Genomic DNA, 55,404 nt, shown 5'->3' on the forward strand with positions numbered 1-55,404 from the left:
CACAGATTATAATCGGTGTCTGTATAGGCTATATACCTTCCATCAGGCGACCAATCCGGACGGAAGTAATAGGTCGGGTTTGGCAGTTCAATCAATCTCGGGTCTTCCATTCCATACTGATCCGTGATCATCAGGTTGTATTCACCGCTTTCATCAGAGAACCACGCGACTTTTTCACCATCAGGTGACCATATAGGATATCGTTCAGCACTGGCGGATGATTCACTGAGACGTCTCCATGTTCCGTTTTCTTTTGGAACTGTTACGATCTCTCCCCTGAATTCAAAGATGGCTCGTTTACCGGTTGGGGAGATAGAGGCATTATTCAGATCATTGGCATCAGGCGATTCCCAGCGTGGCCGTCCCCAGCTCATATCTCCGGATACCTCAATTTCCAGCTGTTCTGAGTTACCGTTTGCAGGATCGAGTAGATGAAGGTAACCGCCTTGTTCATATACGATCATCCCGTCACCGGCATCCAGGCTTTTCACATCAAAATCTGAGTGAAATGTCCATTGTTTTTCCTCACCGGTTTCCGGATCGAAAGACCAGATATTGTTGGCATAATCCCGCTCAGATAAATAGAACACCTGATCATCGTGCCAAACCGGATCTGTATGACGTTCATTGTCAGGTCGCGGGGTTTGAACCAGATCATAATTTTCCAGGTTCACGATCCAAATGGGTTGAGCCTGTCCGCCGCGATAATTTCTCCATTCCGGATCCCAGAAAGTTATCGGGTTATAGGCCAGATATTTTCCGTCCAGCGACATTTCACCTGTGGCCGCTCGCGGAATAGGTAATACTTCGGCGTTACCTCCATCTGTACTAATTTTCCATATCCTGTTAAGCTGGGTTGGATGACCATCTCTTCCAGATCTAAACAGTATATCACCTTCAGGTGTCCATCCGGTCACTACATCCGCTCCGGGATGCCAGGTCAAACGTTTAGGCGAACCACCTTCGGCAGGAATTACGTACACATCCGAATTACCCTCATACTGCCCGGTAAAAGCGATCATGTTCCCATCTGGTGAGTAATGAGGATTATTTTCTCCTCCAATATTGCTCGACAGACGAACTGCTTTTCCTCCATCTTTGTCAATTTTCCAAAGATCATTGGCATGAACAAAGACAATACCGTTTTCAGAAATAGTGGGCTCCCTCAATAGCTGAGTCCCTTGTGCAAAAGCACATATTTGTATTGAAATGAATGCAAGAGTTAGAATCAGAAAAGTGATGCGCTGCTTCATAAATATCCCATGATTTGTTAATAACCAGCCGGAATATAAACAATAGAAAGTGAGGAAAAAGAGGAGTGATAATTCTTTAGGAAGTTCAAAGTGAACTACATCATTCGGTTCCGCTTACACCGATATCTACATTCAAAGCCTGTTCGGAACCGGATGATGGAGTGGGGGAAGGGTTAGGTGGTTGAATCAAACTCATCAATCACCCTGTCCATTGCCTTAATATTCAAACCGATACCTAATTACACAGGACGGAATGATGGATGTTTAGGTTTTCTCAGGCTTCAAACCTTCGAATCCGCACTCATAAACTATAAACTTATCGTTCTGAGCCAGCACTTTTACCTTGAAGATCTTTTCAAGGTGGGTTTTATAATTAAGATGCTGATTGGCCACACAGATAAAGCGTCCGGTTTGTTTTAACCTTTCTGCAACTTCATTAAATAGCCGAATTGTTACCTCAATATTCGTCTCATGGCCGAAATGAAAAGGTGGATTGCTAACTGCGAGGTCAAGACTCTTTTCAGGAATATCATCCAAACGATCGTTCCAGAAGTAGTGTACGCCGAAGCCATCAATATTGAGTTTGGCAGATTCGATAGACAGATAAGAATCATCAGTGAGAAAGATCTCTGCTTCGGGCTTTTGAAGCTGAACTGCCATGGCAATCACCCCATTTCCACATGCCATATCAAGTATTCGATTTTCTGACTCTTTTACCTGAATCTGATCGATCAAAAACTGAGTCGCATAATCGATGTGATCGGCTGAAAATACTCCATAATTTTGCTGAATTTTCCTTTCGGCTTTTCCACCAAAATCATATTCCAAATGATGAACCAGGGACTTATTGAGTGACTTCTTCTTTCCTTTTAAAATCAAGACCCGTGACTTTTTTCGAGCCAGGCTTTGATCAACTTCTTCAAAATAGTTATCAGCAATACTTAGTATTTGGGTGGTGAAATATTTGGTCATGAACCCGCAAAATACCGTTCCATCTTCTGCTAAATTTGAATGTATCTCGTGCAGGTACAACTCGAAAAGGTCTGTCGATTTTGGGATATTGAGCACCACCTTGTCAAATCTTTGAACCATCGGATCCAAAGGATGCATAAAATGAACCTTATCTGAATCTATGTGATTAAGATCCAGGTTTTGAAGAATGGACCGTTCCTGACTTTTCCGTTCTATGATAACGGTTGGATCAAACCGGCTCAACAAACAGCTCAAATAACCAAAGCGATCATTTACGATCCCGATATTGGTATCGGTTACCGTTTGTTCGCCCTCAAATATATGACTGATCAGGTATTCATCGGCCGCACTCCAGGCACGCAGTGATCGGTTGGTGGTTTTAGGGTAGCGGGAAAAGGAGTAGGTTTTACCCTCGAAATCGTATGTATCCACAAATGAGATCCTTAGAACAAGCTGGTTTGCTCTTTATCTTCTTTCTGTGCCTGTTCTATTTGAGGTTCATCAGAAGGAGTGAAGGTTTTAAGCATTTCAGGCATGAACCTTTTTTCATAGATGCGCCGGGCAATACCGTGAAGGGCTTTTTCTCCCCTTGGGGTGATCCTCAAAAAACCGGAATCATCTTCATCCAGAAACCCGAAAGATCGAAGGTCATTAACGATCAGGTATGCAAGTTTTTCAGTGACGCCTGCATTTTTCTCAACATACTCTCTGTGTGGCGGTTCATCCTCACTGATATAAACTAACCCCAAAACATTTAGTTCAATGTCGGTAAGGGGAAAGCCCTCACTCCCTTTGGTCAACAACTCATCCCACGTACTTTGGGAGTAATATAGCCCGAACCACCATTTGGCTTCACGCAACAAATGCCCCGTTGAGGCACACGCAAAAGGCTGCCCCGGTTGAGCCTTTCTCGGTTCACCCCGACTGCGATACATATTCACCATAGTAGCAAGATCCAATTCATGGATATTGGGTGGATATCTGAAATAAAAATCGCTGCGTTTTTGCATGAGATCCTTAAGCTGTCTTTATGTTAATGACAGTAGTGAATATAAATCTACAAAAAAAATTATAAAGCCACCGACCAGCGAAATCGGTTCAACCCTTCATGAGTTATCCCTTTTCCTTGATCAGGTCCATGGCCTTTGCGAGTGTAAAATCTTCCGGCGTCTCACCTTTGGGCAAGCTGATATTCTTTTTGCCATGTTTGATGTATGGTCCATATCGCCCGGTCATCACTTTGATCGGTTTGTCAGTATCAGGATGCTTCCCAAGGTCCTGAATCTCATTACTGCCTCTTCTTGATTGCTTTTTCTGAGCCAATAATTCAACTGCGCGATCCAGTTCAATATCCAGAACACTGTCTGATTTTGGAATGGATTTGAACTTTCCATCATGAACAACATATGGTCCGTAACGGCCTACACCGGCCTTAACTACTTTATTATCTTCCGGGTGTTCACCCAATTTGCGAGGCAGCTCAAGCAGTTTAAGTGCAAGATCCAGGTCTACATCACTTAGCTCCATGTCCTTTAACAATGATACACGCTTCGGTTTTTTATTGTCATCAGTTACTTCACCACGCTGCACATATGGGCCATAACGACCTGATAGTAAAAATATCGGATCGCCCGATTCCGGATCGTGGCCGATCGGCTTATCCTGCTCTTCCGAGATCTTGATCAGCTCTTCGAGTTTTTCAGAAGAGATATCACTTGGATCCATATCGTTTGGCAGTGATGTTGTCACTTCTTCACCATTTTTGGTCATGCGAGCATAGGGCCCAAAACGACCTACTGCCACCTTAATACCTTCCATTCCTTCCAGTGGCAGATCCAATAGCTTAGCTTCCTGGGGATCGATCTTGTCTTCCTGCGTGTCAACTTTGGCTTTCAGTCCGTTTTCACCATTATAATAATCTTCCAGGTATTTGACCGGATCCTGCTTCCCTTCAGCCACGGCATCCAATTTGTCTTCCAGGTCAGAGGTGAACTGGCTGTCCACAAGATCAGGAAAGTGTTTTTCGAGCAGTGACGATACAGCAAAAGCTGTAAATGTTGGGATCAGCGTTTTACCCTCACTTTTCGCATACCCACGATCCTGTATGGTACTTATAATGGATGCATAGGTACTTGGCCGTCCTACTCCTCTTTTCTCCAGCTCTTTCACCAGGGTTGCTTCTGTAAAGCGTGCAGGCGGTTTCGTTTCGTGACTGACAAAATTCAGATCATCCAATCCGGTTCTGTCTCCTTCTTTCATTTCAGGAAGAAAGTTTTCCTGATTTTCGAGAGCAGCTTCCGGGTCATCACTGCCTTCCACATAGGCGCGGAAATAACCGGGGAAAAGAATTTTCTTTCCGCCGGCGCGGAAATCAGCATCCGTTCCATTGTGAGAAGCCCGGATCGTGACATTGGTAAACTCCAGCTCCGCTTCTGCCATTTGTGTAGCGATCGTACGCTTCCAGATCAGGTCATAAAGCTTGAACTCACGGCCACTTAATCCGGCCTTATCCGGTTTTACAAAACGTGAACCTGAAGGACGAATGGCCTCGTGAGCTTCCTGCGCACCTTTCCCTTTTTTACTGTAATTCCTTACCCGCTCAAATAAATAATCTTCACCGTACTCATCGGTTACTGCATCACGGGCCGCACCGATAGCCTGGCCGGAAAGCCGGGTTGAATCCGTACGCATGTAGGTGATAAACCCTTTTTCATATAATTTCTGAGCCACGCTCATCGTGTCTCGGGCTGAAAAACCAAACTTACGGTTGGCCTCCTGCTGTAAGGTTGAGGTAATAAATGGTGGTGCCGGGTTTCGCTTCTGCGTTTTAACATCCACATTAATGACTGACCATTTGGCTTCTTTCAGGTCATCCACAAGAGCACTGGCTTTGTCCTCATCCAGCAAAACAACAGACTTTGGTTTTTTCAGCTTGCCGGTGTTCTCATCAAAATCTTTTCCACTGGCAAGACGCTTTTCATTGAGATGCGTCAGGTCGGCATCAAATTTATAATCATCCCCTTCCTTATGAAGCTGCGCTTTCAGATCATAGTAGGTCGCACTTCTGAACTTCATGCGCTCACGCTCACGCTCCACCAAAAACTCAACCGCTACCGATTGAACCCGTCCGGCAGAAAGACCCGGAGAGATCTTTTTCCATAATAACGGGGATACGGTATAACCCGCCAGCCGGTCCAGAATTCGGCGTGTTTCCTGAGCGTGTACCAGATTCATATCAATGTCGCGGGTATTTTCCAGCGCATTCATCACAGCTTCTTTGGTGATCTCCCGGAATGCCATTCTCTTCACCGGCACTTTCGGTTTCAGGATCTCCATCAGGTGCCATGAAATAGCCTCTCCTTCCCGGTCCTCATCCGTTGCCAATATAAGTTCATCTGCATCTTTGAGCAGCTTTTTGAGCTTGGTAACTACTTTCTTTTTGGATGAAGGGATCACATAGAGGGGATCGAAACGATCATCCACATTGATCCCTAAATTTGACCAGCTCTCTTTTTTATACTTGGCCGGAATTTCCTTGGCCGAAGAAGGCAGGTCACGAATGTGACCCATAGAGGAGTCCACCACGTACCCTTTGGGCAGATACTTCTTAATAGTTTTAGTTTTTGTAGGGGACTCTACAATGACGAGACTTTTCATGTAAAAACAGGATTAATTCAATTCTTCGACCAGCTCTTTTAACTCTCCGGCGTGGTCTTTCGTATTCACTTTTTTGATAGTTCCCAAAATAGTACCATCTGTATCAATAACAAAGGCCGAACGTGATGGGGCTTCATACTCTCTTCCGTACATTTTTTTCTGAACGATGGAATCTGTGGCTTCTGCAAATTTGTAGTCAGGGTCAGATACCAATGTAAAATCAATACCCTGCTTCTCAGCATAGCGTTTATGTGATCCACAGGTATCTTTACTTACGGCCACCAGATTATATCCTTTATCGGTAAACCATTTGGAATGATCCGCCAGGTTTTTGGTTTGGCGATCGCACCCGCCTGTGTTATTCTTCATATATACCGATACAATGGTCGGCTTATCCAGCAGATCTTTAAAATTGATCTCTTTTTCTTCTCCATTCTGCACGGCTTTAACCGTAAAATCGAGGTTGGCTTTACTACCTGTTTCTAACATAATTGATTGATTTAATTTTCTTTCATCATTGGGATGTGATAACTGAAAGTAAGAAGGGATTCGTTCGATTTCAGTATTTACTCTTTATCTCTTTCATAATCTTAACATATCAGTACAGGAAATATGAGTTGCATTATATTGGCCACGATATTAGTTTCATTATACAACCAAAATGAAACCAAACATGGCTAATATAACTGTAAAAAATATCCCAAAGCCGATTTACGAAAAGTTAAAAAAACAAGCTGAGGCTCGTCACCGAAGCATGAACAGCGAGATCATTGCTTGCCTTGAAAAGGCCGTTGAGCCAAATCGCGTTTCTGATAATGAGATCTTGTACGAGGCCCGAATGGCAAGAAAAATGGCCAAAAAAGCATTAAATACTGAAGATATTCAGAATGCCATTGAAAAAGGCCGGTCATGATCGTTGTTGACACCAATATCATAGCACATTTCTGGCTTCCTTCCAGTCAATCTGATCTTTGCGATCAATTATTCCAAAAAGAACCTCATTGGACAGCCCCGGTTCTATGGCGCAGTGAATTTCGTAATGTAGTTTTGTTGTATCTAAGAAAAGACCTGATCTCCCTTTCACAGGCCATGCTTATTACTGAAAAGGCCGAGACTCAAATGTTTGAACGTGAATTTCATGTAAACTCAAACAGAGTCCTTGAGATAGGTGAAAGATCTTCCTGTTCAGCATACGATTGTGAATTTATAAGTCTGGCCAGGGACCTTGACATTCAATTGGTTACACTGGATAAACAGATATTAAAAGACTTTCCCAGTATTTCGTCTCATCCTGAAGACATCATCTGACAAGCTATATGCTTATTCCTTGACTCTTCTCCACAGCAGGTACTTAGACACAGCCGCTACCACCAGTGAATGATGTACGGTTCCTTCGTGAACCATCTTTAGAAAATCATCCATCGGCATCGTATGAATATTGATGCGTTCATTCCCATCCAACTGTTGCTCCTGCACCTTTTGACAGTTCTCAACTACGTATAAATGCGTATAATTGGTCAGAAAAGCCGGATTAGAGCTTACCTTGCCTAAGTAACTCCAGGTATCTCCCGCATATCCTGTTTCCTCAAGCAACTCCCGCCGAGCCGTTTCATCATGGGTTTCACCGGCATCCACCATGCCACCCGGTAATTCCAGAGTGGGCTCTTCTATCCCATACCGAAATTGTTCCACCAATACGATCTCATTGTCCGAAGTCAGCGGAATCACATTCATCCACTCAGGGGCTTCGATGATCGAGAAAGTAGCCGAATGATCTTCCGATTCTAATTTCATATCGCGACTTAAAAGTTTGAAGATATTCGTCGTATATTTGAGTTCTTCTTTCGTGGTGACCCACGGCTCAATCGAAAATTTAAAATCACGGGTATTCATAGATGTCGGACACGCTCAAATTAGTTAAAGATCAGTTTTCTTCGGAGGCGGAACTTAAAAAAGCTATCGATAAAGCGTTGGACCTGATGGAGGATATTTATCGATCCGGCAAGTACCCCAAGATGATCGTTGAGCGTTCATGGAGCAAACATAACCCGGTCATTGACGGTGAATTGGCTCAACCTGCTGCCTACAGGTGGTATCTGAAACGAGAGATCGAACGCCTTATCACCAACGACGCCACGGTATTTATAAAACCCTCCCGTGATGTACTGCCCCTTCATGAGCCCGTGCTTTTTGATAACCTGGATGAGAACGACTGGAATATCACCCAGAAGAAACTCTTTCTTTTCCGTGCCGAACGCATCGACATTTCACTGGATCGGTTGCAACACTACACTGGAACCAAACCCGAGGATTTTCAGCGCTACATTCTGTTTACCAACTATGACATGCATGTGGATGTATTCCTGGAGATGTTTCCCGATTGTACGAAACCGACTCACCAGGGGGTACAGATGCCGGCCTACCACCACAAAATGGAGAATAACTCCGGAGTTACCCTGGTGAATATTGGAGTAGGGCCTTCTAACGCTAAGACCATTACAGACCACGTTGGTGTTCTTCGCTCTGATGCTATGGTCATGGTTGGGCATTGTGGCGGACTTCGAAACCACCAGGATATCGGTGATTTTGTATTAGCCAACGGGTATTACAGGGCCGACCAGGTTCTGGACGATCTATTTCCTATAGGTATTCCCGTGTCACCTAACTACATCCTGAACCGGTATATGCAGGAAGTGTTAAATCAGAATAACATGAATCATCGCATCGGCACGGTTTATACGACAGCCAACCGAAACTGGGAATTTTCCAAAGCCAAGACCGTAGAAGAAATTCATATGAGCCGAAGCGTGGCAGTTGATATGGAATCGGCCACGGTAGCCACCAATGGGTTCCGTTACCGTATTCCTCACGCTACATTATTATGTGTGAGTGATAAGCCATTGCACGGCAAACCCAAGTTGTCCGGGGCAGCCCAATCCTTCTACCAGAACTCTAAAGAGATGCACCTCAAAATGGTGATAGATGCGCTGCAAATGGTGAAGGACAATTATCCGGAAGGATTACCTAACTCCAGTATCCGGGCCTTTAATGAACCACTGATGGGCGGAACGGAGTAAGGAATAGCGAACACTCAACATTGAACATTCAATATTCAATGTCCGCGTGTTCCCACTTCATCATTCCCTGTTGGATATTGGTTATTTTTCCTTAAAGTGGTCATTCCCGCGAAAGCGGGAATCTAAATGCTTGCCATAGAATCAATATTTGATTCCTGCTCATACTATTAGATCTCAGGCCTGCCTACCGGCAAAGTCAGGCATTCACTGAGAGATCACTTTGATTAGATCTGCGTAAGGGCGTATCGCAATACGTCCTTACTTAACACTTACCAATTTTCTTTTCTGGTTGGTCAGCGGCGGAACCCTTCACCTTGCTCCAATCGCAATGTGTTGGAACGAAATCGTTTTCTAAGCCCTAACGGGGCTCCGGTATATTATCACAAATGCAATGTAGTTTATTTCTCTATTCGGCAACTATTTATTGTTATTCAATAAATAATTATTGATATTCATAATAAATAATGAACGAATATTGACCTATGCAACCATCAAAAAAGTTTACAATCCTTGTTTGGGCATGTAATCTAGCACTTATAGTACTATCACTTATTATAATTGGTTCTAGTTACTACTATACTCTAATTCCTGGGTTAATAGGACTTGAAAATAACTTTGAGGGAGCAACAAAATATTCAGCCCGTATCACTCAAAATTTCTTGTCAGATTATTACACTTTTGAGCGAGTGATTGACAAAGATAAAGGCATTGATATTGAAGGATATTATTTTGCTTCAACCCGAAATCTATATTCTATCCCAATTTCTGATTCTGTTCTGATTGGTGCTAATAAAATTGATCAGGAAGGAAATAAATCAGAGATGACCTTTCCAGATATAAAGATTAATAACGTCACTGTAAGTAAATCCGCTGGAAATTTTCCTGTTCGAATAGCTTCACCTGCCATTTCCCTAAGCAAAGAAAAATTTCAATCTCTAGCACAAAAAAATGTAATCTCATTTATCCTGATCGGAATTTATATCTTCATATTTTTCTGGTTTCTTCGAAAATTTGTTTCAGGTTTAAGAACCCCCAATTTCTTTAACGAAACAATTTCAAGATATCTGTATATCTGTGCTAGCATGGTCACTTTCGCTCCGGTGTTAATATGGGGATGGACTAACTGGATTCGACCGGACCTATATTCAGCTTATGTTTTTGAAAACGCTAAGGCAATCGAGCAAACATCCAGTCTTCCAACGGTTCTATTTTTCTTTGGCGTGATATTACTAGTGATCGCCTGGTGTTTTGATCAGGGTGTTAAACTACAAAAAGAACAAGAATTAACGGTTTAGGAGCAATTATGAATCTCAGAAAAGACTGGTCGCTCGCTTATTTCTTACTCTACATGTGTCAGGTCGGATACTGGCTGATCATCATCAACCTTGGGGTTGATCTATTCATGTCAGCCTCACTTTTCTCAAATGATTATGTGATCATCGACAATATCCCTGTTCATCTTGAACTTGATCAGTTTGAGGAATACAAGGATGTAGAATTTGAAAACACCTATTTAAACATACCTGAACGTATGTCCACTGACATTCACATTTCAGGACCTTACAAAGACGTAAAAAATGCCTTTTTCTTTTACAATGGGTTAAAGATCTATGAAAATGCTGTGTTTTTTATTCTATTATTCTTTTTTGCAAAAGTCCTCAGAAACGTAGCCGAAGGAAGTCCTTTTCATGCTAAAAACTCAAGCTACCTATCAATAATTGGTACAATATTGTTCGCAGTAGGTGCGATCAATTTCTCCTTTCAGTTTCTGAATATGGGCCATTTTTTCTCCCTGCCAATATTAAATAACCTTGGTTTTCCTGAGGGCATTGATATCACCTATTTAGATCTGTTTGGGAAGGATTTCATGTTTGCAGGCATTTTTATGATCGTCCTCGGCTATATATTCAAAGAAGGAACCCGCATCTACGAAGAACAAAAACTTACGGTATAATATGAGCTCTCTTAAAGACAAAAACGCAGTTTATTATTCGTATGCCATCATCAACTTTTTTTGGTATGCGCTTTGTGGGGTAGCCGTTCTTTCGATTATAACGGTCTTAACCAAACATACTTTTGGACTTTTATTGAACGAAATTCATTTAGGCATTCCTATAGACTCTGATCAACTCACCCTTCAAACCGCTATTGATTCCTCCATGATCTCTATAGATTCCGCAACTGCCTCCCTAAATGCGGATTACCTTATGAATAACCACTTCGGTTTATATGTGGGAATATTGGCCTCTTTCATTATTGGAATGGGATTATTTTTATTTGGATTCTTTCAGCTTCGAATGATTCTTAAATCCGCATGGAATGATAAAGTCTTTACTCAAAAGAACATCAAACGACTCAAGATCATAGCCGGTCTCATCATCGCTTTAAAACCTTTCGAGTGGCTTATCTATCAGTTATTCGTAGTACCCATTGATGAAATGCTCGTCGCCAATGAGATCTCGATGAGCCTGAATTTTGAACCGGGAAGTTTCGTCTATGGACTCCTCCTTTTTGCCCTGGCCGCCGTTTTTGAAAAAGGCCACGATATGTACCAGGAATTAAAACTGACGGTATAACCATGGCCATAATCGTAAATCTTGACGTCATGCTGGCCAAGCGGAAGATGAGCCTCACGGAACTTTCGGAAGAGGTTGGGATCACCATGTCAAACCTTTCCATTCTGAAGACCGGCAAAGCCAAAGCCATACGTTTTTCAACATTAGAAGCCATCTGTGAAGCCCTGGACTGTCAACCCGGTGATATTCTAGAATATTCTGAGGACTAGGTCTCTTTACCGAATTACCGTAAGGGCGTATCGCAATACGCCCTTACTTAATACTGGCCGGTTAGTTTATATCTAATAGAAAAAATTCTGTAAGGAATCCCTTTCTCATCGCTCTCACTTAAAAAGAAAACAAACTGAGAGATATGACAAACCAAGAATCCTTTTCCGTTGAACACTTCCACAGCCGAACCGTCAAAGAGATGCTGCCTGATGAACAACCCCGTGAAAAACTCATGAACTATGGGGCCGACTCCCTGTCCGATGCCGAACTCCTTGCCATTCTCATACGTACGGGAACCAAAAAGCTCAATGTGATCGATACGGCCAAAGCCCTGCTAACACAGTTCGGAGGATTGCACAACCTGGTTCGGAAAGACTGGAAATCCCTGAAAGTGATTCCCGGTATCGCCAAAGTCAAAGCCATAACCCTGGAAGCTTCATTCGAGTTAGCTCGTCGGCTACAGGTTGCGGCACTCGGTGAGGAGATAGAGATCACCTCGCCCGAGGACGTCAATGCTTATTTTGCCCCCAAACTCCGCCATCTCACCAAAGAAACATTCATCGTTGGTTTTCTGGATAATGCCAAAAAACTGATGGGGTTTTCCAGGATCAGCAATGGCGGGAAAACAGCCACCATTGTGGATACTGCTGAAGTGATGCGGCAGGCCGTGCTGAACGAAGCCAACTCCATCATTCTGATCCACAATCACCCTTCCGGACACAATAAAGCCTCCACAGCCGATATCCAGCTCACCAAGCGTATCGCTGAGTGCGGCAAGCTCTTTGGTATCCCGGTGGATGACCACGTTATCATTGCCGGCTACAATTTTGTAAGCCTGAGAAGTGAAGGGCTTTATTGAATATTCAATAACCAACAAGGAATATCCAATATCCAGGTGAAAACTTGATCATTCCGTGATGGATATTGGTTATTGGATATTCTCTTTAATGTATAAACTGAGACTTATAATCATGAAAAATCAAAAATTCGATCTACAAAACAGGCTTGTAAAATTCGCCATCCTGATCATGGAAATAGTTGAGTTGCTACCAAAGACTTACACTGGCAGACATTTTAAAAATCAGTTGGTTCGTTCAGGAACAGCTTCCGCTTTTTTATATGGGGAAGCACAGGCAGCAGAATCCAGAAAAGACTTCATCCATAAAATGAAAATCGGGTTAAAAGAGCTCAGAGAATCTTTTGTGGTACTAATCATCATTAAAGAAAAACCTTTAATTGAACACAAAAAAGTTGAACAAGCATTAGTGGAATGCGATGAACTTATCTCAATTTTCTTCACCAATATAGATACTGCAAAACGGAATATGAAAAACAAGAATATCCAATAACCAACAAGGAATATTCAATATCCAGTTGAAAACTTAATCATTCCGTGATGGATATTGGTTTCCGGATATTCATACCTTATACAAAATTATACTAACCATCATATCCATGATCCACGAATTCTTAGGCCGAACCCCCCAGTACGATGATTCCGTTTTTATTGCAGATAGTGCCGAGATCATTGGAGATGTAACTTTTGGTGAGGAAAGCAGTGCCTGGTTCAATGTCACCATTCGGGGAGATGTCAATTATATCAGGATAGGTGATCGCAGTAATGTTCAGGATAACGTCTGCATTCATGTGATGAATCAAACCGGACCGACCATCATAGGTAATGAAGTGACCATCGGCCACGGAGCTGTAGTACATGGCTGCACGATAAACGATCGCGCACTTATAGGGATCAACGCCACCATACTGGATCAGGCGGTCATTGAATCGGATGTGATTGTAGCCGCCGGCACGCTGGTTCCACCCGGAAAAATCCTGAAAAGCGGCTATCTCTATATGGGCTCACCTGCTCAAAAAGCACGCAAACTTACCGTTGAGGAAGTGGCATCCATAAAGCAATATGCCTCAAACTACGTCAAATATTCCCGCGCCTACCAGGGCAAAGATCAATATGACAAAAACCCTTTTTATACGAAGTAATTTTAAATGATGAATGCTAAATGTTAAATGGTTTATTCCATTCAACATTTAGCATTTAAAATTAAGCAATTCAATGAGCGGACTCTATATCCATATTCCCTTTTGCAAGCAGGCCTGCTCATACTGCGATTTCTATTTCGTGACGCGGAAGGAGTATAAAGAGGAATTTGTAGATGAACTGATCCGTGAGATCCAATCCAAAAAAGATACACGGTTCACCCGGGATACCATTAAAAGTATCTACTTTGGTGGCGGTACTCCTTCACTGTTAAACCCGTCACAGCTTGAAGATATTCTGAGTGCGATCGATCAGGTCTTTGACCTGCAAGCAGAAGAGATCACCCTGGAAATGAATCCTGATGATGTGACCCCTGAGTTCCTTTCAGGGGTAAAAAAAGCCGGCATAAACCGCGCAAGCATGGGAGTTCAAAGCTTTGATACCGATCTTCTGAACTTTATGCATCGTGCACATTCTTCTGAAGAGGCACTTCGCTGTCTAGAACTGCTTCAAGCATCTGACTTTAATGTCTTCACTGTCGATCTTATCTACGGCAATCCCGGGCAATCCCTTGAGGTTCTGGAAAAAGACATTGACACCATCTTACAATTTGACCCCCCTCACATTTCTGCCTACTCACTGACTGTTGAGCCCCAGACCAGGCTAGGTAAACAGGTTAAACTGGGACGTATTGTCCCGCCTGAAGATGATACGGTCGCCCGGCATTTTGATCTTGTGGTCGATAAACTGGAAGAAGCCGGGATCATGCAGTATGAAGTGAGCAACTATGCAAAACCGGGTAAGGAAGCGGTTCACAACTCAAACTATTGGAATCATGTGAACTACCTGGGGCTTGGACCCGGAGCACATTCCTTTTGGTGGAATGAAGGTATGGGGTCAGCACGGAGATGGAGCAATAAACCCAATCTCAGATCTTACCTTAATAGTGAATGGAAAGAGCCATACGAAGAAGAGATCCTGAACAAAAGTGATCTCGCTGAAGAACGATTAATGCTGGGTCTGCGTACCCGATCAGGGATCTCGATCGATGAACTTCAAAACAAATATCAGTATTCATTCAACCGGGATCAGCTTCAATATATCGACCAATTGGAGAGTAATGACAAAGCTGATCTAAATGAACACTTGAGGCTCACCAAGGATGGGTTAAAGATCGCCGATTCGATCCTATTGGATATTATAACCAGGTAGGAATGTATGTAAGATCAGGTACCCATTTGCTCCCACATGCGGGCAAATTTTGCGTACTCACTAGCCTTGTCAGACTTACCGGCATTCTCATAGGCCTCTGACACCATTTTAGTGGCAGCCGCCAGATCTTTATAATCCTGCTTTGTCGGGTTTGAAGCCGTGCCTTCCATATCCGGCACATTGATATTGGTCAATTCTAAAAGGCTGTCAGGATCTTCGCTGACAGTATGATTTTCCATAAACAAAAGTGGCCAAAAGCGGGGTTTACCGTATACTTTTTCTGATATCACCCAATACCACTCGCCTTCTTGTACCTGATAAGCTTGAGTTTTTTGCTCAGCCTCCACATCTGAGGGTCCGGCATCTTCAGAGGTCTGTGATTCGTTGCCAGCAGATGATTCCTTTACTGCAGCTAGTCGCTCAACCCTTTCTTTCTCGGCTGCCCTGAGCCGCTCTTCCTCTTTTATCAATGCATTAATCCGTTTCTCAAGCGCATCAGCTTCTTTCTTAATTGACTCGGAAGTTCTTGCAGTTTGGGATCGAGCTAGTTGTTGCCCACTTGCAACTGTACTATTCTCAGATACCGCATTAGGCTGTTGCCCCTTCCCTGATCCATTATCTAACAGAAACCAGACCGAGGTAATGGCAATGATCGTCAGCATCAGAACTGCAAGTGAGGCCAACAGGTTAGTGTAATTCTTTTCTTCCTTTTTTTCTGTTTTAGAAAAGATCAGACCCAATGGTTTTTTTTCAGCTTCATTATCGGTATTCGAGGATTTTACTTTTTCAGCATCCTCACTGTTCTCACCTTCGGGCAGAGACTCTTCTTCAGTCTCAGGTGATGACATTCCGGCCTCTGAAGCTACCTCACCTTCTTCTGTATCATCAGACTCTGATTCAATATCTTTGTTGTCTTCTACATTAGCTTCATTTTCATTCTCAGCTAATTCCGTCTCCTCGCTCTGATCAAACACATTTGTATTCGCTGAGGGCTCATCTTCATCTATAAGTTTACTTTCGAGGTGCTGGTATTCGGCATTAACACTTTCTCTTAAAGACTTATATGGAGAAAACGATACGCGTTTGTGAGCCGGTATGGTAATAGGATCACCTGTCTGTGGATTCTTACCCTCTCGTTCAGCAACATTCTTTACCTTAAAACTACCAAAGTTTGTAATCGATGCTTTACCGGAATCTTTTAGTTCATCCTTAACCTGATTTAACAGGGTTTTTACAAATGCTTCACTCTTCTGCTTGCTGAATCCCGTTTTCCTTGAAAGAGCATTGACAATATCTGAATAGGTTACCTTTTTATTCATCACTCCCCCGGTTAACCTCATCCTTCAGTGTGCTGCTTTGGCTGAAATGCACCACCTTCTTTGGTGGTATAAGCATCATCTGCTTGTAATGAGGATTGTACGACTTGTGAGAATCCCGAAGTTCCGTACTGAAACTCCCAACACCGGGCAGTGTAAATCCCACATTATTGGAAAGCAGGATATTCATTCCATCCACAAAAGAATCATAGAGTTCCTCTGTTTCTGCAATGGTCAGATCCAGTTCCTTAGACATTGACTTCAGTACCTCCGACTTAGTCATAAAGCAAATCCTTAATTTATACCAACGTTTAACTGAATAAATGCTAAAAGTATAAAATATGCAATTTTAGCTGATATTCTATTAATCCGCATTATTTAAGATTTTGAGATACATTAAGGTTTGTTATCATTGCATGAAATTATAAATATCTAAGAAATCAAGATATGCTCAGATCTTTCATAGACGTTGATCCCGACTCTCATTTTCCTATACAGAACCTGCCATACGGGGCTTTTATCACTGATCAGGGAGAAATTCACCTATGCACAGCTATTGGGGATTGGGTTGTGGATCTGTTCGTTCTGGATGAAGAGGGCCTCTTCATGGGGCCTGAACTGAGCGAACAAATGGCGTTTCAGGATTCTTCTCTAAATTATTTCATGAGCCTGGGAAAGGCTGCCTGGCATGAAGCCAGGAGTACGCTTCAAAACCTGTTATCAGCTGATAACCCAACACTGCGAGATAATGATCTGTTGAGGGAACGGGTATTTTATACGCAAAAACACGTAGATCTTGTATTTCCGGTAGAAGTGGGTGACTATACTGATTTTTACTCGTCAGAGCAGCACGCAAGAAATGTCGGGGCAATGTTTCGTGACCCTGAAAATGCTCTTCTCCCAAACTGGAAACACCTTCCGGTAGCCTATCATGGCAGAGCGAGTTCAATAGTCATGAGCGGAACTGATCTGCACCGCCCCAAAGGTCAGATATTACCTGATAATGAGGAAACCCCGGTTCTATCGGCATCCAGGAGGCTGGATTTTGAACTTGAAGTCGGTTTCCTGACCGGAACGGCTAATAATCTTGGTGAGCCGATCCCAATAGAAAAAGCTGCTGATCATATCTTTGGCCTGGTGTTGGTTAATGACTGGAGTGCCCGTGATATTCAAAAATGGGAATATCAGCCATTGGGGCCATTCCTGGCCAAGAACTGGGCCACCTCTGTCTCACCGTGGATCGTAACATTAGAAGCCCTGCAACCTTTTAAAAGCCAGCCGCCTGTACAGAACCCAAAGCCGCTTCCTTACCTGAATCCAAAAGAGAGTTCAGCGTATGATCTCAACCTTGAAGTTCACCTTAAAACAGAGAAGATGGATCAGCCATATAAGATCTGCTCCACTAACTACAATAATCTCTATTGGAGCATGGAGCAGCAACTGGCGCATCATACCGTCAATGGGTGTAATGTCAGAACCGGTGACCTGTTCGGCTCAGGCACCATCAGCGGCCCTGAAAAGGGATCCTATGGCAGCATGCTGGAACTAGCGTGGATGGGCACTGATCCCGTAATACTGCCCAACGGTGAGCAACGATCCTATCTTGAAGATGGTGATGAGGTCCTAATGACCGGGTTTGGTCAGGGTGATGGATTTCGGGTAGGATTCGGGGAAGTGAGAGGGAAGATTTTACCGGCTTTGAAGTAACTCTTACTTTACATAGGTCATTTTCTTGGTAATGACCTCATTGCCGATCTTTAGCCTGTAAATATACATACCTGAACTTAATCCTCTTGCATTGAAGGTATATTCATAAGGTCTGCTTCTGGGATTCAGCGTTTCGCTAACCAGTGTCTGAACTTTTCTGCCCATAATATCATACACTTCAAGGCTTACGAAGGCCGACTGTGGCAGTTCAAACCGAATTTTTGTAGATGGGTTAAATGGGTTAGGATAATTCTGATAAACCATTATCTCTTCAGGAATGTCACCATAATCAGGGTCACGGATATCTACCACTTGTCCTGATTTTCCGAACTGAATATTCAGATCACGGGTTGTCACTGTATTACTGTAATTGGCTATCACTACACCGAGCCGGTCGATATCAGTCCACTCAACCTGTGTGGGGGTAAAGAGTTGTGCTTTATTTTCTCCGGTTGCGATCAGTTCGGTCATTTGTCCATTTTTCAGATAGAAAAGCAACCCAACACCAACCTGTGTACTGTCAAAATCTACGGCCACTTCAATGGGGCCCTGATCATTAGAACCTGGAAAGATCTCGTAATATCGCGCAGCCATACGGCTTACGCTGTTCAGAGTTATACCGCCTGAAGGAACAGAATTGAACGTTGCCTCTAAATTAGCATTCGGATAATTAACCTTTTCCTCAAACCCATAAGAATCCAGTCCCGCTCTAGAACCGGACGTCAGGTGCCACAGATGGTTTTGCACAAAAGTATCGGCAAAATCTTCATTCTGATCCGGCAATATTCTACGGAGGGCATTGTCCACGCTCAGGTTGTTTTCCGATTCAATTTCCTGCCACACATCTCTCCAGATCGCACTTCCATATTTTTCATAGTAATAGATCATCCAGCTTACATGCCAATAGGCACCGGGTGTGCCAGAACCGGGTGAGAAGAAAATGGAACTTGAATTCGGATCATTCGAGTTTAGACCATTCTTGATATAATTATAATAGTCGTTTACATCATCATAAACGACCTCTTCCATCAGTGTGGCGTCCATTTCAGACCAATTGAAAGCCCCTGACGGTGAGGCCCAGTTATTTTGGGCATACTGAATGGCATGCTTGAACTCGTGAGCCATGGTCACATAGATCGCCCCTATCTGGTCTCCATCGGGATGCGTATTTGAAGGAAAATTCTCAAAATCTGATTCAATGACGATAAAGGTCCCTCCCGGTGAGGTCGCAGAGGTATTTGTATATCCATAAGCTCCCCCTGAAAGATCATCTTCAACGTACACTTTGTAGGTTTGACCATTCGGTATCGGGTCCGTAAAACCGATATTCAATATCTCATGCCGATAGGATGAATCCGCTGCTTCAGCCACATGATCAATATAATCAGGCACCCCATTTCCATCATCATCGGTGACTGATACCGAATCAGGTCCTGAAGTTTGGTATATGATCTCAAACTTACCGGACGGTGAGATATAAGACTGTTCAGCCATAGATACACTCTGAGGTTCGGTAAGTCCCAGATTATCGGCTTTTGCAAGAACAGCCGGACTCAACTCACTTCGGTGCTGATGCAGAAACATCGTTGCCGGAGTAATACACTTATTGATCTCATGAACACTATGATCGCCTCTCAGCGGCCTTTCAAGGAGTTCCAGCTGACGGATAGCGGCTGTTTCAACGTCAAGCTCCCCTCTTTCAAACGAGTTTTGAACAGACAGCAATGTATGCTTTACCGGTTGCACCTGTGCATATGCCATTCCCGGAAGGAACAACATCATAAACAGGACTCTCTTGAATGTTTTATTTATAAATCCGGACTTATGCATTGTTTGTATTTTGCTTAACTTTCAGGTTCGCCCAAATGATGAACGTCAAGACCTGACACTTCTTATACTTATAATTTAAGAGAAAAATGTATCAAGTAATACTTTACTACAACTTCCAAAAGATAGAGGAGCCGGACAGGTTCTGCAAAGCCCATAAAAAATTCTGCAAAGAGATCGGATTGAAAGGCCGCATTTACATTTCCGATGAAGGGCTTAATGGAACGGCTGCAGGAACTGAACAGCAGATCGAGGAATACAAGAATTTTGTCTGGTCCATACCCGGTTTTTCTGATACAGCCTTCAAACAGGATGAATGTGATTATATTCCTTTTCCAAGGCTGACCTGTAAAGTACGTGAAGAGATCGTTTCTCTGCATAAGGATGGTGTGGATCCTGAAAATGGAGGGAATTACCTGGAGCCGGAAGAATGGCGACGCGTGATCGAGGAAGAAGATCATGTTATGATCGATGTTCGCAACAATTACGAATCTAAGATCGGACATTTTGAAGGAGCTATAAAACCGGACCTTGAGAATTTCTATGACTTCCCGCAGTGGCTGGATGATGTGGATATCCCCAAAGACAAAAAAGTATTGATGTACTGCACCGGTGGCATCCGATGTGAGAAGTTCTCTGTGTTGATGAAGGAGAAAGGCTGGGAGGACGTCAATCAGCTACATGGTGGAATCTTACGATACGGCAAACAGGAAGGTGGTAAACACTTCAAAGGAAAATGCTTTGTATTTGATGACCGCCTGGTAGTACCCGTGAACCCCCAGGACCTGGAACCGATCGCCCGGTGTGAGATAACCGGTAAACCCGCTGACACCTACATCAATTGTGCAAACATGGAATGCAATAAACTCTTTGTATGCTCTGAGGAAGGCGCCCATAAAATGGAAGGATGCTGCAGCGAAGCGTGCATGGAAAGTGAATATAAGCGCCCTTTCGATCCTGAAAATGCCTTCAAACCATTTCGTAAATGGTACAATTATTTCGGCGAAGACTTCAAGGAACGCCCCGTTGGATGCTCGTAAGATCCGCATTGTAAGGCCTTACCCCATTACCTACCGATTCAGGGTAAATAATGAATTCCAGGGCGAAACCCTGCTAAACACTATGAGCACGCGGTTTCCCTTTCATGGAAGGCAGATTTGGTTGAGTAAGATCAAAAAAGGGCTGGTTGGGGTGAACGGTGAGCAAGCGGCTCCCGATCATATACTTAAGCTGAGTGATGAGGTATACCATCATAATCCCAAGGTGATCGAGCCTACCGTTCCGGATGAAGTGAGCATTCTGGAAGAAAAGGCGGATTACCTGATCGCCTACAAGCCCGCTCCCTTGCCCATGCATCCCGGAGGACGGTACAACAAGAATTCCATGACTGAGATCCTGAAGGAACAGGGTTATAAAGACCTTAGGATCGTACACCGCCTGGATGCGGTTACCTCCGGCCTCGTCCTTTTTGCCCGCAATAAGGAATTTGCCAGGCAGGCCATGGTCAGTTTCAGTCGCTCTGATGTCAGAAAAACCTATTTCGCAAAAGTTTCGGGCATACCTGATAAACCGTTTACCATCATCGATGCACCCATCAGGCGTAAAACGGGATTTGTATTCGAATCAAAACTGGGACTTACCAAAGCCAAGGAAGCCATCACAGAATTCGAGGTTCTTGAAAGAGGCTCTGATTCGTCCATCGTTAAGTGTCTACCAAAAACGGGACGTACCCATCAGATACGCCTGCATCTGGAGCATTGGGGCTACCCGATCATTGACGATCCGATCTATGGCCTGAATGGTGATAAAAGCAGCCGAACTGCCCAAAAGAAAGCCATCAGTTTACTGAATGCGGGCCTGGAGATCGAGTCACTCGGGATCAAAGCTGAGCTGGATATTCCGGATAATTGGAGAGAATAAGGTGTTAGATGCAAGGTGTTAGGTGTTAGAGTGCACTTGCACCTTGAACCTAACACCTAAAACCTAAAACCTATTTAAAGAACGCCTCCGCAATTCGCGCAAACTGTTTAGGCTTGTCAAGAAAAGAGTAGTGGCCCGCGTCTTCAATGATTACCAAAGCTGCATGTTCAATACCCTTTTCAATTCTTTGGCCCTGATAGACCGGGGTTGCATCATCATCCCTTCCCCAGATCAGTAACACTTCATGGGGAATATTAGGCAGACATGGCTCCAGGTATTCGGTCACGGATCTCACAAAGGTCTCCCTCATCACCCCTGACAGTTCGCTGTACTCGCTTGAACCCAGGCTTTTCCACACCGATGTACTCCTTAGCCAGCTCAAGGCTTTTTCCCTGAGGCTTCCCGGAAGTATCATGAATGGGGCCTTAAGCGTTTTGGCCGTGTATTTCCTGATATAATATTTCATGGATCGTTTTGGCTTCATCCCGGCTCCTCCCGTGATCAATACCTTATCGATGTGTGCCTTACCAAATTCACGAGCCAGTAATTTCAGGACGATCCTGCCGCCAAAGGAGTGCACTAAAACATCCACTTTTTCAAATGGGAGGTCATTAATAAAAGCCTCAACCGCGTCGGCATAATCATCGATCGACCAGCCGCGGTCAGGTTCCGGAGAGTCTCCAAAACCCGGAAGGTCCAATACATAACTTTTACGTAAGCGTGAAAGGTGTTTAGCCACCGGCATCATCACACGCTTACTGCTCCCCCAGCCGTGCAGTACCACCAAAGGTTTGCCCTCCCCAATGGTTTGATAGATGATAGATTGGTCGCCGTAATTGAAAGTATGATTTTCTGCCATGATCTGAATTTTGCCAAACTTCACACTTCCTGCAGACTGATACAAGAATATTATTGAGTTTTTCCTTCTTCAGACTCATATTATTCAAATGAAGCTGAATAATTTAAAAAGAAAGGTCTTTTTCTGGATCGATAAGTTACAGATCACGCGAAAAGAACGTGTTTCTTTCTCGCTGTTACTGCTTATTTTATGCCTGATGTTTCTCAGTTCATTCTTCATCAAACAAAAGCTGAATTATCAGCAGGAAGATTATAATGAGATCCTGACCCTGTTTGAAGAACGATCCAAATTAGCTGAGCAGAAGCAGGCAGCGATTGCTGAAAAATATAATCCTGATTTTACAGTTAATAACGCTGATAATGCCGATACTGAGCCGAATATTACCCGGTCACAGGATCCCGTTACTTCTGTTTCTGAGGCTGATGACACTTCAGGAAATAATACGGTGATGGCCCCGGTCATCATTAATATCAACACAGCGGGATCTGAAGAACTTCAGACTTTGGACGGTATCGGACCCGCTTATGCCGGCAGGATCATCGAATATCGAGAGGTTAACGGTGGATTCAAGACTATTGAAGAACTCATAAATATCAAGGGCATTGGTGAAAAACGACTCGAAGCCATCCGTCCATATATAACATTAGAGCCATAAAAGGTTAACAAAAGAGGCTTATGCCAAAAATTCTATGGGCAGATGATGAGATCGATCATCTGCAATCACACATCATTTTTTTAGAGAAAAAGGGATTCGACATTACTCCGGTTACCAACGGAGCCGATGCCATCAGTCTCATCAGCAGTGAACCTTTTGATATTGTATACCTGGATGAGCAGATGCCCGGCATGGGTGGCATTGAAACGCTTGAAAAGATCAAAGCCATTCAGCCATCCCTGCCAGTGGTTATGATCACCAAGAGTGAGGAAGAGTCCATTATGGAGGATGCCATCGGAGGCAAGATCTCGGACTACCTCATCAAACCCGTAAATCCGAATCAGATCCTTTTGACCACAAAGCGACTTCTGGAACGCGGGCGGCTCCAGTCAGAAAAATCGGCTCAAACCTACCTGCGGCAGTTCAATGAGCTTTCATCTCGTATTCATCCCGGCACACACTGGAAGGAATGGATCGATGTGTATAAGGAACTGACACAATGGGAGATCGACCTCGGTGATGGCGACGAGGGGCTAAAGCAGGTCTTGTCTGATCAGTTTCAGCAGGCCAATAAAGAGTTCGGTAAATTCATGGATCAGGAATATCGTGAGTGGATGAAACAGGACGTAAGCCGGCCCATGCTCTCCCCGGAAGTGTTTCAAAATTATGTTGACCCACATCTGGATAACGGGGAGAATGTAATGTTCTTCATCATTGATTGTATGCGCTACGATCAATGGCTTCTATTTGAGCCCTTTTTATCCAACTATTATTCCATTGATACGGATTTTTATTACTCCATTTTACCCACAGCCACGCCCTATTCCAGAAATGCGATCTTTTCCGGGCTTTATCCGGCTGATATTGAGCGCATGTATCCTGAATTGTGGCAACAGGGTCAGGATGAATCATCCCTGAACCGGCATGAGGAGGAATTACTGAAACGACAGCTGGATCGCCACGGCATCGATATCAACTTCAAATATGAAAAGATCCTGAATGCCGATGCCGGACGTAAGGTGGCTGACCGGATCGGAAGCTACGCACAGTCTCGACTGGCCGCCTTCGTCTTCAATTTCGTGGATACCCTGGTTCACTCACGATCTGATTCAGATGTCATCAAAGAGCTGGCTCCTGATGTATCGGCCTTTCGCTCGGTGACCGAAGCCTGGTTTCAGCACTCTACCCTACTTCAGATGTTCAAGGGACTGGCGAAGGAAAATGTAACCCTGATCATTACCACCGACCACGGTTCAGTTCGTGCTCTCCGGGATACCAAGGTGTATGGCGATAAGGACACCGCCACAAATTTGCGCTACAAGTATGGCCGCAATCTGAAAGCTGATGAGCCCGAGACCGTTATCTTCATGGATGATCCCCAAAATTTCAGATTACCAAAAGTAGGTGCAGTGAATAACTACATGGTGGCACGGGAGGATTACTATTTCGTTTATCCCACTAATTATCACAAGTATCAGAATATGTACCGCGATACCTTCCAACACGGCGGGGCTTCCATGGAGGAAGTTATTTTACCAATTGCTACATTGAAGCCGAAGTAGAGAAAGGGATATTGAATAACGAACAAAGAATAATGAATCCTGAAGTTTCTGATCTATCCTGGTGAACCCATTCCCAAGAGTTTCATAAATGAGTATGTTGCCTAGTCATAAGTAAATCCCGTAGGGGCAATTCATGAATTGCCCCTACGGGATGAAATAACTCCCTTAATATTTATCTTCTTTGATCTGGCAAATAGTGCATGCTTTGAGATCCCTCGTGTTAGACTGATTATCCTTTGTGACTAGGTACGCACTCGGGATGACAACTTCGTACTTTTGCAGGTTCTTCGGTTCTTCAGGATGACCCATTTTGAACTCATCACCCTCTTTGAACTCGTTGCCAACCTCCCGGTTGGGAATGCCTGGCAGGACCTCCCGGTCCGCGTGAGGAGGGTTGCAGCAACCAATGTAAGCGATACCCTCTACCCTCTGATATTGTATTCACACCCCTCTTTCTTTTGTGCCGATACTGATCTGCATCAGCACAGGCTCCAGAAACAAAAGCTCCCGGCTGAGAAAAATGTGCTGAGCCTGAATCCATTACGCTAAAAGAAATCAAGGCTCCTTTACCGGGCTTACCAATATATCTAGTACCCTGCGGTATGATTTCTTTCTTAACGCTTCATTACTTCATCCTCTTTTCGCACATTTTTCTAAGGCCGATTTAATTTTGTGGCATTTTTTATGTTTTACCCCCATTACAGGTTGCCATCCCTGCCTTTGCCGGTAGGCTGGCTTTTGTTCAATGGCTAAGCCCTAACCATCAATTCTAACCAATGCTCATCCGTGTTATTTATGTTTAATTCCGATGGGTTCACGATCGAGTTAGTTTCCCAACCTCCGAATGATCATTTGAACCATACAACCCTACGGGCGGAGGTTCTTTTTATTCTCATTTTACCCCGGGATAAATCCCGGGTCTATTGATTTCATCCCGTTGAGATGAGTCCACAAGAATACGCTCCCCGGTACTACAAATTCGGTCTTTCGGTCTATCTCAGATCGGTGAATCGGTTGTTCAATTCATCATTCCTAATCCGTGACCATCCGCAAGATCCGTGTAATCTGCGTTCCATTCCCAAGTGTTTTACGAATGAGTGTATCATTTGAGATTCGCGGATTTATAGGATTCTGGGATTTCACGGATGCCCGATCTTACACCGTCACTTTCACCTGTCATCCCCGTGAAGACTGTAGTCTGATAGTTCGATAAAGCACCGTCATTAAACAGAGCACTAGTGCAGGCGTCTCGCTTGTGCGGTGGTAGATAAGATTCGTTGCCTAGTCATAAGTAAACCCCGTAGGGGCAATTCATGAATTGCCCTACGGGATGAAAAAATTCACTTACTTTTTCCTTCTCGAATCCATTCCCCACATTTCCCACAAAGATGTTTGGAAAGGGTGTTATCTTTGGGTGTTTTTGAACTTTGTAATTACGCAACACAGCATGGACCTCAGTACTCCTTTTAGATCTCAATCTGTGGATGAAACCATTCGGGCCGGATCTGAGTTTGGTAAGCAACTCAGTGCCGGAGACGTGGTTTGCCTGACCGGTGATCTTGGAGCCGGCAAGACCCATTTTGTGAAAGGTGTGGCCTCCCATTTTGGGGTGGATCCGAACAAGGTCAACTCACCGACCTATACCCTGATCAACGAGTATCATGGGGATATACCGGTGTACCATTTTGACTGTTACCGCCTTGAGCATGAAGAGGAAGCCCTGGAGATCGGAGCCGAGGAATATTTTTACGGCGACGGCGTTTGTTTGGTCGAATGGCCCGAAAAGATCGGCTCCCTCATACCCGACGATGCGATTTGGATCAAAATTTCACATCTTTCAGGGACTGAACGCGAAATACATATTCATCAGAAGAACCCAGAGTGATGGCACTCTCCAAAAAACGAAAATTATCATACCGGCTTGACCTGCTTCCCGTAATCAAACCCTATCACCGGCGGGCGAATAATACCCTGAAGACAGGTGACCTGGTCTATTATGGCCCCAGTCCGGAGTATTATGGTATCGGGGAAGTGGTTCAAACAGCCGAAAAAGTATGTATGGTGGATTTCAGAGGGACGGGTGAGCTGGGTATCCATAAAGATGAAATGCTTTCTTCTTATCTCATTCCGATCCATAAGCTGAATCTTTCCGGGGTGCTTAAGGGGCGGTGAGAATAGGGAACATTGAACACTCAATATTGAAGTTTGGGGGATGGTGTTTTTTCGTACTTGTGTAGGTCCTTCGTTTCCTCAGGATGACCCTTTTTCGTTATTGGTGTCTTATCCAGACCTGATCAGCCTTATCGGTCATGCTGAGGGTACTCCCGAAGCATCTTCAAAAGGTTGGTGTTGCTTCGTACTTTTGCAGGTCCTTCGTTTCCTCAGGATGACCCTTTTTCGTTATTGGTGTCTTATCCAGACCTGATCAGCCTTATCGGTCATGCTGAGGGTACTCCCGAAGCATCTTCACGGGTCTGGGTTATTTTATAGTTGTGTAGGTCCTTCGGGGGTACCCTCAGGATGACCCTCTTTTATTGGTTGGTAATAAGGTTTAACCTATTCTTCCCTTTCTGGTATTGTTTGTCTGGGTGGCCATTCACCAAGTATAGTATCATTTAGAAATTTCCATTGCGGATTATTCTCATTGATCAGGTCTTCTTTCCACCTTCGTTTCTTTCCTTTGATCCTTTTTTCTGCCTGTATGGCTTCGTTCATAGTTGGAAATACTTCATACCATATAAGGCAGTAACAATAGTACTTTCCAGCAAATGTCTTTGTGTTCCCTTTTTCCTCATAATGCTCTACTAATCTTTTGGGCAGGTTACTTGTAACTCCTGTGTATAGCACCTTTCGGTTTGGGTTGGTGAGGATGTATGTGGCGTATTTCATTTTCTCTCTTATTAATTGGTTGGTTAGTTCATGCCAGATCAGTTTTTCGTGAGTCTTGCTGATCCGCCAACCGGCGGAGAAGCACCTTCACGAGCATGGGTTATATTATAGTTGTGTAGGTCCTTCGGTTCCTCAGGATGACCCTTTTTCGTTATTGGTGTCTTATCCATACCTGATCAACCTTATCGGTCATGCTGATCCGCCAGATGTCGGACTGGCACCAAAAGTAACAAAAGGTCAAGGCTGCGAAAAAAGAGCTAAAGATGTCTTCATTCCGCTATAATAAATCAATGCTCCTTCACAGGGCTTGCAAGTAATTTAATTGCCACGCGGTATGATTTATTTCTTAACGCTTTATTTCGTCATCTTCTTAACGCTCTTTTTTCTGAGGCCGAATTAATAACTCTAGACGTCCAACTTTAAAGATTTCGGCTTTTCAGTATGAAATTAAACAATTTCACAAATCGGTCATTCGGTCCATCGGTTAATCGTTATTCTTAATGATTGACGAAAGACCGAATCACCGAACTATGATGAACGATCTATAAAATATCCACAGGGCTTTTAATATAGTTTCCGCCTTTGTTGATCACGTGTGTGTAGATCATGGTAGTCTTCAGGTTTTTGTGGCCGAGGAGTTCCTGGACGGTGCGGATGTCGTAGCCGTTTTGGAGCAGATGCGTGGCAAAGGAATGGCGCAGGGTGTGGCAGGTTACTTTTTTATTTATCCCGGCTGATTTTGCTGCTCTTTTCAGTCTCCGTTGCACGAAACGATCCGAAATATGATACCTATGTTTTAATCCGCTTCGGGGATCTTTAGATATTCGTTTTGAGGGAAACAAGTATTGCCACCGGAGCTGTATCTGTTCGCCCTGATATTTCCTGGCTAGTGCCTTAGGCAGTAAGGCTCGCCCATGTCCTTTGGCCAGGTCTTTTTTATGTACTGTATCTACCTTGTTGATCTGTTCTTTGAGTTTAGGAATACATGTTTGCGGAAGAAGTGCCACACGATCTTTTTGTCCCTTTCCTGAGCGAACCCATATTTGCTCCATATCAAAATCAATGTCCTGTACCCGTAACCTCAGGCATTCTGATATCCTCAGCCCGCTGCCGTAAAGCAGTTCACAAATAAGCAATGCCAAACCGTCCAGCTTTTTCAAAAGAGCTGATGCTTCTGCAGAAGACAATACCACCGGTAATCTTTTTGGCTTCTTCGCCCGTTCGAGATGATGAAGGGTCAACTCTTCTTTACCTAAAACTTCTTTATAGAGAAATACCAGAGCGGCTAAAGCCTGGTTCTGAGTACCGGCTGCCACATTTTGTTCATTTGCGAGATGATTCAGAAACTGCTCCACATCCTGATCAGTTAATTTTAAAGGATGGACCGTACCGTGAAATTTCACAAAACGAACCACCCATTGTGTGTAGGCCTGTTCAGTCTTGAAGCTGTAATTTCTTCTTCTGATCTCTCTTCTAACCTTCTCTAACAATTCAGACTTAGCCATATCACCCGTTGACTTTATAGATTATGGTATTATCTTGTTAGAGTGATGAGGAAGCAATTCCTTACAAAAAAATATTGTTATCCGGCGACTTTATCCGACTAATGAGACGGATAACATCCCAATATCACCGAATAATGTGTGTGAATGGCGATTCGTGGATCTTATCCACCGCGTCCTAACAAAACCCTTGTTCGGATAATATTATGTTATACGCATTTACAAAACGAGAGAACTATGAAAACTATATTCACAATAATTTTTCTACTTGCATACACTTCGGTATTTGCCCAAGAACAATTAACTGTTTTCTATTTCGGAGCAACAGATTGCGGACCTTGTAACCGTCAAGATGTAATTGAAAGCATCGATATAATTAGGAATGATTTTGATTCGTTGCACTCGGGGTTTAATACGAAATTAGTGATGGTAACAATGGACGAAAATATGGATGAGGCTATCAAGTATATTCAGAAATATGAGTATTGGGATGAGACCTCAATGGGGAGTAGATATCATAATGAACTTATTTTAGAGCACCTAAATAAAGCAGAGATTCCAGGAGTTCCACACATCATGGTTTTTAAAGATAGTTTTAAAGATGGAGGTTTTGGCACTCAAACAATAGAAAAAAGAGAATTCGTAAAAAGCATTATGGGTGGAGATGAAATTGTTGCTTGGGCAAATGCTGATATGAAACTGGAGTAAATCGAGCTCTCATGCGTATAACAATGCGTTTTAATTCGGACGCGGACGGGGTGCGATGGGAACTTGATTGGCAAGAATTTATTTCGCTACTTCAACTAAATTATAATCCCCGCGCCGTTTAAACGCTGGGTCGTTATAATGCTTGCCAGTTAAGAACTTTTATTCACTTTTTGGTATATTAGAGGCATGAAATCAAAGAATAATATCGAGTCTATTTCCCGTGGAGCTATGAAATCACAGCGGGCATCTTTTCGTATTGAAGGGATTAATATATCCAAAAAGAAAGCTGAGCAAATCCGCCGAGAAGTAGTTCAGGAATTTCAGCAAAAGGTTACTTCTCCAACATCCTGAAAAGCTCGATCATCGGCTGGTAATTCTTTTCTGCTGCCGATTGCACAGCTTTTATGTATTCCGACATCTTCTTCTCTGTAATCTTTCCGAAGCTGAATTTTTCCAAATCAAACTTTACCGCAATTAAATCTACAAAGAGTCGAGCTGTACGTCCATTCCCCTCTCTGAATGGATGAATAAATAGTAATTCTGCGTGTATTGGGGCAACATATTGTATGAGCTCTTCATATCCTTCTACATGCTTTGGAAGATCACCAAGAAACTCAGTTTCAAATTCCTGAATAATGTCTGGCAGAAATTTAGCCGTTGGAAAAGTAAATCCACCTTTGGACATATTCACTTGTCTGAGTTCTCCTGCAAATTCGTATAAATGATGTAGAGCAGTATTGTGAATTTCCGAGATCAAATTCCAATCGAAGGAATCCACTTTATCTAATTCGGATTCAAACTTAATTTCAGCTCTAAGAAATCCCCGATACTCTTCTTCTGCGATCTTATCAGGATCGGTTAGTCCAAGTATGTTGGGCAGGATTTCATCTTCTGATTTTGGAGTTTGATATTTCATGTCTAAAAGATAAGCCGAAACGAAGTAAAGCGCATTATAACAAGGCGTTTTAAATCGGACGGGGACGAAGATCGATCAAACTTGTTTGTATGGTATTAATTTCGCTACTTCAAAAAAAACTCACAATCCCCGCTCCGTTTAAACGCTGGGTCGTTATGCTACCTCTTCTTATAACTTGACAATATGTACGGAATGGCGTACGTTTTAAGCAAGTGATTAACCAACCAATTTTACGCCATGAAAACATTAACAGCTACTCAAGCTCGCAAAGATATATATCGATTATTGGACGAAGCGTCTGATACACACAAGCCGATTCAAATTACCGGAAAACGATCGAATGCCGTATTAATCAGTGAAGATGATTGGCGGTCTATTCAAGAAACTCTTTATCTGACCTCAATTCCCGGCATGCAAGAGTCTATTGTTGAAGGAATGAAGACTCCTCTTGAAGAAACCGAAGACGAACTTGACTGGTGAGTAATTACAAACTCGTTTATACCAAACAAGCAAAAAAGGATGCCAAGAAAGCAGCTTCATCAGGTTTAAAATCAAAGATCGAAGACTTATTGGAGATCATTGAGGAAAATCCTTTTGAAGAATATCCTCCCTATGAAAAATTGGTTGGTAATATGGAAGGGGCTTATTCACGGAGAATTAATATCCAGCATCGCTTAGTGTATCAAGTATATGAAAAGGAGAAAGTTGTTAAAGTAATTAGAATGTGGACTCATTACGACTAATCCGGTAGCATAACAAAACGTTTTAAATCGGACGCGGACGGGGTGTAATGAAACTTGATTGCCAGGCAATAATTTCGCTACTTCTAAGAAATCATAATCCCCGCGCCGCTTACACGCTGGGTCGTTATGTTCTTCATTTACTTCCCCTCTCTTTTCGCAATAAAATTTATTTGACAATGTTCGCATATATGCTAACTTTTAAATATGCGCGTTATCAAGTTTTACCGAACAAAAACCGGGAATTGTCCTGTGGAAGATTTCTTGCAAAGTCTTCCCGACAAACAATCTAAGAAAGTGGCCTGGACACTTCGTGTTGTTCGTGATTTAGAACAGGTTCCCACTCAGTATTTGAAGAAGCTCAAAAGCACCGATGATATTTGGGAAGTTCGGGCAACGCTTGGAAACAACACTTTTCGGTTGCTGGGATTTTTTGACGGTCCAAAACTGATTGTATTAACCAGTGGTTTTGCAAAGAAGACGAATAAAGTCCCAAAACAGGAAATTGAAACTGCCGAAGAACGTAAACGTGATTATTACCGGAGGAAAGAACAATGAGTAAAGATGATTTAGAAATTTTTATCGATCAAAAGAAAGCCGAAAGCCCAGAGTTTGCAGAGAACTTTGAGGAAGGGTATCTGAATTTTAAAATCGGAGTGATTCTTCGCCAGGCCCGCGAAAATATGGGAGCAACTCAAGCTGATGTTGCCGAGAAGTTGAACACCACTAAGTCAGTGATTTCCAGAATTGAGAATCATGCCGAGGATATCAAACTTTCTACGCTTACCAAATATGCGAAGGCATTAGGTAAAAAAGTAAAGCTCGAAATCCTGTAAATTCAAAACATAACAAGGCGTTTTAAATCGGACGGGGTGCGATGGAACTTGATTGCCAGGCAATAATTTCGCTACTTCAAATAAATCATAATCCCCGCGCCGTTTAAATGCTGGGTCGTTAGCCGTATTAATTCTTCTCTTCCGATATACTTTTTTGCTTTTTATTTCGTATTCTTATGTTAATAACTTCGTAAGAACATAAAGCAACAGGATTATGATTAAGAAACTTCAGAAAATTGGCAACAGTCGTGGTGTCCTGCTCGAAAAAGCCCTGCTTAAGCTTTTGAAAGTAGAAGATGACGACCAAGTCGAAATTATCCCGCAAGATGAAGGACTTTTGATTAAAAAAGTCAAAGCAAAATCTGCTTATCAAGAAGTCAGCAAAAAGCATCGAAAATCCTTGGATAAATTGGGTGAATAATGCACAAGCCTTCCTTTTTAACCGTGGAAGACATTTTATTCATCCATGAGCAAGAGATTCAAAAAGCAGGTGGTGCTTCGGGTGTTCGGGAAGAACAAAATATACAGGCTTGCACAGATGCTCCCAAAGCAAGTTTTGATAGTGAATATTTGAACGATCTATTTGATATGGCGGCCAGCTATATTATTTGTTTAACTATTCGACATCCATTTGTCGATGGAAATAAACGAACTGCATTGGCCTCTGCCCCGACTTTTTTGTACATCAATGGATCTGAAGTTGAAGAATCTTATGATCTGGAACTTGCTGACTTGATTCTGGATTTTTTGTCAAAAAATATTTCCAAAGAAGATCTTGCCAAGCACCTAAAAGAGAATGCTTTAAAAACATAGAAAATACGGCTTACAATGCGTTTTAAAGCGGACGGGGTGCGATGGAAACTTGTTTCTAAGAATTTAATTTCGCTACTTTAAAAGTAAATTATAATCCCTCTCCGTTTAAACGCTGGGCCGTCATACCCACTACAATAATGGTTCTCGCTTCCACTTCTCTTCAGTAATAATTACATTCAGGTAAACTAACTCATATATTATGATTACCGATTTCAAAGAGATAGAAAATTCTGCCTTAAATCTTGACCGGAAGAATAAAGCCCGTCTTGCTGATAAATTATTACAAAGTATTCATGGTAAAATTGATCCTGAAATAGAACAGGCTTGGATTGATGAAGTTCAAAAGAGAAAGGAATCGCTTAAATCAGGAGACGCCTCTCTTCACTCAGCTACTGAAGTTTTAAAAGAAGCGAGAAATCGCATTCAAAAGTGACTATTAAATTTCATTCAGAAGCCAGAAATGAATTCTTTGAAACTTCGGAATACTACGAGGAACAGGTTGTTGGACTAGGTATGACTTTATTAATGAGGTAGAAAAAGTATTAAATGTCATTGAACAACAACCTTCATCCGGAACTAAAATTACTAAAACAGTACGAAGATTTTTAGTTTCCCGCTTTCCTTTTGGAATCATCTACTCTGTGGAAGGTGAGCTTATTACCATATTCGCCGTTATGAATTTGAAGCGAAAACCAGGGTACAGGGAATCTCGAACCTAAAACCGTGTGTATAACAAGGCGTTTTTAAATCGGACGGGGTGCGATGGAACTTGATTGCCAGGAATTAATTTTGCTACTTCAAAAGAAATCATAATCCCCGCGCCATTATGAGCTGGGCCGTTATGTAACCTATCTTTTTGCTTGTTCCCAATTATGGAACTTTCTATATTCATTTATGCGAGTAATTGCCCGAAAAACATTACGTAAGTTTTGGATTAATCATTCGGACAGTGAAGATGCTTTAAAAGCATGGTTTTCTGAAGCAGAAAACTCTTATTGGGAATCACCTTCTGACATTAAGAAGAAATATCCACATGCCAGTATTCTTCCTGACAATCGGGTGGTTTTCAACATCAAGGGCAATAACTATCGGCTGGTAGTCAAAATCAATTATGACTACGGACAAGTATTCATCCGTTTTGTAGGTACTCATGCTGAATACGACAAAATTGATGCAACGACAATTTAAAGCGGATATTAATCATGCAGATTCACCCCATACATACCGAAGACGATTATCAAAAAGCATTAGATCGTATTGAAGAAATTTTCGATGCCAAGCCTGGAAGTGAGGAAGGTGATGAATTGGAAATATTGGGAATTTTAGTGGATGAATACGAAAAAAAGCATTTCCCTTTTGAATCTCCAAAACCAGTAGAAGCTATTAAATTTCGCATGGATCAATTAGGGATGCAACAAAAAGATTTGGCCAAAGTGTTGGGATCAAAATCACGAGCAAGTGAAATACTCTCAGGTAAACGCTCTCTTTCTCTCCGTCATATTAAAGTGCTAAACAAAAAACTTGGGATTCCGGCAGAAGTATTAATCCAAGAACCAGAGCCGGTTACATAACCAACGTATCAACTCGGACTTGGCCGCTGTTTGCCTATGAAAAATTTCTTGGCTTATAGAAATCCTGAGTTTTAGTTCATTCCTAATCAAAAAGGCCAAGCTGGTTAAACGCCAATCCGTTAGTGCGCCTCATTCAAAATTTATTCCGCGATTGCTTTAGAGGTTCTTTTTGTTCAAATTATTGTATCTAATTTAATTCAGTCATAATGGAAGACACGCTGATCAAAGAACTATCAAGACTCAATAAAAACGAAAAGATCATTTTAGTAGAAGCTTTGTGGGATTCTATAGCTTCTGATCCTGAGCAAGTTGATGTGCCTGAACATCATATAAGTATTTTAGAAGAGCGTTTACAAACACTTGATAAAGATACAGCGAACGGAAAGTCATGGGATAAAATCCGAGAAAAGTATTTATAGGTCGTGCTTAAAACGCTAATTCTTACCCCACAAGCTGAAAAAGATCTTGATGATGCATATGATTAGTACGAAAGCCAAGATCCGGGATTGGGAAAAGAGTTCGCTCGTTGTGTAGATGTAAAGATTACTTCTGTTCTTTGTGCTCCTCAGCAACACCAAGTTGTTTATAAAAGCAAAATTCGAAGAGCTTTAGTTAACCGATTTCCGTTTTCTATTTACTTTGTTGAACAAAAAGATGTGATTTCAGTGTTCGCCATATTGCATCAACATCAGAATCCAAATGCTTGGAAATCGCGTTTATAATCCTCCGGCACACTAATAAAGCGTTTTAAATCGGACGCAGGCGGGGCACGATTGAACTTGCTTGCCAGGAATTAATATCGCTACTTCAGAAGAGACTTATAATTCCCGTGCCGGTTTTGCGACAGGCCGTTATGCACAATAAAGATGTACATGTTATGATCAAGACGATTGAACAGGCTTACCGGTTTGTCAAAAAAGTAAAGGTATGTACCATCTTCTCAAGTGATAAAGTCGAGCATGCCTCCCTTTGGGAACAGGTTGATCTTCCTGAAAAACAACCCGGGGAAAAGGGATGGGGGAAGAAGATGACAGCTGTTTGGACATGGAAAAATCAGCTTCCGGCTCAGTATCCTGACGACATATTCTATGGTAAGATCAAAGGAGGGGTGGCGGTGCTGATGGATATGGACTATATGGCCAATGTTCACTTTCCCAAGGCCTATAAAGATATTCAAACACAGGATAGTCTTGCACAGCATATTTACAGCAAAGTGGTTACGGAGCCATGGGATACCACATCACTTCGCAAGGCGACAATGCAGGAAGTTGGCTGTACCAAGAGTCAGTTTGACACGGCCCTAAAGAACCTTCAGGTAACTATGAACATTGCCAGATTAAATGATCCTCAAATCGAGCGAGATACGTGGGTATCATTCAAGGAATTGTACCTCAATGTTTGGAAGCAATATGTAAACGATGATATTTAACGAATGTTAAGAACACTATTCAAAAGTTCAGTGAAGAAGTTAGCCGGTTGATAATTCAATTTTGTTCAATTCGACATTAAAATTGTGCTTAACAACTGCATTAACCGTGGACGCAGTCGCGACTTTGGTTAAATTTCTTGCCAATGATCATTCAAATGTTTAGCCTTTTAAAAATCATATTATCCGGACCGTTAAAGAGCTTAGTCTAATTATTGTTTTAATTACCCCGTGAAGGTGTCTTATTTTCATATCATTAAAGACCTGTCAGATACACAAAATCCAGATCTAAATATTAAATAAGTATCACTATATGAATACAAAAAAAGTTTGGGCAAACTTATCGGTAAGAGATGTGAAAAGAACCCATGATTTCTACAAAGAGTTGGGGTTCAGACCAAATGGAGAATTTCCCAATGAATATGATCTAGTCAGCTTTTTGGTTGGTGAAAACGATTTTATTGTTCATTTCTTCTCACACAAAAGCCTGAAACCTTCCATGGGCGGTGAAATAGCGGATTTAAATAACGGTAATGAAGTAATGTTCACCCTTTCGGCTGACAGTAAAGAAGAAGTTAATGAATGGGCGAATGCAGTTAAAAAAGCAGGCGGTACCATATTTAGTGAACCGCAAAACATACAGGGAAATAACGATTGGTACGGATGTGGTTTTGCAGATCCTGACGGCCATAAATGGAATGTTTTTTACAACGGCAAATAGAGCTTTATCTTTTTAAAAAATGCCTGATAAACCGTTCATTTAGGAGGCATGCCTCACCGTTGGCTGCCTGATTTGTTTTCGTCAGTCCCATATTACATTTTAAATTCAATTCAGCACTGTTTTGTACGCTCTTTTTGCGTCATGTCAATACAATCTGCTGCAAAATCTTTCCTATCTTCAGCATCTATGAAAGAAGCCTTCAAAGATGTCATACTAGAAAGCACCGGAGCTGATTCAATAAGCGATCAGGAGGTAATACAGGAACTCTGGAGTGGTTATGGTAAGATCCTTCGTATGCGTATTTCCGGCACCCCTGCCCGTAGTGTGGTCGCAAAATATATTCAGTCGGAGGGGGCTAAAAGTCATCCCAGAGGTTGGAATACAGATATCGGACATCAGCGAAAGCTTAGATCCTATGAGGTGGAAACTACCTGGTATGAACGGTACAGTTCCGAAAGTACTGCTCGGGTCCCCCGCTGCCTGGCAGTAGACCATCACGAAGATGAGGTACTGATCGTATTGGAAGACCTGGATGCTTCCGGATATCCACTCCGCAAAACATCCGTAAGTTTAAGTGAGATCAGCTCCATTCTAAAGTGGCTGGCGGACTTCCATGCAACTTTCCTGGGAAAAGACCCGGAGGGTTTATGGGAACAAGGCACCTACTGGCACCTGAAAACCCGTCCACAGGAATACGATGCATTGAGTGATAAACGCCTGAAAAAGGCTGCTGCCCTGATCGATCAGAAACTAAATGCCTGTACTTATAAGACCTTTGTTCACGGAGATGCCAAGCTGGCCAATTTTTGCTTTTCCGAACAGGGTGAGGTTGCCGCTGTTGACTTCCAGTATGTTGGCGGGGGCTGCGGAATGAAAGATGTGGCGTATTTTATCGGAAGCTGCCTGGATGAGGACGAATGCGAAGCCATGGAACAGCAGATCCTGGATACCTATTTCAAACACCTTCATCAGGCACTCGGAAACAGAAACGAGTGTCTGGAAACTGAGTGGCGATCTTTATACAGAGTAGCCTGGGCTGATTTCCACCGTTTCCTCAAAGGCTGGAGTCCGGGACATTGGAAGATCAACAGCTATAGCGAGAGAATAACCCAAGAAGTCATAAACAATCTATTAGATGAACCTATTACCCCTTAAAGAAACGGCTATAAATGCTGCAATGGCTGCAGGACGGATCATTAAATCATATATGGATCAGGAGATCCCTGTGGATGAAAAAGAAGGCGGAACCAATTATGCCTCGCAGGTGGTCACGAAAGCAGATAAAGAATGTGAAGAGGAGATCCTTTCATTTTTGTTACCTTCCTGTGCGGAATATGACCTGGCTATGCTAACGGAGGAAACTGAAGACGATGGCAGTCGCTTCGAAAAAGACTATTTCTGGTGCGTGGATCCCATCGACGGAACCCTGGCTTTTATCCATAAAGAACCGGGGTTTTCAGTTTCCATAGCCCTGGTATCCAGAGACGGGGAGCCGGTGATCGGTGTCATTTATGATCCCTGTACCGATACCTTATACCATGCCGCTAAAGGCCACGGGGTGTACCGTAATGATAAACCCTGGGAGATCCCAACCCCGAATGATCACCTGACCCATGTTACAGACAAACCATTGGAAGACACTTCCCGGCCCGATGACCTGAAGCGACTGCTGAATGATATGGTTGATGAAATGGGCCTGTCAGGGTTAGAGGTGCTGCAGGGTGGCGGGTCGGTACTCAATGCCATCAACGTATTAAAAAATCCTCCCTCCTGTATGATCAAGCATCCCAAAAAAGAGATCGGAGGCGGAAGTCTCTGGGATTTTGCCTCTACCGCATGTCTGTTTCATGAACTTGGCTTCCGCGCCACAAACTTTGAAGGCGGTCCGCTGGATCTGAATCGAAGGGACAGCACTTTTATGCATCATGAAGGAATCTACTATGCCTGTGAACAACAATGAAATTACGGTTATGTGTGCTACTTTGGTGAACACTAAACCACAGCACCCTAAAAACGCGGGGTTTTAAGTTATCATCAAAAATTAGGTCGTGAGAAACAGAATTTTAAAGACAATGAGGCTCACAAAAGAATTGAGATTTGGTACCAACAATTTCTTGAGCGAGTTGATGGGAAATCAAGTTCCATTGATTAACTCATATCTTCTATACTGTTTCGCCAATAATCCGTGATCTTAGAAAACATCCTGCCTTATCTGATCACCCTGTAGTCCCCAAGCCACTGGCAATGGCATTCAATACCAAAAGCATTTCAGGCAACTGTTCCGCCGCTTGTTTTTCCTTACCTGAGTCTTTGAGCTTCCTCCATGACTTAAGCTGTTCGATCTGTAATTTATGCAATGGCTTTAATAATTCTGACCGGAATTCGATCATACGATACATACGTGGGCGACGCTCACTCAATTTATGGCCATATAAAAGCTCCAGCATCTCACGCGTTCTGTTGAATTCTGCTTCTATCTTATTCAGGTATTGCTCTGCGAGAGCCCGATCCTCAACCAAAGATGCATATTCCTTCATGATCTCAATATCAGTTAGTGCTATGGCTGAGGAAGCGTTGGTTATGATATACCGGAAAGGCATGAAATTGACCGCTTCCTTGCTCAACTCAGAAAATGCTTCCGGATCCTCATCCCGAAGTCGCTGCAGAGCTGAACCAACCCCGTACCAACCGGTCAGGAAGAACCGAGCCTGGCTCCAGCTGAATACCCATGGAATGGCGCGAAGATCACCAAAGGAACGCTTACCGGTTCTGCGCGCCGGACGAGAGCCTATGCTACTTGATTCTATGACATCAATAGGAGTTGCCTGTGAAAAGAACTGAACAAATTCATCTGAATGCACAAGGTTCTGATAACTTTCAAGACTGTGATCATACAATTTATTTACAACAGGCTGAAGTTTATTCTGCAGATCCTTTCCACTGTTTTTACTTAAGGTATGCGATGCCGTTCCGGCCTGAAGTAACTCCAGGTTATACAGGGCTGTGACCGTGTTGGCATATTTTTGAGAGATCATTTCTCCCTGCTCGGTCAGTCTCATATCTCCCTGAACCGTACCGGAAGGCAGCCCGGCAATAAAACGGTGAGTTGGCCCTGCCCCGCGGCTTATGGTTCCACCCCTTCCATGGAAATATCGAATTCGGATGCCGTGTTCTTTGCCTACATCTGACAACTTAAGCTGAGCCTGATTCAGGCTCCAAAGGCTTGCAAATATCCCACCATCCTTATTGCTGTCACTGTACCCGACCATCACTTGCTGATATCTGTCTGAATTATCCCGTTTCTGCCGATAGATTATGCTACGCTGAGTAATTGGGTGACTCAAAAACGAATCCAGTATTTCTGGACCCTTTTCCAGATCCTCGATCGTTTCCAGCAGGGGAACTACCGGTATTTTGGAAGCCATGCCCTCTTCGGTCAGCTCCATAAGGCCTGCTTCACGGCACAATGCATAGACCACCAACAGATCCGATAAGCTTCTTGTCATACTTACGATAAATGAGCCTATTCCATTCGTACCATACCGATTGATGTGCTTATTTACCACATGATAACAGGCAAGAACAGCATCCGCCTCTTCCCCAAGCCCCTGACGGTGACGCACAAAAGGTCTTGAGCTTTTTAGTTCGGTATTAAGAAACTTAACGCGTTTTTCTTCACTCCAAACTGCAAAGTTTTCTCCATCTTCAATACCGGATGCTTTCAAGAGCTGAGCCATAGCATTATCGTGGAATTGGCTGTTTTGCCTGATATCCACCGCCGCCAAATGAAACCCAAAGGTAGCTGCCTTTCGAGCTATAGGTTCCACATCACTTTTTATGATACGCTCGGCATTAATTTCATGAAGCGATTCAATGAGGATATCAAGGTCTGAGAGAACATCTTTCTCAGAAGTATAGTATCGTTCTGCATCCGGCTTTTCAACGGGTTCACCATTCTCCTGAATTGGCAGAAGTACCTGCATTAAATTCAAATACTGGCGCCATGGTTCATCAATATTTCGTTCGAGGGCTTGTTTTGCTGAGTCTCCAACACGGTCTTTTATCTCTGAGATACGGCCTGAGAGTAATTTTGGAATCTTAACTTCAAATGAAGATATACTCAATTTTTTAGCCAGACCTGAGAGGTCGGTCTTGAGTAAATGCAGAGCCTGTTTTCTCAGGACCAAAAGTGTTTCACGGGTCACCTGATCGGTTACAAACGGGTGCCCGTCACGGTCACCACCTACCCAGTTCCCAAAGCTAACCGTTGGGAATTTTCGATAGTCGTCCAGTAGTTCAGCATTGAATCCCGCATTTTCCCATGCTTCTCTCAGCCTCTGATCAAGCATAGGCAACACTTTGGGGAATACATTGGTCAGATAGTGCATGATATTGCTGAGTTCATCCTGAATGGAGGGCTTATGGAGAAACACCTGCCCGGTATTCCAGAGGCGCTGCATGGCCGTCATTATTTCATCCCTTATCTGCTCTTTTTCATGCTTCGTCCACATTTCATTTTCACGCCTGACCATCAACAGGTATACAGATCTAAGCTGATCGATGACCGTAGAGCGTTTTGATTCGGTTGGATGAGCCGTCAACACAGGCTCAATTTTAATATTTGGAAGCTTATTCAGGATATCATTTCCTGAGATCTCTTGATCATTAAGATCCTGCAGGGTCTTCCCCCAAAGCCCGGAGATACGGGCCAGGCCATATTCATCTTCCAGCTTTCTGCGCAATTGAACGGCAGCGTTTTCCTCTACAATAGTGATGAACTGAAAGTATAATGAAAATGCCTTACTGATCTTTTCAGAATCTGCTTTTGAATGATGGCCTTCCTCAATGGCATCAGCTACCTGCACTTCTCCGATATCACGCAGCATTTCAACATAACAATTATGTAAAAACGTGAGGTCATTCTGGATTTTTTCAAGTTCAATACCATCGTCTGTTGTACTAAAGTACATAGTGAGTGAGATTAATTGTAAATGAGTGAGTTTGAGACCTTAAAAATACTAAAACTTTGCAGTTCAAATACCTTTCTGTGTTCTCGGTATGTCTTATGAAACATTTCAACTTTCCATACCGAGAATAAACTACGATCGTTAGTTAAATTCTTTGTGAACATTTCTATTTTAGTATGGTTTTAAAGCAATCAATTAAAAATCCCCTCTATGATCACCCGATTAGCCCATATCTGTATTCATACCGACAACCTTACTGAAACCGAACGATTTTACTGTGAGGCACTTAGCCTTGAGAAAGGTTTCACCTTCGAAAAAGACGGTGATTTATTTGGGTTCTACATCAAATTAGGCGAAAAAACCTTCATTGAGGTTTTTAAAGGAAACCCCAAAGGTGTAGGAAATATCGATCACCTGGCGATAGAAACTGATGATATAGATCAGGTTATATCAAAACTGCGTGCAAATGGATTTGAAGCCACTGAAAAAGTACTTGGCGGGGATAAGACCTGGCAATCATGGACTGAAGATCCAAATGGTGTGCGCATCGAGTTTCACCAGTATACGGACGAAAGTATGCAATTCAGAGGCGGAATTTGTCAGGTTGACTGGTGACACTATAATACTAATTCATTCTGTATTCGCACTCTAATTGAATGACCCTATATCTTTCAGCCTCCCTAAGAATTTCTTCCCATTCTATGAGATTTTTACAACATATTAATTTTAAAAAACTGACCTTTGACTGCTTAAGAATACAAACCATAAGATCAGATAAGTAAAGCACTTGGAAAATACCACTGCCATTCGGCCAACCGGGAGTAAAAAAAGAATTGACCTTTTAGATGTTTACAGGGGGTTCGCCATATTTGGGATCTTTGTGGTAAACATTGTGGTAATGAACTCCACTTACCTTAATCAGGATCAATTCGCTAAACAATGGACTTCTTCGACCGATCAGATCGCTGAAACAACCTTACAGTTATTTTTTTACACTAAATTCTTTCCCATTTTTTCCCTTCTATTCGGATTGGGTATATCCATGCAGGCCTTAAAACTCAAAAACAAAGGTGATCTATCTTTTTCATTTTTCGCCAGAAGAATGTTCATTCTTTTTCTGATCGGTGCTTTTCATATTGTATTTATCTGGTCGGGGGATGTGCTGAATTTATATGCACTACTTGGTCTACTTGTGACTTTCATGATCTCGCGGTCAGATAAACTCCTGCTGTTTCTCTCTTTATTTTTTCTGCTCTTCCCTTTTTATGATCAGGTGTTTGGCGTTCTCTTTAGCTTAATGAGCTTTGAACCGGGAAGTTATTTAATTGGGTATGATGGAGCTGAAGTTAACAGAGTTATCAGTGAGGGTACATATCTTGAAGGCATTAAGCTTAGGTTACTCGAGTATATGTCTAATATCCCGATGCTTTTTGGATTCCTTGGCCCCATTGCCCTTTCAATGTTCCTTTTGGGACTCTATTTAGGAAAGACTAAAGTATTTGATTCCCTTGAAAAATTTATTGATCGGATCATACGACCTGTTCTTCTCGTAACGGTTATTGCCAATATCTATCGAATAGCTTTTTTATTTATACTACCGGAAACAAATCTTTACCAGGATTTCAGGCCTTATTTTATAAAATTAATGGTGGTATCTGATGTGGTAACCGGGCTTTTCTATTTATGGGGTATTGGCTGGTTATGGTTCAATACCAGGTTCAAATTGGTTCTGCAGCCTCTGAAATATGCCGGGAGAATGGCACTCACAAACTATATCATGCAAAGTGTGATCGGTCTTTTTCTGTTTTCATCCATTGGCCTTGGCTTGTATGAAACTTTCAGCCCATCTGAAACACTCCTTATGGCCATTGCAGTCTTTATATTCCAGGTAATTTACAGTAAGATCTGGCTGACATATTTCAAATTCGGCCCACTAGAGTGGATCTGGCGATGCCTTACCTACCAAAAATATTTACCCATCGTCAGGTCAAATATTAATACTGATACCAGCGTTAGTCACAGTACTTAAAGCCAAAAAGTAAGTGAGACGCCCTTATGAAACCTTTTCTATTGCTCATTCCTATCCTTACCCTACTGAACGGATGTTCATTGCTTTCCGGAGATGACAACCTATCACAAGTCTATATTCGATTATCCAATGTCAGCCCGTATTCCTATCAGGATATCCGGGTCAGTACCACCGGAGATGAGGTGAATTTCGGGGACCTTGAAACCGGACAATTTACGGATTACCGCATCTTTGAGAAGGCCTACAGGTATGCCTTTGTAGAACTTCAAATAAATGGAAGCACTTACACACTACAACCGATCGATTATGTCGGAGAAACTCCTCTTGAAAATGGGCGATATACCTATCAGATCGGCGCCAATGATTCAGATGACCAATTTGGCAGATTGAGTCTGACACTTATTGAAAATTAAACATAGATTTTAAGTATCTGCAATTTTGTAACCCCATACAATTGTTGGTTCATTTCTGTTTTAAAGTAGAATTACAATCCTCATACTTTTCAAAAACTAAAAATAAACACGTTTTTTTCTTTTGGTTATCCTAACTTCTTTTATGTATAAGATATTAAGAGAGGCTTTATAAATGAATGGGTACCTGAGTACACTGATCCTTCTATGTTTCTTAACTTTAATGAGTGGGTGTAACAAAAACATTGCAGGTCCCACTGAAGATATTGACATCCCTTCTCCTCCCGCTACTGAAGAAAAAAGCCCAAAAAGAGGGATCGCTTATAACCTGACTGATCCTGCTGACCTGGGAGCTTTGGAAACCGGTCTAAGCTGGTGGTATAACTGGTATTACAGAACCGATGCTCCTTCCAACTTTTATGATAATTACCGTATGGAGTTTATCCCCATGCTATGGGGGCACAATTCTAACTCTGATTACGAAAAGGTAAAAAACTACATTCTGGATCACCCTGAGATAGAATATTTGCTGGTCTTGAATGAACCTAATTTGACCGATCAAGCTAATCAAACACCTAGCCAGGCAGCTCATGAATGGTCATATTATGAACAGGTAATAAACGACCTGGCTTCACTTGGCAGGGATTTGAAACTGGTAGGTCCTGCCATGACATGGGGAACCATGCAGGATTATTGGGATCCTGTCGTTTGGCTGGATGCATTTTATGAGGCTTATCGAGCAGAAAATGGAGGAAAAGACCCAACTATCGACTACCTGGCTTTTCATTGGTATGATTATGGACTCGAAGCCCAACTCGACCGTCTCGAAAAGTATGGTAAACAGATCTGGATCACTGAAATGGCCAATTGGAATCCTCAGATCAATTCGTATGCCAAACAAGCCGAACAAATGCGGATCATGGTAGAGATCTGTGAAAGCAGAGAGGATGTATTCAGATATGCATGGTTCATAGGGCGTGGTGCTGAAGACCGTTTCACCAATTTATTTGAAGCAGATTCCGGAGCACTTAATGATCTTGGAAAGTTATATATCAGCCTTCCTTATTGATCCTCTTTTGTTATACAACAAATTATATCTCAAAACCCCCATCCTGCTTCACACCTTATTTCAATTGAATATTACTCAGAATCAGTAAATTTTTATTCTAATGGAGCTGTATCTTTCACCATCAGAAAGACCAATAAATTTGTTTTTATGAGACCGATCTCTACTGTCTTTATACTCGTACTGATGATCTTCACGGGCACAGGTTGCTCGGAACAGGAAAAAGTTCAGGTCAAAAAGATGGATCTTGTTCAGGGTGTTTATGCTTCGGGAAATGTGATGCCGGTCGGGTATTATCAAGTTACCAGCAAGGTCACAGGAATTGTTGATGAGATCTTAGTGAGTGTAGGTCAGGATGTTGAGGCGGGCCTTCCACTGGTAAAACTGAAAAATGAGCCCAATGAGGCCAACCTGCAGATCGCCAGAAATCAGTTAGAGCTGGCCCGAAAAAATGCCCATAATGGTTCGGACATCCTAAGTCAGCTTTCCCAACAAGTTGAAATATCGCGGGCAACTTTTTTGCAGGATTCTGTTGAATACGAACGCTATCAACAACTTCGGAATGATGGCATTGGCTCTGAACTTGAACTGGATAGGATCAGGCTGCGATATCAGACTTCAAAAAATAATTATCAGATAGCAAGTAGTAAGTATCAGGAAACTAAAGAACGCTTGCAGATCGAACTGGATAATGCCCGCAATAACTTCCTTGCTCAACAAAGCATGACGGGCGACTTCACCATTCTTTCCGCTATTGACGGAAAGGTTTACGATATCATACCGGAAGAAGGAGAACTTATTGCCGGTAATCGCCCGATCATGGAGATCGGAGCCACAGATCGTTTTGAAACCGAACTTCAGGTGGATGAAACAGATATCGTGATGGTAAAAGAAGGCCAACCGGTATATTACGAACTGGATGCTATTGAAGACACAGTGCTAAGTGGAGTTATTAGTCTCATATATCCGCGGATCAATACCATTGAACGTACCGCTAAAGTGATCGCCTCGATCGACCCCTTGCAGCACCCTATGTATCCGGGTATGGCACTGGAGGCAAATATTGTGATCAATGAAAAAGACAGTGTGCTGGTGCTTCCGATCACATTCATCAATGAGAACAATGAAGTGATCATGGAAGACGGTTCCCTCAAAAGGATCGAAACCGGGATCCGTGACCTGAATTATGTTGAGATCCTCTCAGGACTTGAAGAAGGCGATGTCGTTTTAAAACCTGAATCATGAACCGCTTTCCCATCCTAAAGATCGTAATTACGCATCTCACCAGCCGAAAGCGGCAGACCATCGTTTCTATGCTGGGCGTTACCTTTGGTATTACGGTATTCATCTTTCAGGCAGGGGTGATCACCGGACTTCAAGATTTTTTTATTGAGAAGACCATCAACTCCACGGCTCATATCCACATCTACCAGGATAAGAATCAGAAGTCACCTCCCGTACTCCTGGATGTTTACGATGCAGATAAAACCTGGATCTCAGTCCCAAACATCAAAAGTAAAAATGAGCTGCCAAAGCTTAAGCGCGGCCTGCAGATCGTGGAGATCCTGGAGTCTTACCCAGAAGTAACCGGGGTTTCTCCAAGCCTGAGTACCCAGGCAATCCTGAAACTGGGTGTGGCGGATGTTTCGGGTTTCATCAATGGAGTCAATATTCGCAAGGAGAACCGGCTTTTTGATCTGGAACCGGATATGGTCAGCGGCTCAATTATCAGGCTTGAGACTGTGAATAACGGGATCATACTTGGTTCCGGATTGGCAGAATCCCTGGGTGCCATATTGAATGATAATATCACGGTGGTCTCACCGGGTGGGGTTGCCTTGCAGATGAAAGTGGTTGGCATACTGGACACCGGCTTAAGGGATCTTGATAACAATCGGGCCTACAGCAGCATCCGGAATACACAAAAACTTATGAATGTGACCGGAAGCTACATTACAGACATTAATATCAAACTTGAAGATGTCGATAAGGCCGGGGTGCTTGCCCGTGAGTTTCAATCCCGATTTGGATACACCGCCGAAGACTGGAAACAAGCCAACGAAGGTATTTTCAGCGTGTTCAGGATTCAGAACATTGTCACCTATCTTGTGATCATCTCTATCCTGTTAGTTTCAGGCTTTGGCATCTTCAATATCCTTTCTATGATGATCTATGAAAAGATGAATGACATAGCCATTCTGAAATCCATAGGTTATACAGATGTTGATATCAGAAATGTATTCCTTTTGGAAGCACTGATCATTGGTTTTTTAGGTGGATTGATAGGATTAATGATAGGGTTTGTGATCTCATGGATCACCTCCATCATTCCGACCAATATTGAAGGCTTTGTTTCTTCTGAATACCTGAATATCAATTTTGACCCGGCTTTTTATCTACTGGCTTTCATCTTTGGCCTGGTGGCTACCGGAATTGCAGGTTATCTGCCGGCCAGAAAAGCTTCTAAGATCGACCCGATCAATATCATCAGATCACAGTGACCATGAAAAAAGTATTAGAAGCCAAACACCTGAATAAATACTTTCACAAACCCGTGGAATTTCACGTGCTGAAGGATATCAACCTGTCGATCTACTCCGGTGAATTTGTTTCTATTGTTGGTCCCTCCGGAAGCGGGAAATCTACCCTCCTCTATGCTATATCTTCCCTTGATCGTGAATATGAGGGAGAAGTCCTGTTCAATGATATTGAGCTTAAGACACTCACCAATCAGAAGTTGGCGCACCTTAGAAATAAGTCCATTGGTTTTATTTTTCAGTTCCATTATCTGTTGGCCGACTTTACGGCTCTTGACAACGTCATGCTTCCCGGCCTTAAGCTTGGGGAACATACTCATGAAGAGCTGGAAGAAAAAGCTATGCAGAAACTTGACCTCCTGGGTATTGCTGACCAAGCCTCAAAAAAGGTAAACCGCCTTTCCGGTGGGCAGCAACAGCGTGTTTCTGTAGCACGCGCGCTGATCAACGAACCGCGCATCGTATTTTGTGATGAACCAACCGGTAATCTTGATTCTAAGAATGCGAAGGTGGTATTTGACATGCTTAAGAACCTGACCCGTGAGTTTGACCAAACCATTCTTATGGTAACACACGATGATTCTTTTTCATCTGAAACAGACCGGCAGATCCAGTTATTGGATGGCAAAATAATTGACAGAGAAACTCCCTAAATATCTATAATATCAAATCCCTATAATGAAACACTTGCTTTTACTCGCCACAGCATTGCTAATCTTTTCCTGCAACTCACCGGGTTCAAAACCAATACCGCAGGGAACATGGACCGGTTATCTGACGCCTATGAATCACCCGGATATGAAAAATGAGGTCAGTTATAATGTTCAATACACTAATAATGAGCTTGGGATCGAACTCAAAGGACCGGGTGGGCAACCCATTCAAACAATGGATCCACATATAAAAAATGATTCCCTTTTCTATTCATTCAATGAACCTGAGGAAGGGGTAACTTTGACCTGTAAGCTGGCAAAATCAGAAACCGGGACCTTCGAAGGTCGATGCACCGATCCATCTGGTAAATGGGCTCTTTTTTCTATGATTCCCCCCAACTCTCCCTGACTTTAAAATATCGTCGGGTTTTATGTTCAACTCTCTCCTGCACTTGTTATCTTCACGGCTGAATTTCCCGCAATAATCACTATGGAATTTTTGGATTACATCTTTGACGGCATCATAACCGGAGTTATTAATACAACTTTGCTTGAATGGATAGCTGTGGCTACGGGGTTAGCCAGTGTTTGGTATTCAATGAAGGAAAATATCCTGGTTTACCCTACCGGAATTGTTAGTGTACTCATCTATGTGTACATCGCTTTCCAATATAAGTTGTATGCCGACATGGGAGTGAATTTCTACTACTTTGTGGTCAGTGTGTATGGCTGGTATTATTGGATCCACCCGAAAAGTGATTCCCGGGAACAGGTACCGGTAACTATGAATTCACGTAATGAGAATTTGTTTTCCGTTGCTTTGACAATCGGTTCATTCAGTATTCTGTATTATGTACTTTCTACCTTTACTGACAGTGATGTCGCATTCTGGGATTCGCTGACAACCTGTTTTGCTATCCTGGGAATGTTCCTGATGGCCCGAAAAAAACTGGAAAGCTGGGTGGCATGGATCATTACAGACCTCATTTCCATTCCACTTTATTTTTATAAAGGACTGGTACTGACCAGTTTTCAGTTTCTGGTATTTACTGCCATTGCCTTTGCGGGTTATATTGCCTGGAAAAAATCTATGGAAAATGAACAAGAAAAGAGAAAAGCTCAGTCCTCCACAACGGTACCTGCTACCTGACAACTTTCAAAATAATTGAGCCCATAAAAAAAGCCGGGGAACTTTTCCCCGACTCCATGAAATCACACTATTTAGCTGGATCTACCTTGCAGTTTTTCCTAATACCAAATATGTGGTTACATCAGTAGTTGTGATCGCCTGAAGCGGATCATGTACTACGAAAAAGCCATCATATTCATTGATGAGCTGCAAGTATTCTGTTTCTTCCGTTTCAACCGTCACACTGGCTGAACCACCGGTACCATTAACTACATTAGCCAGGATATCGCTGTTTGGTGTTTCATTATATGGGGTCCCGTTTGGTGTGGTATTTGGATCCGCCGCATCGTGAGAGTGTACTGGATAGCTTTCACCATCAATGGTATTTTCCAGTGTCACTGTGATTCTCGCTTTACCGTTCAGGAGTTCTTCAACCATCATAGTTGCTGAAAGGTCCCTGCTGTGCTGTCCTTCATACGCAGTATTTGGATCGTCAAGCAATTGACCTTCATTAAAGCTGTATTCAAATGATTGCATACGTGTTTGTTGCTCTCCTGCACCCAGTGATTGTCCAAAACTACCTAACACGAGATATGTGGTCAGGTCTGTGGTGGTGATGTCCTGAGTAGGATCATGTACCACAAAGAAACCCTCATACTGGTTTACCAACTCATCAAAGGTTAGAGTTGATTCATTGGTTGCACTTACTTCACCGCCATTCCCCATCAGAGCCTGAGCAAAGATATTACCATTTGGAGTCTCGTTATATGGCGTTCCGTTGGGCGTTGAATTAGGATCTGCTGCATCATGAGCATGTACCGGATAGCTTTCACCATCAATGGTATTGAATAAATTTACGGTAACGGATGCGTTCCCGCTTTCCATCTCTTCGATCATGATCTCAGCACGCAGGTTGCGACCATGTTCTCCTCTGTAGGCAGTGGAGACATCACCTAATAACTGACCTTCGTTGAACTCATAGGTAAAGGTCTCACTTTGTAATTCCTGTGGTGCCATAACTGAGGAATCATCACTGCATGCGCTGAATAAGGTGACAGCGAAGACAGCCAGAATAGCAGCCCATTTAAACGTTAGTATCTTTTCGTAATCCATGGTATCAATTGTTTAATGAATATTAGTTTTCTTACGCCTCATAACAGATCAAACTGTTATACCGGCTTTTCACCATGTAGTACGAAGTAACTTTCCAGGTGGATTGGATTTTTTTTAAAGATTCTGATCCGTTAAAAAAAGAAGGAAGCGATCACACCTCTAATATAGCCTCAGAGATGTTTTTATTGCTGCTGACCAACAAGGTACATGTCGCCTGTAGGCTGGGGAACCCCGCCTTTTGGCTCCAGCGTCACTGCAAATGTATTTTCAAGTGGAGAAGGGGCTTCATCCAAATGTTCAACTTTAAAAAAGAGGTCTGACCGCGGTTCATCAAAGCTAAAGACACCCGCACTGATAGGGTTGCCTCCATCCTTGATCAACCAAAGCTGATAGTCTTTGTCGCCGGGAGGAGCGGGCAGATTGGCTAATTGCAGAACTGCACGGTTCTCGTTAGAATCCCATAAGATCTTACCATATCCATCCGGACTGGGCGCCAATCCCCCCATGATCACTAAATTCACTTCTCTTGCTGCAAGTACATCCAGAAACTGTTCCTGCCTCTCCAGATCATCTTTAAGCTGGGTGATCGTGGTTTCCTGTTGCTCAACCGTTTGATTCAATTCAAAACTGTAATAGGCTAGCCCAAGGAATACCATGAGCAGTATAGCGGCAGCAGCACGATAAAAACTCAATGGAATGATTCGGGGTGATCCGGATGTATCATTATTATTTTCTTTCCCATCAATGGCTTCCATGATCCGGTTCCGGACATCTGGATCTGGAGACCTGGGCTCAACCGTCAGGGCCAATTCACTTCCTGCCTGCTGCATCTCTTTGTAAAACGCTTTCTGTTCCCGAGTGGCATTCTCAAGCATTTCCAGAAACTGAAGCCGATCCTCCTCACTGAGGGCACCAAGTACATAGCCCGCGCTAAGAGACTCAAAATCGTTATGTAGTTCCTTATCACTCATTAATTCCGGATGCCAATAGATCTTTTAACTTTATCATGCCCTGCCGCATACGGTATTTGACGGTTCCCAGGGGTATATCAAATTTACTTGAAATTTCAGACTGTGTCATGCCATTAAAATATGCCACATGTAAAACTTCACGTTCTTTTTCACTCAATCGTTTTAGTGCCTGCCTGACCATCCCGGCCCTTTCATTCAGTTCCAGATCTTCATGTGGATTGTTGTATTTACTTTCAGGAGTCAACGTAAAATCATTTATTATATGGTCTTCCTTTTTACTGTCTTTATAATCTCTTGAACGCGTGACGTCGATGGCTTTATTTCTGGCCATGGTCAGTAAAAAACTATAAAGGTTACCTCTTGAAGGATCAAACTGGTCTGCTTTTTCCCATAGCTGAACGAATACTTCCTGTAAACAATCTTCTGATTCTTCTTTTCCTTTCAGAATGGTGTAAATAAGACCATATACCAATTTATTATAGGCATCGTAGATATTGCCCAAAGCCGACTTATCCCCTTTTTGCAGGCGACGCATCCACTCTCTCTCCTTTTCAGGTGAACGAGCAGCAAATCCGATTAACAAGAAAAAGTAGTATAGGATCACTTCTGCCTTTTAATACGTAAATAATTTCTGGTTGGATGGCATAAACACCAGATTCTATCTGAGTGTTTCAACAGTCAAAAAGAATAATCATTTATCTAAAAAAATAATAATCATCGTTTTTGCCCATCCGATTATCTATTTATTTCGTAATAATCACTGAACACCTTACTCTTTATGATTAAATATTGACAAAAACACCTATGAATTATGGATGATAAACGACCAACCGGAACAGTGACAAGAAAAGATTTTTTGAGAACCGCCGGCTCAACAGCCCTTTTTGCCACACTTGGCATTGGATTTTTTGGATGTACCAGCAAAGTTACGGGGAGCGAACCTGAGCCTGTAGAGGAACCGGGTGAAGCCATACAGGTTGAAGGAAACACCATCACTATAGATCTTGAACAGTCTGAGGTAGCAGGTTTGAGAAGTGCCGGGGGCTGGCTGCTAATAAATCAAGTTAACACACTCGTTGTTAATGTGGATGGGGATATGATCCGGGCCTTTACCAGTGTTTGTACACATGCCCAATGCAGTGATAGCTGGGACTTCAACAACAATGAATTCATATGTAATTGCCATTTGTCAAAATTTGATACCTCCGGCAGAGTCACAAAAGGGCCTGCAACACAAGACCTTGAAGAGTACAGTGTAACACGGGATGTCAACATTGTAACTATAGTTAAATAATCATTATGCAGAAACTTCTTATCCTTTTATTATTCACATTAATTATAGGCGGACTTTCTATTACCACACATGCACAAAGTTATATTGGGAAGGAAGGGCAAGCAGAGTTCATCTCCAATGCTCCATTGCTTGAATTCAAAGGTGTAAGCGAACACTTGACCGGACTTATTGATGTGGAAAAGAACCTGGTTGATTTCTACCTGGACCTCAACACCTTAGACACGGGTATCAAGCTACGAAACAGCCATATGCGTGAAAGTTATCTTGAAACAGAAGATTGCCCGTTCGCAGAATTCACCGGGCAGCTTGATTCTCCTTTCGATCCTGAGCTGAAAGAGGAACAGGATATTACCGTATCCGGCGATTTCACGGTTCATTGTGTCACAAAAGAACTGACTGCTACCGGCACCATTGAGCCAACAGCGGAAGGATTGATGGTAAATGCCGAATGGCAAATACTGCTAAAAGATTTCAACATAGACCGACCCGGTGTCGCCTTTTATGAACTGGCTGAAGAACAACGTATCAACATCTCAATCTTATTGAAACCTGAAAATGATTAGATCAAATAAATACATAGCAAATATTGGTTTACTGACCTTTTTCTATTTATGCCTAATGCCCTTTATCACACTGCATGCACAACTGGAGCGTGAACGTGTTGTAGAGGAACCTGAAGTTGAACTTACATTTATGGCTCCACGAAACATCAACTTGTATACCGTACATCAGGTTTCAAAAGGTGAACTTCATTACTCCATCATGCATACTTTCGGTGAAGTTAAGACCGGCCCCAGAAATCTATGGGGCATTGATCAGGGAGCCAATGTTCGGTTCAGCTTTGAATACGGGGTCGATGATAATTTCTCAATGGTTCTCGGACGCTCAAGTATGGATAAAGTGATCGATCTGGGAGCACGGATCTCAGCATTACGTCAAAAGGCTGGTGGAGGCATGCCTGTTTCAGTTTCTGTGATCCCGGTAGTTGGAGTTAACTCCTCAGACCTAAGCTTTGTGGATGAAGAGTATTTGTTTTTGGACCGATTGAACTATTCTCTTTCAGTTCCTATAGCCAGAAAATTCTCCTCGGACCTGAGCTTGCAGGTCAGTCCTATTCTGGCTCATTTTAACAGAGTAGGGCCGGAACTCAGCATCTCAAATCCTACTGAAAACACCTATTTTTCAACGGCTTTTTCCGGACGCTATAAGATAAAACCACGCACCGCCCTTTCATTTCAATATGTCCCGGACCTTGGTATTGTTGAGGGAGTTGATCACAATTTAGCCATTGGTATCGATATAGAGACAGGCGGGCATGTGTTCCAGATGTTCTTTACGACCTCACGGGCGCTGCATGAACCGTATATCATTGCCGGGCAAAACGGTAATTTCTTTGACCGGGAATTTAGGTTCGGATTCAACGTAAATCGGCTCTTTAAAGTTAAATAGCCGGGTGATCAAGACCATTTATCGCTCATAAAAGACCACGAGCTCGCCGGTTGCGATACGAACTGAAAATTCATCTGATATGGTCTCATTAGAGGTACCGTCCCGGACTCCGTTCTTAAGGCTTTCCTTATCGAGGGGAAATTTAAGTCCTTCGGTCTGAATACCCGTAACCTCACCCGACACAGGAAATAGCGATACTATATTACCTACGGGTAATCGTGTTGAAAACTCATTCTTTACCAGGATAGCATCAAACACCTCATCCCTGAAAATGAGTTGCTGGAATGAATCGTGAAACTTATTCAGGACAGAAAGGTTCTTAACGGAATGGTCCATCCGAAAGCCAAAAGCACCTAATACCGTACAAATTTTCACCCCTTGCTCCAACGCATAGTTCAAAGCTTTTTCCAGGTCATTGGTTTCCTGATCCGGTTTATGGATCACCTTAAAGGTTGGGCTTTCCGGAGCTTCAAAACTGTCAAGGTCACCTATCACCACATCGGGAGTAAAACCATGTTTTAATATAGTTCTGCTGCCACCGTCTGCACCGATCAACAACTCGGTATGTTCGATTTCATCTCTCAACAGATCTTTGGGAGGCGGAAAACCGTTACTGACTATAACTGCATGCATACTGTTTCTGATATATGCTAATCTTTCAATTTGCCTTAAAATACATGGATTTGTGCCAATCTTCGCCTATTTTTGAAGCAAGGAGAACATATGTTTAAAGAATTTATTTCAAAAGTATTACAACACGATAAAGTAGCCATTTTTTCACATCTCAGACCGGATGGGGATTGTCTCGGATCACAAGTCGCTCTGTCGCTTTGGCTGAAAAAAAATGGCATTGAGGTCTCAGCCT

66 protein-coding genes (2 of these 66 cut by a window edge) are annotated in these 55,404 nt (G+C 42.7%); 48 read left to right on the top strand and 18 right to left on the bottom strand.

Annotated features, from left to right (window positions below; all coding sequences use genetic code 11):
* From AC13FX_RS02675 to AC13FX_RS02695, 5 genes are all read right to left on the bottom strand, one after another.
* Nucleotides 1-1,253, bottom strand: the 5' end (the start) of a protein-coding gene (locus AC13FX_RS02675; protein ID WP_482878894.1) for a S41 family peptidase. The gene continues 2,002 nt to the left of window position 1, outside the view; 1,253 of the gene's 3,255 nt are visible here — the first part of the coding sequence; its start codon is at nt 1,251-1,253; the stop codon falls past the left edge of the window.
* Nucleotides 1,254-1,517: 264 nt separating this feature from the next.
* Nucleotides 1,518-2,657: a class I SAM-dependent methyltransferase gene (locus tag AC13FX_RS02680; protein WP_482878895.1), complete on the bottom strand. Its 1,140-nt coding sequence runs from the start codon at nt 2,655-2,657 to the stop codon at nt 1,518-1,520.
* An 11-nt stretch (nt 2,658-2,668) separates the two neighbouring features.
* Nucleotides 2,669-3,235, bottom strand: coding sequence for a hypothetical protein (locus AC13FX_RS02685; RefSeq protein WP_482878896.1), 567 nt, complete (start codon nt 3,233-3,235; stop codon nt 2,669-2,671).
* Nucleotides 3,236-3,338: 103 nt separating this feature from the next.
* Nucleotides 3,339-5,882, bottom strand: coding sequence for a type I DNA topoisomerase (topA, locus tag AC13FX_RS02690; RefSeq protein WP_482878898.1), 2,544 nt, complete (start codon nt 5,880-5,882; stop codon nt 3,339-3,341).
* 12 nt (nt 5,883-5,894) lie between these two features.
* Entirely contained in the window at nt 5,895-6,371 is a 477-nt protein-coding gene (locus AC13FX_RS02695) for a peroxiredoxin (protein WP_482878899.1), read from the bottom strand.
* Between the two features lie 184 nt (nt 6,372-6,555).
* Between AC13FX_RS02695 and AC13FX_RS02700 the strand changes: the two genes are divergently transcribed.
* On the top strand, nt 6,556-6,795 hold the full coding sequence (locus tag AC13FX_RS02700; RefSeq protein ID WP_482878900.1) for a FitA-like ribbon-helix-helix domain-containing protein: 240 nt from the start codon (nt 6,556-6,558) through the stop codon (nt 6,793-6,795).
* A complete protein-coding gene (locus tag AC13FX_RS02705; RefSeq protein ID WP_482878901.1) occupies nt 6,792-7,190 on the top strand; it encodes a type II toxin-antitoxin system VapC family toxin in 399 nt (132 codons plus the stop codon). The genes AC13FX_RS02700 and AC13FX_RS02705 overlap by 4 nt, the downstream gene beginning before the upstream one ends.
* A 12-nt stretch (nt 7,191-7,202) precedes the next feature.
* Here AC13FX_RS02705 and AC13FX_RS02710 read toward each other — a convergent pair whose 3' ends face one another.
* On the bottom strand, nt 7,203-7,676 hold the full coding sequence (locus AC13FX_RS02710; RefSeq protein ID WP_482878902.1) for an NUDIX hydrolase: 474 nt from the start codon (nt 7,674-7,676) through the stop codon (nt 7,203-7,205).
* 101 nt (nt 7,677-7,777) lie between these two features.
* Between AC13FX_RS02710 and AC13FX_RS02715 the strand changes: the two genes are divergently transcribed.
* The 9 genes from AC13FX_RS02715 to hemW all read left to right on the top strand — a co-directional run bounded on the left by AC13FX_RS02715 (nt 7,778) and on the right by hemW (nt 14,953).
* On the top strand, nt 7,778-8,959 hold the full coding sequence (locus AC13FX_RS02715; RefSeq protein ID WP_482878904.1) for a phosphorylase family protein: 1,182 nt from the start codon (nt 7,778-7,780) through the stop codon (nt 8,957-8,959).
* A 482-nt stretch (nt 8,960-9,441) separates the two neighbouring features.
* Complete coding sequence (locus AC13FX_RS02720; protein ID WP_482878905.1) at nt 9,442-10,254, top strand: DUF2975 domain-containing protein; 813 nt, start codon at nt 9,442-9,444, stop codon at nt 10,252-10,254.
* 8 nt (nt 10,255-10,262) lie between these two features.
* A complete protein-coding gene (locus AC13FX_RS02725; RefSeq protein WP_482878906.1) occupies nt 10,263-10,913 on the top strand; it encodes a DUF2975 domain-containing protein in 651 nt (216 codons plus the stop codon).
* Nucleotide 10,914: 1 nt separating this feature from the next.
* The gene (locus AC13FX_RS02730) at nt 10,915-11,535 is read left to right on the top strand and encodes a DUF2975 domain-containing protein (protein ID WP_482878907.1); all 621 of its coding nucleotides are present in this window, start codon (nt 10,915-10,917) and stop codon (nt 11,533-11,535) included.
* Nucleotides 11,536-11,537: 2 nt separating this feature from the next.
* Nucleotides 11,538-11,744, top strand: a complete 207-nt coding sequence (locus AC13FX_RS02735) for a helix-turn-helix domain-containing protein (RefSeq protein WP_482878908.1) — start codon at nt 11,538-11,540, stop codon at nt 11,742-11,744.
* A 143-nt stretch (nt 11,745-11,887) separates the two neighbouring features.
* Nucleotides 11,888-12,604 carry a RadC family protein gene (gene radC, locus AC13FX_RS02740; RefSeq protein ID WP_482878909.1) on the top strand — a complete coding sequence of 239 codons (717 nt, stop codon included), beginning with the start codon at nt 11,888-11,890 and terminating at the stop codon, nt 12,602-12,604.
* A 112-nt stretch (nt 12,605-12,716) separates the two neighbouring features.
* Nucleotides 12,717-13,094, top strand: coding sequence for a four helix bundle protein (locus AC13FX_RS02745; protein WP_482878911.1), 378 nt, complete (start codon nt 12,717-12,719; stop codon nt 13,092-13,094).
* 106 nt (nt 13,095-13,200) lie between these two features.
* Entirely contained in the window at nt 13,201-13,743 is a 543-nt protein-coding gene (locus AC13FX_RS02750; RefSeq protein ID WP_482878912.1) for a gamma carbonic anhydrase family protein, read from the top strand.
* Between the two features lie 73 nt (nt 13,744-13,816).
* The gene (gene hemW, locus AC13FX_RS02755) at nt 13,817-14,953 is read left to right on the top strand and encodes a radical SAM family heme chaperone HemW (protein WP_482878913.1); all 1,137 of its coding nucleotides are present in this window, start codon (nt 13,817-13,819) and stop codon (nt 14,951-14,953) included.
* Nucleotides 14,954-14,967: 14 nt separating this feature from the next.
* On the opposite strand, the gene AC13FX_RS02760 is transcribed toward hemW, so the two are convergent.
* Both AC13FX_RS02760 and AC13FX_RS02765 read right to left on the bottom strand, forming a co-directional pair.
* The gene (locus tag AC13FX_RS02760) at nt 14,968-16,272 is read right to left on the bottom strand and encodes an HU family DNA-binding protein (protein ID WP_482878914.1); all 1,305 of its coding nucleotides are present in this window, start codon (nt 16,270-16,272) and stop codon (nt 14,968-14,970) included.
* Nucleotides 16,265-16,552, bottom strand: a complete 288-nt coding sequence (locus AC13FX_RS02765; RefSeq protein WP_482878915.1) for an HU family DNA-binding protein — start codon at nt 16,550-16,552, stop codon at nt 16,265-16,267. The genes AC13FX_RS02760 and AC13FX_RS02765 overlap by 8 nt, the downstream gene beginning before the upstream one ends.
* A 164-nt stretch (nt 16,553-16,716) precedes the next feature.
* Here AC13FX_RS02765 and fahA point away from each other — a divergent pair, with 164 nt between their 5' ends.
* Entirely contained in the window at nt 16,717-17,976 is a 1,260-nt protein-coding gene (gene fahA, locus AC13FX_RS02770; RefSeq protein WP_482878916.1) for a fumarylacetoacetase, read from the top strand.
* A 3-nt stretch (nt 17,977-17,979) separates the two neighbouring features.
* Here the strand turns inward: fahA and AC13FX_RS02775 are convergent, their stop codons facing one another.
* Nucleotides 17,980-19,806, bottom strand: coding sequence for a T9SS type A sorting domain-containing protein (locus AC13FX_RS02775; protein ID WP_482878917.1), 1,827 nt, complete (start codon nt 19,804-19,806; stop codon nt 17,980-17,982).
* 86 nt (nt 19,807-19,892) lie between these two features.
* Between AC13FX_RS02775 and trhO the strand changes: the two genes are divergently transcribed.
* A complete protein-coding gene (trhO, locus tag AC13FX_RS02780; RefSeq protein WP_482878918.1) occupies nt 19,893-20,843 on the top strand; it encodes an oxygen-dependent tRNA uridine(34) hydroxylase TrhO in 951 nt (316 codons plus the stop codon).
* 121 nt (nt 20,844-20,964) lie between these two features.
* The gene (locus AC13FX_RS02785; protein WP_482878919.1) at nt 20,965-21,723 is read left to right on the top strand and encodes a pseudouridine synthase; all 759 of its coding nucleotides are present in this window, start codon (nt 20,965-20,967) and stop codon (nt 21,721-21,723) included.
* A 70-nt stretch (nt 21,724-21,793) separates the two neighbouring features.
* On the opposite strand, the gene AC13FX_RS02790 is transcribed toward AC13FX_RS02785, so the two are convergent.
* The gene (locus AC13FX_RS02790) at nt 21,794-22,582 is read right to left on the bottom strand and encodes an alpha/beta fold hydrolase (RefSeq protein WP_482878920.1); all 789 of its coding nucleotides are present in this window, start codon (nt 22,580-22,582) and stop codon (nt 21,794-21,796) included.
* A gap of 88 nt (nt 22,583-22,670) precedes the next feature.
* On the opposite strand from AC13FX_RS02790, the gene AC13FX_RS02795 reads away from it, so the two are divergent.
* The 5 genes from AC13FX_RS02795 (at nt 22,671) to AC13FX_RS02815 (ending at nt 26,971) form a co-directional block, all read left to right on the top strand.
* On the top strand, nt 22,671-23,237 hold the full coding sequence (locus AC13FX_RS02795; RefSeq protein ID WP_482878921.1) for a ComEA family DNA-binding protein: 567 nt from the start codon (nt 22,671-22,673) through the stop codon (nt 23,235-23,237).
* A 20-nt stretch (nt 23,238-23,257) separates the two neighbouring features.
* Nucleotides 23,258-24,799 carry a T9SS response regulator signal transducer PorX gene (gene porX, locus AC13FX_RS02800; RefSeq protein WP_482878922.1) on the top strand — a complete coding sequence of 514 codons (1,542 nt, stop codon included), beginning with the start codon at nt 23,258-23,260 and terminating at the stop codon, nt 24,797-24,799.
* Nucleotides 24,800-25,099: 300 nt separating this feature from the next.
* Complete coding sequence (locus AC13FX_RS02805) at nt 25,100-25,348, top strand: hypothetical protein (protein WP_482878923.1); 249 nt, start codon at nt 25,100-25,102, stop codon at nt 25,346-25,348.
* 781 nt (nt 25,349-26,129) lie between these two features.
* Nucleotides 26,130-26,684 (top strand): tRNA (adenosine(37)-N6)-threonylcarbamoyltransferase complex ATPase subunit type 1 TsaE, encoded by a 555-nt coding sequence (gene tsaE, locus AC13FX_RS02810; protein ID WP_482878924.1) that lies wholly within the window; start codon nt 26,130-26,132, stop codon nt 26,682-26,684.
* Nucleotides 26,684-26,971, top strand: a complete 288-nt coding sequence (locus tag AC13FX_RS02815; protein WP_103664124.1) for a hypothetical protein — start codon at nt 26,684-26,686, stop codon at nt 26,969-26,971. Before tsaE ends, AC13FX_RS02815 begins: the two co-directional genes overlap by 1 nt.
* A gap of 384 nt (nt 26,972-27,355) precedes the next feature.
* Here the strand turns inward: AC13FX_RS02815 and AC13FX_RS02820 are convergent, their stop codons facing one another.
* Nucleotides 27,356-27,688 carry a GIY-YIG nuclease family protein gene (locus tag AC13FX_RS02820; protein ID WP_482878925.1) on the bottom strand — a complete coding sequence of 111 codons (333 nt, stop codon included), beginning with the start codon at nt 27,686-27,688 and terminating at the stop codon, nt 27,356-27,358.
* Nucleotides 27,689-28,230: 542 nt separating this feature from the next.
* Nucleotides 28,231-29,193 (bottom strand): integron integrase, encoded by a 963-nt coding sequence (locus AC13FX_RS02825; protein WP_482878926.1) that lies wholly within the window; start codon nt 29,191-29,193, stop codon nt 28,231-28,233.
* Nucleotides 29,194-29,427: 234 nt separating this feature from the next.
* On the opposite strand from AC13FX_RS02825, the gene AC13FX_RS02830 reads away from it, so the two are divergent.
* Together AC13FX_RS02830 and AC13FX_RS02835 are read left to right on the top strand one after the other, a co-directional pair.
* Nucleotides 29,428-29,898: a hypothetical protein gene (locus AC13FX_RS02830; RefSeq protein ID WP_482878927.1), complete on the top strand. Its 471-nt coding sequence runs from the start codon at nt 29,428-29,430 to the stop codon at nt 29,896-29,898.
* 186 nt (nt 29,899-30,084) lie between these two features.
* Nucleotides 30,085-30,249 (top strand): hypothetical protein, encoded by a 165-nt coding sequence (locus AC13FX_RS02835; RefSeq protein WP_482878928.1) that lies wholly within the window; start codon nt 30,085-30,087, stop codon nt 30,247-30,249.
* Here the strand turns inward: AC13FX_RS02835 and AC13FX_RS02840 are convergent.
* Nucleotides 30,230-30,814 (bottom strand): Fic/DOC family protein, encoded by a 585-nt coding sequence (locus tag AC13FX_RS02840; RefSeq protein WP_482878929.1) that lies wholly within the window; start codon nt 30,812-30,814, stop codon nt 30,230-30,232. The two genes, AC13FX_RS02835 and AC13FX_RS02840, sit on opposite strands and share 20 nt — an antisense overlap.
* Before the next feature lie 237 nt (nt 30,815-31,051).
* On the opposite strand from AC13FX_RS02840, the gene AC13FX_RS02845 reads away from it, so the two are divergent.
* The 14 genes from AC13FX_RS02845 to AC13FX_RS02910 all read left to right on the top strand — a co-directional run bounded on the left by AC13FX_RS02845 (nt 31,052) and on the right by AC13FX_RS02910 (nt 38,881).
* Nucleotides 31,052-31,294 carry a type II toxin-antitoxin system Phd/YefM family antitoxin gene (locus tag AC13FX_RS02845; protein ID WP_482878930.1) on the top strand — a complete coding sequence of 81 codons (243 nt, stop codon included), beginning with the start codon at nt 31,052-31,054 and terminating at the stop codon, nt 31,292-31,294.
* Nucleotides 31,291-31,557, top strand: a complete 267-nt coding sequence (locus AC13FX_RS02850; protein WP_482878932.1) for a Txe/YoeB family addiction module toxin — start codon at nt 31,291-31,293, stop codon at nt 31,555-31,557. The genes AC13FX_RS02845 and AC13FX_RS02850 overlap by 4 nt, the downstream gene beginning before the upstream one ends.
* Nucleotides 31,558-31,761: 204 nt before the next feature.
* Nucleotides 31,762-32,112: a type II toxin-antitoxin system RelE/ParE family toxin gene (locus AC13FX_RS02855; RefSeq protein WP_482878934.1), complete on the top strand. Its 351-nt coding sequence runs from the start codon at nt 31,762-31,764 to the stop codon at nt 32,110-32,112.
* Nucleotides 32,109-32,390, top strand: a complete 282-nt coding sequence (locus tag AC13FX_RS02860; protein WP_482878935.1) for a helix-turn-helix domain-containing protein — start codon at nt 32,109-32,111, stop codon at nt 32,388-32,390. The genes AC13FX_RS02855 and AC13FX_RS02860 overlap by 4 nt, the downstream gene beginning before the upstream one ends.
* 214 nt (nt 32,391-32,604) lie before the next feature.
* Entirely contained in the window at nt 32,605-32,811 is a 207-nt protein-coding gene (locus AC13FX_RS02865; RefSeq protein ID WP_482878936.1) for a MazE family transcriptional regulator, read from the top strand.
* A 23-nt stretch (nt 32,812-32,834) separates the two neighbouring features.
* A complete protein-coding gene (locus tag AC13FX_RS02870) occupies nt 32,835-33,203 on the top strand; it encodes a type II toxin-antitoxin system death-on-curing family toxin (RefSeq protein ID WP_482878937.1) in 369 nt (122 codons plus the stop codon).
* Nucleotides 33,204-33,402: 199 nt separating this feature from the next.
* Nucleotides 33,403-33,636: an addiction module protein gene (locus AC13FX_RS02875; protein ID WP_482878939.1), complete on the top strand. Its 234-nt coding sequence runs from the start codon at nt 33,403-33,405 to the stop codon at nt 33,634-33,636.
* 461 nt (nt 33,637-34,097) lie between these two features.
* A complete protein-coding gene (locus AC13FX_RS02880) occupies nt 34,098-34,391 on the top strand; it encodes a type II toxin-antitoxin system HigB family toxin (protein ID WP_482878940.1) in 294 nt (97 codons plus the stop codon).
* A 14-nt stretch (nt 34,392-34,405) separates the two neighbouring features.
* The gene (locus tag AC13FX_RS02885) at nt 34,406-34,774 is read left to right on the top strand and encodes a helix-turn-helix domain-containing protein (protein ID WP_482878941.1); all 369 of its coding nucleotides are present in this window, start codon (nt 34,406-34,408) and stop codon (nt 34,772-34,774) included.
* Nucleotides 34,775-34,980: 206 nt separating this feature from the next.
* A complete protein-coding gene (locus AC13FX_RS02890) occupies nt 34,981-35,193 on the top strand; it encodes an addiction module protein (RefSeq protein WP_482878942.1) in 213 nt (70 codons plus the stop codon).
* 434 nt (nt 35,194-35,627) lie between these two features.
* Nucleotides 35,628-36,203, top strand: coding sequence for an AlkZ-related protein (locus AC13FX_RS02895; RefSeq protein WP_482878943.1), 576 nt, complete (start codon nt 35,628-35,630; stop codon nt 36,201-36,203).
* Nucleotides 36,204-36,513: 310 nt separating this feature from the next.
* A complete protein-coding gene (locus AC13FX_RS02900; RefSeq protein ID WP_482878945.1) occupies nt 36,514-36,921 on the top strand; it encodes a VOC family protein in 408 nt (135 codons plus the stop codon).
* 186 nt (nt 36,922-37,107) lie between these two features.
* A complete protein-coding gene (locus tag AC13FX_RS02905) occupies nt 37,108-38,076 on the top strand; it encodes a phosphotransferase (RefSeq protein ID WP_482879033.1) in 969 nt (322 codons plus the stop codon).
* Nucleotides 38,057-38,881 carry a 3'(2'),5'-bisphosphate nucleotidase CysQ family protein gene (locus AC13FX_RS02910; protein WP_482878946.1) on the top strand — a complete coding sequence of 275 codons (825 nt, stop codon included), beginning with the start codon at nt 38,057-38,059 and terminating at the stop codon, nt 38,879-38,881. Before AC13FX_RS02905 ends, AC13FX_RS02910 begins: the two co-directional genes overlap by 20 nt.
* Before the next feature lie 256 nt (nt 38,882-39,137).
* Here the strand turns inward: AC13FX_RS02910 and AC13FX_RS02915 are convergent, their stop codons facing one another.
* Nucleotides 39,138-41,891, bottom strand: coding sequence for a phosphoenolpyruvate carboxylase (locus AC13FX_RS02915; RefSeq protein ID WP_482878947.1), 2,754 nt, complete (start codon nt 41,889-41,891; stop codon nt 39,138-39,140).
* Between the two features lie 207 nt (nt 41,892-42,098).
* Here AC13FX_RS02915 and AC13FX_RS02920 point away from each other — a divergent pair, with 207 nt between their 5' ends.
* The 9 genes from AC13FX_RS02920 (at nt 42,099) to pnuC (ending at nt 49,733) form a co-directional block, all read left to right on the top strand.
* On the top strand, nt 42,099-42,503 hold the full coding sequence (locus tag AC13FX_RS02920) for a VOC family protein (RefSeq protein WP_482878948.1): 405 nt from the start codon (nt 42,099-42,101) through the stop codon (nt 42,501-42,503).
* A 172-nt stretch (nt 42,504-42,675) separates the two neighbouring features.
* Nucleotides 42,676-43,917, top strand: coding sequence for a DUF418 domain-containing protein (locus tag AC13FX_RS02925; protein WP_482878949.1), 1,242 nt, complete (start codon nt 42,676-42,678; stop codon nt 43,915-43,917).
* A gap of 26 nt (nt 43,918-43,943) precedes the next feature.
* The gene (locus tag AC13FX_RS02930) at nt 43,944-44,330 is read left to right on the top strand and encodes a hypothetical protein (protein WP_482878950.1); all 387 of its coding nucleotides are present in this window, start codon (nt 43,944-43,946) and stop codon (nt 44,328-44,330) included.
* 172 nt (nt 44,331-44,502) lie between these two features.
* Entirely contained in the window at nt 44,503-45,396 is an 894-nt protein-coding gene (locus AC13FX_RS02935; RefSeq protein WP_482878951.1) for a glycosyl hydrolase, read from the top strand.
* A gap of 147 nt (nt 45,397-45,543) precedes the next feature.
* Complete coding sequence (locus AC13FX_RS02940; protein ID WP_482878952.1) at nt 45,544-46,638, top strand: efflux RND transporter periplasmic adaptor subunit; 1,095 nt, start codon at nt 45,544-45,546, stop codon at nt 46,636-46,638.
* Entirely contained in the window at nt 46,635-47,894 is a 1,260-nt protein-coding gene (locus AC13FX_RS02945; RefSeq protein ID WP_482878953.1) for an ABC transporter permease, read from the top strand. Before AC13FX_RS02940 ends, AC13FX_RS02945 begins: the two co-directional genes overlap by 4 nt.
* Nucleotides 47,895-47,896: 2 nt before the next feature.
* Complete coding sequence (locus AC13FX_RS02950; RefSeq protein ID WP_482878954.1) at nt 47,897-48,583, top strand: ABC transporter ATP-binding protein; 687 nt, start codon at nt 47,897-47,899, stop codon at nt 48,581-48,583.
* A 25-nt stretch (nt 48,584-48,608) separates the two neighbouring features.
* Nucleotides 48,609-48,992: a hypothetical protein gene (locus tag AC13FX_RS02955; protein WP_482878956.1), complete on the top strand. Its 384-nt coding sequence runs from the start codon at nt 48,609-48,611 to the stop codon at nt 48,990-48,992.
* 81 nt (nt 48,993-49,073) lie between these two features.
* Nucleotides 49,074-49,733 (top strand): nicotinamide riboside transporter PnuC, encoded by a 660-nt coding sequence (gene pnuC, locus AC13FX_RS02960; RefSeq protein ID WP_482878957.1) that lies wholly within the window; start codon nt 49,074-49,076, stop codon nt 49,731-49,733.
* 81 nt (nt 49,734-49,814) lie between these two features.
* On the opposite strand, the gene AC13FX_RS02965 is transcribed toward pnuC, so the two are convergent.
* The 3 genes from AC13FX_RS02965 to AC13FX_RS02975 form a co-directional block, all read right to left on the bottom strand.
* On the bottom strand, nt 49,815-50,825 hold the full coding sequence (locus tag AC13FX_RS02965; protein WP_482878958.1) for a hypothetical protein: 1,011 nt from the start codon (nt 50,823-50,825) through the stop codon (nt 49,815-49,817).
* Between the two features lie 182 nt (nt 50,826-51,007).
* On the bottom strand, nt 51,008-51,796 hold the full coding sequence (locus AC13FX_RS02970) for an anti-sigma factor (protein ID WP_482878960.1): 789 nt from the start codon (nt 51,794-51,796) through the stop codon (nt 51,008-51,010).
* Nucleotides 51,789-52,400 carry a sigma-70 family RNA polymerase sigma factor gene (locus AC13FX_RS02975; protein ID WP_482878961.1) on the bottom strand — a complete coding sequence of 204 codons (612 nt, stop codon included), beginning with the start codon at nt 52,398-52,400 and terminating at the stop codon, nt 51,789-51,791. The genes AC13FX_RS02970 and AC13FX_RS02975 overlap by 8 nt, the downstream gene beginning before the upstream one ends.
* 207 nt (nt 52,401-52,607) lie before the next feature.
* On the opposite strand from AC13FX_RS02975, the gene AC13FX_RS02980 reads away from it, so the two are divergent.
* From AC13FX_RS02980 to AC13FX_RS02990, 3 genes are read left to right on the top strand one after another with little or no spacing between them, the layout of a single operon-like run.
* A complete protein-coding gene (locus AC13FX_RS02980; protein ID WP_482878962.1) occupies nt 52,608-53,090 on the top strand; it encodes a QcrA and Rieske domain-containing protein in 483 nt (160 codons plus the stop codon).
* 5 nt (nt 53,091-53,095) lie between these two features.
* A complete protein-coding gene (locus AC13FX_RS02985) occupies nt 53,096-53,653 on the top strand; it encodes a YceI family protein (RefSeq protein WP_482878963.1) in 558 nt (185 codons plus the stop codon).
* The gene (locus AC13FX_RS02990) at nt 53,646-54,539 is read left to right on the top strand and encodes a DUF5777 family beta-barrel protein (RefSeq protein WP_482878964.1); all 894 of its coding nucleotides are present in this window, start codon (nt 53,646-53,648) and stop codon (nt 54,537-54,539) included. The genes AC13FX_RS02985 and AC13FX_RS02990 overlap by 8 nt, the downstream gene beginning before the upstream one ends.
* Before the next feature lie 18 nt (nt 54,540-54,557).
* Here the strand turns inward: AC13FX_RS02990 and AC13FX_RS02995 are convergent, their stop codons facing one another.
* Nucleotides 54,558-55,172, bottom strand: a complete 615-nt coding sequence (locus AC13FX_RS02995) for a thiamine diphosphokinase (RefSeq protein ID WP_482878965.1) — start codon at nt 55,170-55,172, stop codon at nt 54,558-54,560.
* Between the two features lie 90 nt (nt 55,173-55,262).
* On the opposite strand from AC13FX_RS02995, the gene AC13FX_RS03000 reads away from it, so the two are divergent.
* On the top strand, nt 55,263-55,404 hold the 5' end (the start) of the coding sequence (locus AC13FX_RS03000) for a DHH family phosphoesterase (protein WP_482878966.1). 827 nt of this gene lie beyond the right edge of the window; 142 of the gene's 969 nt are visible here — the first part of the coding sequence; its start codon is at nt 55,263-55,265; the stop codon falls past the right edge of the window.

It is taken from the genome of Gracilimonas sp. B-17 (assembly GCF_056857935.1).

What these genes read in the sequence shown, in the direction of transcription:
- AC13FX_RS02890 (WP_482878942.1), top strand. Translation starts at nt 34,981, where the DNA reads ATGGAAGACACGCTGATCAAAGAACTATCAAGACTCAATAAAAACGAA.
- AC13FX_RS02685 (WP_482878896.1), bottom strand. Translation starts at nt 3,235, where the DNA reads ATGCAAAAACGCAGCGATTTTTATTTCAGATATCCACCCAATATCCAT.
- AC13FX_RS02990 (WP_482878964.1), top strand. Translation starts at nt 53,646, where the DNA reads ATGATTAGATCAAATAAATACATAGCAAATATTGGTTTACTGACCTTT.
- AC13FX_RS02765 (WP_482878915.1), bottom strand. Translation starts at nt 16,552, where the DNA reads ATGACTAAGTCGGAGGTACTGAAGTCAATGTCTAAGGAACTGGATCTG.
- AC13FX_RS02910 (WP_482878946.1), top strand. Translation starts at nt 38,057, where the DNA reads ATGAACCTATTACCCCTTAAAGAAACGGCTATAAATGCTGCAATGGCT.
- AC13FX_RS02730 (WP_482878907.1), top strand. Translation starts at nt 10,915, where the DNA reads ATGAGCTCTCTTAAAGACAAAAACGCAGTTTATTATTCGTATGCCATC.
- AC13FX_RS02920 (WP_482878948.1), top strand. Translation starts at nt 42,099, where the DNA reads ATGATCACCCGATTAGCCCATATCTGTATTCATACCGACAACCTTACT.
- AC13FX_RS02880 (WP_482878940.1), top strand. Translation starts at nt 34,098, where the DNA reads ATGCGAGTAATTGCCCGAAAAACATTACGTAAGTTTTGGATTAATCAT.
- fahA (WP_482878916.1), top strand. Translation starts at nt 16,717, where the DNA reads ATGCTCAGATCTTTCATAGACGTTGATCCCGACTCTCATTTTCCTATA.
- AC13FX_RS02750 (WP_482878912.1), top strand. Translation starts at nt 13,201, where the DNA reads ATGATCCACGAATTCTTAGGCCGAACCCCCCAGTACGATGATTCCGTT.
- AC13FX_RS02915 (WP_482878947.1), bottom strand. Translation starts at nt 41,891, where the DNA reads ATGTACTTTAGTACAACAGACGATGGTATTGAACTTGAAAAAATCCAG.
- trhO (WP_482878918.1), top strand. Translation starts at nt 19,893, where the DNA reads ATGTATCAAGTAATACTTTACTACAACTTCCAAAAGATAGAGGAGCCG.
- AC13FX_RS02745 (WP_482878911.1), top strand. Translation starts at nt 12,717, where the DNA reads ATGAAAAATCAAAAATTCGATCTACAAAACAGGCTTGTAAAATTCGCC.
- AC13FX_RS02945 (WP_482878953.1), top strand. Translation starts at nt 46,635, where the DNA reads ATGAACCGCTTTCCCATCCTAAAGATCGTAATTACGCATCTCACCAGC.
- AC13FX_RS02935 (WP_482878951.1), top strand. Translation starts at nt 44,503, where the DNA reads ATGAATGGGTACCTGAGTACACTGATCCTTCTATGTTTCTTAACTTTA.
- AC13FX_RS02825 (WP_482878926.1), bottom strand. Translation starts at nt 29,193, where the DNA reads ATGGCTAAGTCTGAATTGTTAGAGAAGGTTAGAAGAGAGATCAGAAGA.
- AC13FX_RS02725 (WP_482878906.1), top strand. Translation starts at nt 10,263, where the DNA reads ATGAATCTCAGAAAAGACTGGTCGCTCGCTTATTTCTTACTCTACATG.
- AC13FX_RS02735 (WP_482878908.1), top strand. Translation starts at nt 11,538, where the DNA reads ATGGCCATAATCGTAAATCTTGACGTCATGCTGGCCAAGCGGAAGATG.
- AC13FX_RS02715 (WP_482878904.1), top strand. Translation starts at nt 7,778, where the DNA reads ATGTCGGACACGCTCAAATTAGTTAAAGATCAGTTTTCTTCGGAGGCG.
- AC13FX_RS02700 (WP_482878900.1), top strand. Translation starts at nt 6,556, where the DNA reads ATGGCTAATATAACTGTAAAAAATATCCCAAAGCCGATTTACGAAAAG.
- AC13FX_RS02860 (WP_482878935.1), top strand. Translation starts at nt 32,109, where the DNA reads ATGAGTAAAGATGATTTAGAAATTTTTATCGATCAAAAGAAAGCCGAA.
- AC13FX_RS02760 (WP_482878914.1), bottom strand. Translation starts at nt 16,272, where the DNA reads ATGAATAAAAAGGTAACCTATTCAGATATTGTCAATGCTCTTTCAAGG.
- AC13FX_RS02950 (WP_482878954.1), top strand. Translation starts at nt 47,897, where the DNA reads ATGAAAAAAGTATTAGAAGCCAAACACCTGAATAAATACTTTCACAAA.
- AC13FX_RS02840 (WP_482878929.1), bottom strand. Translation starts at nt 30,814, where the DNA reads ATGAAATATCAAACTCCAAAATCAGAAGATGAAATCCTGCCCAACATA.
- AC13FX_RS02790 (WP_482878920.1), bottom strand. Translation starts at nt 22,582, where the DNA reads ATGGCAGAAAATCATACTTTCAATTACGGCGACCAATCTATCATCTAT.
- AC13FX_RS02695 (WP_482878899.1), bottom strand. Translation starts at nt 6,371, where the DNA reads ATGTTAGAAACAGGTAGTAAAGCCAACCTCGATTTTACGGTTAAAGCC.
- AC13FX_RS02895 (WP_482878943.1), top strand. Translation starts at nt 35,628, where the DNA reads ATGCACAATAAAGATGTACATGTTATGATCAAGACGATTGAACAGGCT.
- AC13FX_RS02865 (WP_482878936.1), top strand. Translation starts at nt 32,605, where the DNA reads ATGATTAAGAAACTTCAGAAAATTGGCAACAGTCGTGGTGTCCTGCTC.
- AC13FX_RS02710 (WP_482878902.1), bottom strand. Translation starts at nt 7,676, where the DNA reads ATGAAATTAGAATCGGAAGATCATTCGGCTACTTTCTCGATCATCGAA.
- AC13FX_RS02855 (WP_482878934.1), top strand. Translation starts at nt 31,762, where the DNA reads ATGCGCGTTATCAAGTTTTACCGAACAAAAACCGGGAATTGTCCTGTG.
- AC13FX_RS02900 (WP_482878945.1), top strand. Translation starts at nt 36,514, where the DNA reads ATGAATACAAAAAAAGTTTGGGCAAACTTATCGGTAAGAGATGTGAAA.
- AC13FX_RS02835 (WP_482878928.1), top strand. Translation starts at nt 30,085, where the DNA reads ATGAAATCAAAGAATAATATCGAGTCTATTTCCCGTGGAGCTATGAAA.
- AC13FX_RS02795 (WP_482878921.1), top strand. Translation starts at nt 22,671, where the DNA reads ATGAAGCTGAATAATTTAAAAAGAAAGGTCTTTTTCTGGATCGATAAG.
- hemW (WP_482878913.1), top strand. Translation starts at nt 13,817, where the DNA reads ATGAGCGGACTCTATATCCATATTCCCTTTTGCAAGCAGGCCTGCTCA.
- AC13FX_RS02815 (WP_103664124.1), top strand. Translation starts at nt 26,684, where the DNA reads ATGGCACTCTCCAAAAAACGAAAATTATCATACCGGCTTGACCTGCTT.
- AC13FX_RS02885 (WP_482878941.1), top strand. Translation starts at nt 34,406, where the DNA reads ATGCAGATTCACCCCATACATACCGAAGACGATTATCAAAAAGCATTA.
- AC13FX_RS02930 (WP_482878950.1), top strand. Translation starts at nt 43,944, where the DNA reads ATGAAACCTTTTCTATTGCTCATTCCTATCCTTACCCTACTGAACGGA.
- porX (WP_482878922.1), top strand. Translation starts at nt 23,258, where the DNA reads ATGCCAAAAATTCTATGGGCAGATGATGAGATCGATCATCTGCAATCA.
- AC13FX_RS02875 (WP_482878939.1), top strand. Translation starts at nt 33,403, where the DNA reads ATGATTACCGATTTCAAAGAGATAGAAAATTCTGCCTTAAATCTTGAC.
- AC13FX_RS02805 (WP_482878923.1), top strand. Translation starts at nt 25,100, where the DNA reads ATGACCCATTTTGAACTCATCACCCTCTTTGAACTCGTTGCCAACCTC.
- AC13FX_RS02995 (WP_482878965.1), bottom strand. Translation starts at nt 55,172, where the DNA reads ATGCATGCAGTTATAGTCAGTAACGGTTTTCCGCCTCCCAAAGATCTG.
- AC13FX_RS02980 (WP_482878962.1), top strand. Translation starts at nt 52,608, where the DNA reads ATGGATGATAAACGACCAACCGGAACAGTGACAAGAAAAGATTTTTTG.
- AC13FX_RS02970 (WP_482878960.1), bottom strand. Translation starts at nt 51,796, where the DNA reads ATGAGTGATAAGGAACTACATAACGATTTTGAGTCTCTTAGCGCGGGC.
- AC13FX_RS02720 (WP_482878905.1), top strand. Translation starts at nt 9,442, where the DNA reads ATGCAACCATCAAAAAAGTTTACAATCCTTGTTTGGGCATGTAATCTA.
- AC13FX_RS02965 (WP_482878958.1), bottom strand. Translation starts at nt 50,825, where the DNA reads ATGGATTACGAAAAGATACTAACGTTTAAATGGGCTGCTATTCTGGCT.
- pnuC (WP_482878957.1), top strand. Translation starts at nt 49,074, where the DNA reads ATGGAATTTTTGGATTACATCTTTGACGGCATCATAACCGGAGTTATT.
- AC13FX_RS02940 (WP_482878952.1), top strand. Translation starts at nt 45,544, where the DNA reads ATGAGACCGATCTCTACTGTCTTTATACTCGTACTGATGATCTTCACG.
- tsaE (WP_482878924.1), top strand. Translation starts at nt 26,130, where the DNA reads ATGAAAAAATTCACTTACTTTTTCCTTCTCGAATCCATTCCCCACATT.
- topA (WP_482878898.1), bottom strand. Translation starts at nt 5,882, where the DNA reads ATGAAAAGTCTCGTCATTGTAGAGTCCCCTACAAAAACTAAAACTATT.
- radC (WP_482878909.1), top strand. Translation starts at nt 11,888, where the DNA reads ATGACAAACCAAGAATCCTTTTCCGTTGAACACTTCCACAGCCGAACC.
- AC13FX_RS02845 (WP_482878930.1), top strand. Translation starts at nt 31,052, where the DNA reads ATGAAAACATTAACAGCTACTCAAGCTCGCAAAGATATATATCGATTA.
- AC13FX_RS02955 (WP_482878956.1), top strand. Translation starts at nt 48,609, where the DNA reads ATGAAACACTTGCTTTTACTCGCCACAGCATTGCTAATCTTTTCCTGC.
- AC13FX_RS02775 (WP_482878917.1), bottom strand. Translation starts at nt 19,806, where the DNA reads ATGCATAAGTCCGGATTTATAAATAAAACATTCAAGAGAGTCCTGTTT.
- AC13FX_RS02705 (WP_482878901.1), top strand. Translation starts at nt 6,792, where the DNA reads ATGATCGTTGTTGACACCAATATCATAGCACATTTCTGGCTTCCTTCC.
- AC13FX_RS02905 (WP_482879033.1), top strand. Translation starts at nt 37,108, where the DNA reads ATGAAAGAAGCCTTCAAAGATGTCATACTAGAAAGCACCGGAGCTGAT.
- AC13FX_RS02820 (WP_482878925.1), bottom strand. Translation starts at nt 27,688, where the DNA reads ATGAAATACGCCACATACATCCTCACCAACCCAAACCGAAAGGTGCTA.
- AC13FX_RS02830 (WP_482878927.1), top strand. Translation starts at nt 29,428, where the DNA reads ATGAAAACTATATTCACAATAATTTTTCTACTTGCATACACTTCGGTA.
- AC13FX_RS02985 (WP_482878963.1), top strand. Translation starts at nt 53,096, where the DNA reads ATGCAGAAACTTCTTATCCTTTTATTATTCACATTAATTATAGGCGGA.